The organism is Micromonospora sp. DT81.3 (assembly GCF_049847225.1).
Taxonomy (GTDB): Bacteria; Actinomycetota; Actinomycetes; order Actinomycetales; family Microbacteriaceae; genus Microbacterium.
Genome location: NZ_JBNCNY010000002.1, coordinates 397339 through 454170 on the forward strand (window position 1 = coordinate 397339; position 56832 = coordinate 454170).

Below are 56832 nucleotides of genomic sequence, written 5' to 3' on the forward strand. Positions count from 1 at the left end.
GTTCTCGTTCCTGCCCGAGCAGGCGCGCGAACTCGGGGGCGGGCACCCCGTCCCCTCGGGCGAGCGCGTCACGCTCACTCTCGAGGACGGACGCGCCCTCAGCGCGCTGCGCTACGGCACCGGATCACCGGTGGTCACCTTCCTGCACGGAGCCGGCCTCAACGCGCACACCTGGGACACGACGATCCTCGCTCTGGGGCTCCCCGCCCTCGCGATCGACCTGCCGGGACACGGCGACTCGTCGTGGCGCTCGGACATCGACTATTCGCCTCGCACGCTCGCACCGGATGTCGCCGCCGGCATCGCGGCGTGGACCGACGTGCCGCAGCTGCTGGTCGGGCAGTCCCTGGGCGGCCTGACGGCCGCCTCCATCGCGGCATCCCGCCCCGAGCTGGTGCGCGAGGTGCTGGTCATCGACATCACGCCCGGGATCGACACGTCGGCGGGTCCGTCGCAGCTGCGGGAGTTCTTCGCGGGGCCGACGGATTGGGCGACGCGCGAAGAACTCGTGGAACGGGCCCTCGCATTCGGCCTCGGGGGATCGCGCCGCGCGGCCGAACGCGGCGTGTACTTCAACTCCCGCGTGCGAGAGGACGGCCGGGTCGAATGGAAGCACCACTTCGCCCATCTCGCGGCCGCAGCCCTTGCCCCGGCCGATCCCTCCGCCGACGGCGAGACCGCCGTCGAGGCACCGGCCGCACCGCCGACCCTCGGCCCCACCGGCTGGGAAGACCTGTCGCAGGTCGCGGTGCCGATCACGCTTGTCCGCGGCGATCAGGGATACGTCTCCCGAGCCGACGCCGAAGAATTCGCGCGTCACCTGCCGCGGGCGGCCGTGACCACGCTGGCAGCCGGGCACAACGTGCAGGAGTACGCTCCCGGCGAACTCGCGGCGCTCATCCGCGCGGCATCCGACGATTCGGGGAACGCCTGATGCCCTTCCGACGTTCTCTGTAACGCCCAGACCCTCCCAGACCCCCACCCCTAGGCTGAATCCCGCACCGAGCGCCCGCCGTGACTCCGGACAGAATCCGGAGAACGCGGCTCCCGAAAGGAAAACCCACATGCTCCGCCGCACCGCCTTCCTCGCCACCGCCGCCGCGGCAGCGCTCATCCTCAGCGCGTGCTCCGGCACGCCGGAGGCCGCGCCGACCGAGACGGGCGCGCCCGATCCGGATGCGTCGCTCACCGTTGGGCTGGTTCTCGAACCGGACAATCTTGACATCCGCCACACCAGTGGTGCGGCGCTCGAGCAGGTACTGGTGGACAACGTGTACCAGGGGCTCGTCACCCGCACGGAGGACAACGAGATCGTCCCCGCTCTCGCGAGCGACTTCGAGGTGTCGGACGACGGCCTGACCTACACCTTCACGCTCAACGAGGGGGTGACCTTCCAGAACGGCGAACCGCTCGTCGTGGAGGACGTCGTGACGTCGCTCACCCAGGTGAAGGACGACGCGACGATCGTCGGCCACGACGAATTCGCCGGCGTCGCCTCGATCACCTCTCCCGACCCCGCCACCGTGGTGATCACGCTCACGGAGCCGAACCAGAACTTCCTCTTCACGCTGACCAGCCCCGCGGGACTCGTCTTCAAGGCCGGAGACACCACCGACCTGCAGACCGATGCCAACGGAACAGGGCCGTTCTCCCTCGAGCGGTGGAGCCAGGGCGACAGCCTCACCTTCCTCCGCAACGACGCGTACTGGGGCGGGGCGCCCCAGGTCGCCGAGGTCGTCTTCCAGTACATCCCCGACTTCACCGCCGGCGTCAACGCGGCCCTCGACGGAAGCCTCGACGTGCTGACGGCCGTAGACCCGAACCTGGCGCCGCAGCTCGAGGGCACCGACTTCGCGCTGACCCAGGGTAAGACGACGGACAAGGGGACGCTCGCCTTCAACAACGCCAAGGCGCCGCTCGATGACGTCAAGGTGCGCGAGGCGCTGCGCCTGGCTATCGACCACGAAGCCCTGGTGGAGGCGCTCGGTGCCGGCTCGACGATGTACGGTCCGATCCCCGAGCTCGACCCCGGCTACGAAGACCTCTCCGACGTCGTCAGCTACGACCCCGAGCGCGCCAAGGAGCTGCTCGCCGAGGCGGGGGCCGAGGATCTCGAGCTGACCTTGACGATCCCCTCGTTCTACGGCACGACCGTGCCGCAGGTGCTCGTCTCCAACTTCGACGACATCGGCGTCACCCTCACCGTCGAATCCGTCGAGTTCGCCACCTGGCTGCAGGACGTCTACACCAACAAGGACTACGACCTGAGCTTCGTGCTGCACGTCGAGCCGCGCGACTTCGCCAACTTCGCGAACCCCGAGTACTACTTCAACTACGACAACCCCGAGGTGCAGGCGCTGTACGCCGAGGCGATGGCGACGGTCGACCCGGACGAGTCGGCTGAGCTGCTGGCCGAGGCCGCGCGCCTCGTCTCGGAGGACCACGCCGCGGACTGGCTGTACAACGGCGCGACGATCACGGCCGTGGGCCCCGGGGTCGACGGATTCCCCGTCGACTCGATCAACTCGCGCATCAACCTGGCCGAAGTGACGGTCTCGAGGTAACGGTGTCGCCGGAGTGATCCGCTACGCGCTGACGAGGCTGGCCCTGCTGGTGGTGGGGCTGTTCGTGGCCAGCGTGCTGATCTTCCTGGCACTGAGGGTGCTGCCGGGCGACGTCGCGCAGCTCATCGCCGGCACCCAGGGCACCCCGGAACAGGTCGCCGCCATCCGCGAGCGTCTGGGCCTGAACCAGCCGCTCCCGGCGCAGTACTTCGACTGGATCGGCGGGGTGCTCCGGGGTGACCTCGGATCGTCCATGCTGACCGGCTCGTCGGTGGCGACGGAGCTCGCCCAGAAGGCCCAGGTCACCGTGCCGCTCGGCATGATGGCCCTCGGAATCGCCATCGTGTTCAGCGTGCCGCTCGGGGTGCTCTCGGCGATGCGACGAGGGCGCGGTGACGGCACCGCGCTATCTGTAGGCGCTCAGGGCCTGGCCGCTGTGCCGGTGGTGTGGGCCGGGATGATGCTCGTCGTGGTGTTCTCGGTGTGGCTCGGGTGGCTTCCCGCCCAGGGCTTCCCCCGCACGGCGTGGTCGACGCCGTGGCTCGCCTTCACGTCGCTCCTGCTGCCCGCACTCACGATCGGCATCGTCGAGGGGGCGATGCTGATGCGCTTCGTGCGCAGCGCAACCCTGCAGGCCGTCGGGCAGGACTACGTGCGCACCGCCGCCGCGAAGGGGCTGACGCGCAACCAGGCGCTGATCCGGCACGGGCTGCCGAACGTCGGACTCTCGGTCATCACGGTGCTCGGGCTGCAGGTCGCGGGCATCATCGTCGGCGCGGTCGTCATCGAGCAGCTCTTCACCCTTCCCGGAATCGGGCGGATGCTGGTGCAGGATGTCGGTGCCCGCGACCTGGTGAAGGTGCAGGGCGAGCTGCTCGTCCTGACGGGGTTCGTGCTCGTGGTCGGCTTCGTGGTCGATCTGCTGCACCGGGTGATCGATCCGCGGCAGAGGGAGTCATCGTGAACCGCTGGCTGTGGCTGCGGCGCCTGTGGGGGCTCTCCACGGGCCGGTTCGGGCTGATCGTCGTGGCGGTGGTGCTCGTCACCGCCGTTGTCGCCACGTTCTGGACGCCGTTCGACCCCCGCTCCGTCGAACTGGCCAACCGATGGGCGCTGCCCGGATGGCCGCATCTGATGGGCACCGACGGGTCCGGCCGCGACATCCTGAGCCTGATCATCGCCGGGTCGCGCACGACGGTGTTCGTCGCCGTGGGCGCCGGGCTGATCGCGACGTTCTTCGGCGTGCTGTTCGCCGCCCTGGGCGCCCTGACCGCGCGGTGGGTGCGGGAGACGGTGGCGGTGTTCATCGACATCCTGATCGCGTTCCCCGTGCTGATCATCGCGATGATGATCGCCTCGGTGTGGGGCGGATCACTCTGGGTCGTGATCTGGGCCGTGGGCATCGGCTTCGGCGTGAACATCGCCCGCGTGACGCGGCCGGAGCTGCGCCGCGTGCTGGGGAGCGAATTCGTGCTCGCCGGTCGCGCATCGGGGCTCTCCCCCGCCCAGAATCTCTGGCGGCACCTCATGCCCAACGTGGCACCGGTGTTCATCGTGCAGCTGTCGTGGTCCATGGCCGTCGCCGTGCTGGCCGAGGCGGGGCTGTCATATCTCGGCTTCGGCGCGTCCGTCACCGAGGCGTCGTGGGGTCTGCTGCTCGCCGATCTGCAGCGCTACATCGCCCTCTACCCCCTCTCGGTGATCTGGCCCGGGCTCGCGATCACGTTCACGGTGCTGGGGCTCAATCTGCTCGGCGACGCCCTGCGCGAGGCCACCGACCCGACCCTCTCGCGGGGGAAGGACCCCCTGCACCCCCCTCGAGGCTCGATCCGCCACGTGCCCGAGGTGGTCGCATGAGCCTCGAGGTGCGGGACCTCACCATCGACATCGACGGGCGGCGCGTCGTCGACGGGATCTCGTTCGAGGTGCCGGACGGGGCGCGCGTGGGGCTGATCGGCGAGTCGGGGTCTGGCAAGTCGCTGACGGCCCTCGCGCTCCTCGGACTGCTTCCGGACGGCGCGACAGCGGGCGGAAGCGTCCGGTGGAACGGCACGGAGCTGATCGGGATGCCGGATGCCGAGCTGGCCGCGCTCCGAGGCGACGAGATCGGGATCGTCTTCCAGGAGCCGCGGACGGCCCTCAACCCGATCCGCACCGTCGGACGGCAGATCGCCGAGTCGATCCGCATCCACAACGACGTGTCGAAGGCGGAGGCCCGGGAGCGCGCCGTCGCGGCCGCCGAGCGCGTCTCGCTCCCCGACCCGGCCGCGCTCGTCCGGCGCTACCCGCATCAGCTCTCCGGCGGCCAGCGGCAGCGCGTCGCCATCGCGATCGCCCTGGCGTGCTCTCCGCGGCTGCTGATCGCCGACGAACCGACCACGGCGCTGGATGTGACCATCCAGGCCGAGATCCTCGAGCTGCTGCTCTCGCTCGTCCAGGGTGCCGGCATGTCCCTGGTCTTCATCACGCACGACCTCGCGGTGCTGTCCCAGATCGCGACGCGCGGCGTGGTGCTCGAGCACGGCCGAGTGGTCGAGGAAGGACCGGTGCAGCAGCTGCTGACCTCCCCGCAGTCGGCCATCACCCGCGGACTGCTCCGCGACGCGACGGCAACCCTCTGGCGCCCGGGCGGTGCGGCATGAGCGCGCTTCTGACCGGTCGGAGCCTGACGCGGCGCTACCCCATGCCCAAGGACTCGCTGTTCGAGAGGAAGCGGTTCACGACCGCGCTCGAGAACGCCGACATCGAGGTCGCCGAAGGTCAGGCGGTCGGCATCATCGGCGAATCCGGCTCGGGAAAGTCGACGCTGGTGCGACTGCTCCTCGCCCTGGACACGCCCACCGAGGGGACGGTCGAATTCGACGGGCGACCGGTGGATGCCGCGGCGAGCGCCCGCGCGCTGCATTGGCTGCGCCGCCAGACCGGCATCGTGTTCCAGGACCCGTACGCGTCCCTCGATCCTCGAATGAGCATTGGACGCATCATCGGCGAGCCGGTGTGGGCGCTCGACATCCCCGGCGACCGCAGGGCCCGTGTGCGTGAGGTGCTGGAGGACGTCGGGCTCGAGGCGTCGATGGCCGACCGCTTCCCGCACGAGTTCTCTGGCGGCCAGCGTCAGCGCATCGCACTGGCACGCGCCCTGGCCCACCGACCGCGGGTGCTCGTCGGCGACGAGCCACTGTCGGCGCTCGATGTCACCGTGCGCGCCCAAATACTCGAGCTGCTCGGCGAGCTGCGGGAGCGGGACGGCCTCACCCTGGTGATGGTGTCGCACGACATCGGGGTCGTACAGAACCTCTGCGATCAGGTCGTCGTCATGAAGGACGGCCGCGTCATCGAACGAGGGCCGACGGATGCCGTGCTGCTCGCTCCCGGCGAGGAGTACACGCGGCGACTGCTGGCCTCAATCCCGGTGATCGAGACCGGGCCCGTCTGACGCCCGATGTCGCGGCACGCCCTTAGCCTCGGAGGATGAGCAAAATCCCCTACGCGATCGTCCCGCCGTATCTGCTCGCACACATCGCCGCGGCCGCCGAGCCGCGCTTCCCCAAGGCGGCACAGGCCGCGAGGGCGACCCTGGCCGTGGATCCCGTCCTGAATGCGGGGCGTTCGCGGCTTCGTCTCTCGATCGACGGCGACACGCTGGTGGCCGAGAACGCTCCGGCGCCTGATCGCACCATCAGCGACGCCGAACAGCTCGAGGATCTGCCCGGCGTCGTGGTGCGGGAAGAGGATGACGGCCCCGTGGGCGATGCCGCGGTCAACGAGGCGTTCGACGGCCTCGGCGCGACGTACGACCTCTTCTGGGACGGGTACGTCCGTGACTCCATCGACGGGGAGGGCGCCCCGATGAATGCCACGGTGCACTACGGCCAGGACTACGACAACGCGTTCTGGGACGGCGAGCGCATGGTCTTCGGCGACGGCGACGGCGAGGTGTTCCGGGGATTCACCGGCTCCCTCTCGGTGATCGCGCACGAACTCTCGCACGGCGTCATCGAGCGGGAGGGCGGCCTGACCTACGAGGGGCAGTCCGGCGCTCTCAACGAGTCGATCGCCGACGTCTTCGGTGCACTGACGGAGCAGTACCTCCTGGGGCAGGACGTCGAGCAGGCGTCCTGGCTGATCGGCGAGGGAATCTTCACCGATGCCGTGGAGGGCAAGGCCCTGCGTTCGATGCGGGCACCCGGCACCGCCTACGACGACGACGTGCTCGGCCGCGACCCGCAGCCGGCGCACATGGACGGCTATGTGCGCACGACCGATGACAACGGGGGCGTGCACATCAACTCCGGCATCCCGAATCGCGCCTTCTATCTCACCGCCGAAGCCCTCGGCGGCAACGCGTGGGAGCGCGCGGGTCTCATCTGGTATCGCGCGCTCACGAGCGGCCTCCCCTCCGATGCGACGTTCAGCGTCTTCGCCGACGCCACTGTGGCGGCGGCCGCGGCGGAGTACGGTGGAGACTCGGAGGAGACGCGCGCGGTCCGGGCCGGCTGGATCGGCGTCGGCGTGATCGAGGATGAGCTCAGCGAAGCCTGACAACCTGCTTACCGAAGAACCCACAATCACCGTGATCGTCGCACGCACGGGCGGCATCGCCGGCATGCGGCGCGAATGGCGGGCGGAGCCTCCCCCGAAGGAGGAGCCGCACTGGATCGCTCTCATCGAGGAGTGCCCATGGGATGCCGACCCCGGCGACGCCGGCGGCGCCGATCGCTTCGTCTGGAACATCGAGGCGCACTGCGGACCACGGCAGAAGCAGGCCGAGCTTCCCGATCGGGCGGTGCAGGGCCCGTGGCGGGAACTGGTGGACGAGGTGCGTGCGTTCAGCCAGCCGGCCAAGCCCGAGGCGCCGGTGAGCCCCGCGGGCCGCGGCGGTCCCCGGGCGGTCTGACGCTCAGCGCGCGAAGAGCTTGCGCTTCTTCTGCGGCTTGAGGTGCTTCTGCAGCGAGATCGTGCCGAGCCACCGGCCGAACTTGAACCCGACGCGACCCATCCGTCCGACCTCTTCGAAGCCCAGCTTCTCGTGCAGGGCGATGGATGCCTCGGCGCCCTTGTCGCTGATCACCGCCACGATCTCGCGGATGCCCACCGCCTCGCAGGCGGCGATCAGGGCCTCGAGCAGCGCACGGCCGAGGCCCTTGCCGGCCGCACCCGGACCGAGGTAGATCGAGTTCTCGACCGTGAAACGGTACGCGGACTTGCCGGACCAAGGTTGGACCAGGGCGTAGCCGAGCACCTGCCCGCTGGGGGATTCCGCGACCAGGAACGGCATCCCGAGCTTCTGCAGGTGCTCGAACTTCTCGCGCCACTGCTTGAGCGTCCAGCGCTTCTCGTCGAACGTGACCGAGGAGTTGGTGACGTAGTAGTTGTAGATCTCGCGGATGTCGGGGATGTCGCGGAGCTCGGCCGGGCGGATCTCGAACCCGAACGGCCGCTCGGCCTGGGCCTGCGCGCGGAGATGTCGCGGCAGCCGCCGCGGCTTCTCGTACTCCTCCTCCAGCATGGCGAACAGCCTACGCGGGGAGGCGCCAGTCGACCGGGCGGGCGCCCTGGGCCACCAGGAGGTCATTCGTGTGTGAGAAGGGCCGGGACCCGAAGAAGCCACGACTGGCCGATAGGGGCGACGGGTGCGCGGACTCGACGATGGGGGTGGCGCCCAGCAGAGGGCGGAGGTTCGCGGCATCCCGCCCCCAGAGGATGGCGACGAGCGGGCCCGGCCGGGCCACCAGCGTGCGGATCGCGTGCTCCGTGACCTTCTCCCACCCCCAGCCCCGATGGGAGGCCGGGGCGCCGGGGGCGACGGTCAGCACCCGGTTGAGCAGCATGATGCCCTGATCCGACCAGGCGGAGAGGTCGCCGTGCGGTGCGGGCTCGATGCCCAGGTCGTCGTGCAGCTCCCGGTAGATGTTCGTGAGGCTCCTGGGCAACGGCCGAACGTGCGACTCGACGGCGAACGAGAGACCGATGGGGTGTCCCGGCGTCGGATACGGATCCTGCCCGACGATCAGCACGCGCACGTCAGCGAGCGGCCGCTGGAACGCCCGGAGCACGTGATGTCCCGCCGGAAGGTAGCGGCGTCCGGCGGCGACCTCGGCGCGCAGCCGCTCGCCGATGGCGGCGATGTCGGGGGCGACCGGGCCAAGCGCATCGGCCCAGCCGGCATCCATCATGCCAGCATCCGCCAGCTGCGGCAGGGTTCTCGCCACGGCTTCAGGCCCCGACGGGCGATTCGTCCGACACGGGGCCCTGTGCCGACCACGGGAAATCGATCCACAGGTCGGTTTCGCGCCAGGAGTAGTCCGGCAGCTCGATCGAGCCCGGCTTCGTGTAGATCGTGGCCGAGCGCACGTCGGCGCCCTTGCCGCGCAGCAGCTCCACAGCGAGCTTCAGGGTGCGTCCGCTGTCGGCGACGTCGTCGACCAGCAGCACGCGCCGTCCCTCCAGGTACTCGAGGTCCAGATGCGGGGGCAGCAGCTCCGGGTTCTCGAGCACCGTGCCGATGCCGGTGTAGAACTCCACATTCAGCGCCCCGCAGTTCTTGGCGCCGAGCGCGTAGGCGACAGCGCCGCCGGGGATGAGACCGCCGCGCGCGATGGCCACGACGACCTCCGGCGAGAAGCCGTCACCGAGGATGCTGCGCGCGAGGTCGCGTGCAGCCTCGCCGAACGCGTCCCACGTGAGCCGCTCTCGAGTATCCGTCATGTCGTCCTCTTCGTCTGTGGAGCGGGGTCGGGGTGGACGTCGGGCGTCAATTGGCGCGCACCGTCAGGGGGCCGCGGGCGAGAAGGTGCTGCGCCGACTGCGCGACCGGCCGCATCGTGATCATGTCGAGGTTGACGTGGCCCGGCGCATTGAGCGCGTAGGCGATCACGTCGGCCACGTCATCCGCCACCAGCGGAGCCACGACGCCCTCGTAGACCTTCTCGGCGGCATTCTGATCGCCGCCGAGCCGATTGCGGGTGAACTCCTCGGTGTAGACCATTCCCGGGGCGACCTCCACGACGCGGATCGGCTCACCGTTCAGCTCGAGCCTCAGCGCATGCACGAGCATGGCCTCTCCGGCCTTCGCGGCGTTGTAGCCGGCACCGCCCGGATAGGCCGTCTGCGCGGCGGTCGATGTCACGAACACGGTGTCGGCGTGACCGTCGGCATCCGCCGCCCGTCGGAGGTGAGGCAGCAGCGCCGCGACGACGCGCTGGGCCGCCAGCACGTTGACATCGAACATCCACGACCAGTCGTCGGGCCGGGCGTTCTCGACGCGATCCGTGCCGCGCGCGCCGCCGGCGACCTGCACGAGCGCGTGCACGGGGCCCGACTCGGCCAGCCACGTCGCCAGCGCATCCACATCGGCCTGGCTCGTCAGGTCGGCCGCGAACACGGCCGCGCCCGTCTGCGCCTCGAGGGCGGCGAGACGGTCGGCGCGGCGCGCCACCCCGACGACATCCCATCCGGCGGCCCGCAGGGCCCGCACGGTCGCCTCCCCGATCCCGGAGCTGGCACCCGTCACCACAGCACGTCGTGTCATCCCTCCACGCTACCCGGGCGCCGCCGGATGCTCGCTCGTCCTTGTTACGTCACATTTCCCCCTCGTTGTTGACAACTCGGCCCGCCCGTACCTTGGCAGAGCCGGGCACCACGCCCGGACCCACCCGACTTACCGCAGGAGCACACCATGTCCGCACCCGAGAACTGGCGTTTCGAGACCAAGCAGATCCACTCGGGGGCGCAGCCTGACCCCACCACCAAGGCGCGGGCCACGCCGATCTACCAGACGACGTCGTACGTGTTCGACAACGCCGACCACGCGGCCAACCTGTTCGCTCTGGCCGAGTTCGGCAACATCTACACGCGCATCCAGAACCCCACCCAGGATGTCGTCGAGCAGCGTCTCGCCGCGCTCGAGGGGGGCACCGGCGCTCTGCTGCTCGCGAGCGGCCAGGCGGCCGAGACCGCTGCAGTGCTGAACATCGCCGAGGCCGGCGATCACATCGTCTCGTCGAGCTCGATCTACGGTGGCACCTACAACCTCTTCAAGTACACGCTTGCGAAGCTCGGCATCGAAACGACGTTCGTCGAGAACCAGGACGACGCCGAGGAGTGGCGCGCCGCCGTCCGGCCGAACACGAAGCTGTTCTTCGCCGAGACGATCGGCAATCCGAAGATCAACATCCTCGACATCCGTCTCGTCGCAGATGTCGCCCACGAGAACGGCATCCCGCTGATCGTCGACAACACGATCGCGACGCCGTACCTGATCAAGCCCTTCGAGTTCGGTGCCGACATCATCGTGCACTCGGCCACGAAGTTCCTCGGCGGCCACGGCACCGTCATCGGCGGCATCATCGTCGATGGTGGGAAGTTCGAGTGGTCGAAGAACGTCGACAAATTCCCCGGCCTCACGGTCCCCGACCCCAGCTACCACGGTGCCTCGTACACGGCGGCCGTCGGCGATGGCCTCGCATACATCATCAAGGCGCGCGTGCAGCTGCTGCGCGACCTCGGTGCCGCCATCTCGCCGCAGAGCGCATGGCTGCTGATCCAGGGCATCGAGACCTTGTCGCTGCGCATCGAGCGCCACGTGCAGAACGCGCAGGAGATCGCCGAGTGGCTCGAGAACCAGGAGGACGTGGCGTCGGTCAACTACTCTGGCCTGCCCACCTCCCCCTGGTACGCGAAGGCCAACGAATACGCACCGAAGGGCGTCGGCGCCGTGCTGTCGTTCGAGCTCAAGGGCGGCGTGCAGGCGGGTCGCGAATTCGTCAACTCGCTCACGCTGTTCAGTCACCTCGCGAACATCGGCGACGTGCGCTCGCTCGTCATCCACCCTGCTTCGACCACGCACTCGCAGCTCACACCGGAGCAGCAGCTCACGACGGGCGTGACGCCCGGCCTCGTGCGCCTCTCGCTGGGCCTCGAGAACATCGAGGACCTGAAGGCGGACCTCGAGCAGGCGCTCGGAGCCGCCCGCCGCGTCGTGGAGGCCGCACGCGCGTAGATCCTCGCGCTTCGCGGATGCCCCGGTCCTCGGCGACCTGGGCATCCGCCGTTCATGCGCCGGCAGCGCGGATCGGCCCCGACCCGTCCCACCACCGGAGCACCCGGAGGGCTCGGAGGGTGATCCATCGGCTCGGGAACCCTTCGGCCTGGTCGAAGTCGAAGTGGGTCGCTCCCGCGTGCGTGTTCTCGAGCATCCAGTACCCCTGCGGCCTCTGCTTCGCTCGCAGCACTTCGATCGCCTCGGCGCACCGGTCATCCCTCTCGGGGCGCGCGATCCGGAAGTGGTCGAGTCCACGAAGGATGTCGTAGAACCAGCGCATCGGATCGGACAGCATCAGGAAACGGGGGTCGGCCACCTCGCCCGTGGAGCGGCGCCGGAATAGGGCGCGCTCGAGGAGGTACTCCTCGCCCGCTCGACGGGCGTCGGCGACGGCGGCGTCGCCGCCACGCGCCCGCTCCCACTCGAGCAGCCCTTCGATCGAGCAGATGGTCGAGTGGAACGATGAGACGGCATTGCCGTCCTCGGCCCAGCAGTTCCAGCCGCCGTCGCGGAGGTGGACCGCGAGCAGGCGTTCGACGATGCGCGCGGCGTCCTCGCCGAAGTAGGCACCGGAGGCCAGGGCGATGCCGTTGATGCACGGTTCGGCCTCCCCGTCGAAGTAGGGTTCGCCGTTGTAGTCCCAGCGGGCGTTCTCCCGCACGAGCCCGACGGCACGCCGGGCCTGCTCGCTGCGCGGATCGAGCCCGAACTCCCGGAGCGACTGCAGGACGAAGTGCGTCGCCGTCCACGCATCGAAGAACGGCTTGGAGTCGTCGGCCCACGCCGGCCGGTAGGTGCCGCCATCCCACTGGCCGTCGGCGCCCTGCATCGACAGCAGCCGCCCGCCCCATCCATCGGTCGAGACCCGCGCGCGCTCGGCCTGGACTTCGTCCGCCGGTGCGTCCATCAGGTCCTGCATCACCTGCCAGCGGATCGCGGGGTCGGAATCGAGCAGCCAGCCGAGGACATCCATGCCCGGAAGTGTAGGTCGCGGCGGCGACATGGGCACCGTCGGCGACGCGGGAGTGGCACCGACGTGCCTAGAGTGTCGACATGAACGACCCGCTCGCGTCGCAGTATGAGGAGTTCGGCCGCCGGTGGGCGCACGACACCTCTCCGCTCTACGAACAGTGGTCCCTCGGCATCGCCGGAGACAGCGAGGTGCTCACGCTGCTCAGATCCCTGCCCGCGGAGAAGCAGCAGCCCAACCTGATCTTCGCCTCCGCCCGGTGGGCGGGCGGCCCGCTCGCGGGGTATCCCGAGTGGCGGGATTGGCTGGTGCAGAACTGGGATGCCGTCGCCGACGTGGCCCGGGCGCGCACGACGCAGACCAACGAAGCGGGGCGCTGCGCGACGTGGATGCCGCCGCTCTCCCGCATCGACGGACCGGTGGCGCTGCTCGAGGTAGGAGCCGCCGCCGGGCTGTGCCTGTTCCCGGATCGGTACGGCTACGAATACACGACGCCCTCCGGCATCCGGCGCCTCGAGCCGGCGGAATCCACCTCGGTGACGCTGCCCTGCCGCATCGATGACGCGGACGCCGTTCCCGCTCGCTATCCCGAGGTGGTGTGGCGGCGCGGCATCGACCTCGCACCGATCGACGCCTCCGATCCCGCGCAGATCGACTGGCTCGCCACGCTGATCTGGCCCGGTCCGGTGCACGATGAGCGGGTGGCCCGTCTGCGGGCCGCCGCCCGGATCGCGAGCGCCGATCCGCCGCGGATCGCGCGCGGCGACCTGCTCGAACTGGTTTCGGACGTCGCGGCGGAGTCGCCGGCCGACGCGACGCTGGTGGTGTTCCACAGCGCCGTCCTGCTGTATCTCGATTCCCGGCAGCGGCGCCGGTTCGCGGAACTGATGAGCGGACTCGGCGCGGCCGTCAGGCGGCGGGTGATGTGGCTGTCGAACGAGACGAAGGGAACGCTCGACGAGATCGACGCTCAGGTGCCGGCGGGTCTTGACACGTCGCACCGATTCGTGCAGACGCGCGACGCCACGGCGATCGCTCTCGCCGGCCAGCACGGGGCGGTCTACGAGACCGCGCCGTTCCGCGCCTGAGGCGTCTGGGAGCTCAGGCCCTGGTCTTCGGGCGCACGTGGGAGAGGCCGCCGTCGACGGCGAGCACCTGACCGGTGACCCAGTCGTTCGCGGGGTCGAGGAGGAACACCACGGCCCGGGCGACATCGTCGGGCTCCCCGAGCCGCCCGAGTGCGTGCATCGCCTCCGACACCTTCCGCGACCCCTCCGTCGACGTCAGCGACGCCGTGAGGCGCGTGCGGGTCAGACCCGGCGCCACGGCGTTCACGCGCAGGTTCTGCGAAGCGTATGAGGCGGCCGCCGAGAGTGCGAGCCCCACCACGCCGGCCTTCGCGGCGGCGATCGCCTCGTGGTTCGCGAGACCCGCGAGGGCCGCGGCCGATGACACCAGGACCAGCGAGCCTCCGCCGCGCATGTGCCGCCCCGCGGCACGCACGGTCGCGAAGGCGGTGGTCAGCGACGCGGCGATGACCTCGTCGTACTGATCGCGGGTGGTCAGGTGCGCGGGCTTGAGCAGCATGGAACCCGCGAAGCACACCGCGCCGTCGAGCACGCCGGCCGCCGCGAAGGCCGCGTCGACCGCGTCGAAGTCCGTCGCATCCAGCACCAGGTCCGCCCCCGACGCATCGCTGCGCGCTGTTGTGAGCACCTCGTGCCCCGCCTCGCGAAGCAGGTGCACGCTCGCCTGCCCGATGCCGCTTCCCGCGGCCACCACCAGAAATCGCGCCATGGCACCATTGTGGGCTGTAACACGGGGGTGTCGGCGCACGGTGGGCCGTAGCCTGGGACCTCACGCGAAAGGCGGAATCGGCGATGGACTGGCAGACCTCCGCGGTCACCCGCAGGGTGCCATCCGGCGACACCGCCCCAACCCCGAAAGGCGCTGGCTGATGGACTGGCAGACCTCCGAAGACACGGTGCCGTCGGCGCCCGTGACGGAGGCCGACGCCCGCATGCTCCTCGGACGCCCACCCGCGACGGGCGCCTGGCGCGACGGCGATCCCGCCGGCGACCGGCGCTTCGCCGCCTTCGGTGCCTTCCGCACGGAAGGCGGGCAGGAGCTGCCCGGGTTCCGCCTCGCGTTCGAAACGTGGGGCGAGCTGAACGCCGCGCGCGACAACGCGGTGCTCGTGCTGCACGCGCTGACGGGCGACAGCCACGTCCGAGGGCCGGCGACGGCCGGTCATGCCACGAGCGGCTGGTGGGACGACGTCGTGGGCTCGGGCGGCCCGATCGACACCGATCGCTGGTTCGTGGTCGCCCCGAACATGCTCGGCGGGTGCCAGGGGTCCACGGGCCCCGCGAGCATCGCCCCCGACGGGTACGAGTGGGCCTCCCGTTTCCCGTACCTGACCATCCGCGACCAGGTGTCCGCGCAGGCCCGCCTCGCCGACGCGCTGGGCATCGACACGTGGGCCGCTGTCGTCGGCGGCTCGATGGGCGGCATGCACGCCCTCGAATGGGCGGTCGGCCGGCCGGACCGCGTCGCGCGGGTCGGCATCCTGTCGGCGCCCCCCGTCAACACCGCCGATCAGATCGCGCTGAACTCCGTCCAGCTCGAGGCCATTCACATCGATCCACGCTTCCAGCGAGGCGAGTACTACGACGCGGCGGACGGCGACGGCCCGCACCGCGGGCTCGCCCTCGCGCGCCGGATGGCGCTGCTGAACTATCGAAGCCCCACCGAGCTGAACCAGCGGTTCCAGCGATCGTGGCAGTCGAGCGTCAGCCCCCTCGGGCACGGAGGGCGCTTCGCCGTCGAGTCGTACATCGACTTCCACGGCAACCGATTCACGCGGCGCTTCGACGCGAACTCCTACATCCGGCTGGTCGAGGCGATGAATTCCCACGACATCGGCCGCGATCGGGGTGGAGTCGAGGACGCCCTGGCCCGGGTGACCGCGAGCGCGCTCGTGCTCGGAATCGACAGCGACCGCCTGTTCCCCATCGACGGCCAGCACCGCATCGCGCGCGGCATATCCGGTTCGCTCGATGGCGACCGGGCCGTCGTGATCTCGAGCGACTTCGGTCACGACGGCTTCCTCATCGAGACCGCCGTCGTCGGAGCACACCTTCGGCGGCTGCTCGCGTCATGAGCGGGGTGCTCGCGGAGGCGCCCCACGACCGGAGCCGAGGCGCCGCGCGACCGGCGTCGAAGGGCAGCAGGACCTAGACCGGGCCCCCGCGACCCGAACGGGGACGGTGAGGAGTTCGGCCGAGCCGCCGCGGGATTTCCCGCGGATCCGGGGCCTGTCTCATTAGGCGCCCGCGGTCGCGACTTCGGGAGGAGATCGAGGATCGGGAGGATGGGTCCCGGAAAGACCGTCCTCCCGATGCCGGATCTCCTCCCTAGCGCGGAGATGCCCTGAACCTTCGTCGCGCTCCTTCCACGCCCGCCCCGCAGCTTCGGGACGAGATCGAGGATCGGGAGGCGCAGCGGGCGAGAAACGATCCTCCCGAAGCCGGATCTCCTCCGAAAATCGGCGTCTGCCCATATCGACATACCGACCGCCTCGAGGCCGCGAACGTAGACGTGCTCGATGCGCCCGTTCGCGGTCGTCGAACTCGTCCTACTTGCTCGCCGCTACCCCGCCCGCCGCCGCCTGAGCAGCAGCAGCGCGCCACCGAGCAGCAGGGCGGGCGAGCACGACGCTCTCCGCGTCCGACGGCCCCGCGTCGGTGACTGTGGCCGTGTAGGTGACCTGGCCGCCGACGGGGTGGCTCGCGGCATCCGCGATCTTGCCGGCGACGAGATCGGCCGATCGCACGATCGTCACGGGTACCTGACTCCGGTTGTTCTCCAAGTCGTACTCTCCCGTCACCGGCGACGCTACAGCCGCCGTGTTCACGACCGAGGCCGGCGCCTGGTCGGGCGCGATGCGCGCACCCACCCGCACCGTGCGGCTCTCCCCCGCGACGAGCGTGCCGATGGCGCACGAGACGAACGATCCCTCGGGCTGCGTCACGACGGTGCAGGGCGGGTCAGAGGAAGCAGGGTCGAAGGCGAGCTCCGGGGGGAACAGATCGCCCACCTCCGTGAGGACCGCATCCGACGGCCCCGCGTTGGTGGCGACGAGGCTGAAGCCGGCGACGGATCCCGCCGCGAACTCGGCGGCGTCCGGGATCTTGGTGAGCGCGAGGTCGGCCACGGCGGCGACGTCCTGGCTGACCTCGTCCGATGCCTCTGCGGAGAGCGAGGACGCGACCGTGGCGGTGTTCGTGACCGACGGCCGGCCCGCTATCCCCGGCTGGACGGTGCCCGAGATCGTGATGAGCACGGGCGGCGGCTCGGGGACTCGCCCGAACGGGGCGTGCATGGAGGGAGATCAGAAATCGCGCGTGTAGATCCACGGCAGCGCGCCGACTTCGAGCCTGTGGCGTGCTCCGGATGCCGACGGGCCGCCTTCGCGGTCGTACTCCTCGTCCTCCCGCCAGAAGAACACCGGACCCTCGGCGCCGCGCCGGACCTGGGTCTCGAAGATCCGGACGCCGGCGACGCGCGTGGCGCCCAGCAGCCCTTCCACATCGACCGCCTCCGTGAGGCCGGTGAGGGTCACCCACGTCGGCGGGTACAGGGTCAGCTCGCCGCGCGCGTGCCCCCGGAGGGCATCTGCGGGCCGCATCCACCGTGCGGTGACGGCCTCGCGGGGCTCGAGTCGGAGCTCGCCACCCGGTGCCCGCACCGCGAAGAACCAGGTGCGGATGCGCAACGGAAGCCCCGGCGGTGGGTCCCAGCACGACAGCGGAACGAGATCGCCTGGATCCACCACGAGTCCCGTCTCCTCGAGAGTCTCGCGCACCGCCGCGCGTCGCGCGTCCGCCTCTTCCGAAGGGGTGGGGTCAGCGCCGGCATCCGCGGGATCGAGCTTGCCACCGGGGAACACCCACGCCCCCGCGAACGATCCGCGGTCCGGACGTTCGATCAGCAGCACCTCGAGCCCCTCTGCCGCGTCGCGGGCGAGGATCACGGTGGCTGCGACCGGGATATCGGGGTCGGCGAGATCGCCCGCGACGCGAGGCCGCGATTCCCCGACGGCGTCCGCGAGCGCCCGCAGAACGCGTTCCGCAGCCCGGGGCGGCGGAGGAGCGTCGTCGGTCACCCGACCACTCTAGGCGGGGGCTGGGACCGCTACCCTGCGGCGATCGCGCGTGAGACTGACCGTCGCGATGGCCAATCCGGCGAGAGCGAGCGCCACGCCCGCCCACGCCGGTGCGGCGAAGCCGAAGCCCGCCGTGATGACCAGGCCGCCGAGGAACGCCCCCATGCTGTTTCCGAGGTTGAGAGCCGAGTGATTGAGGGCCGCTGCGATGGACTGGTTCTCGCCGGCGACATCCATCAGGCGAGTCTGGATGGCGGGGCTGAGGGCCGAGGAGACCAGCCCGGTCAGGAACACGAAGAAGGCGACCGCATAGATCCACTGCGCCGTCAGCGCCAGGAGTGCCAGCACGACGGCGAGCGCGGACAGCCCGAGAAGCAGGGTGCGGCGCTGATCGATGTCGGCGAGGTGTCCGCCGACGAGATTGCCGATGGTCATTCCGATGCCCATGACCACGAGGATGATCGGCACGGCCCACTCCGGCGAACCGGCCACCTCGGTGACAACGGGAGCCACGTAGCTGTAGACGGCGAAGAACCCTCCGAAGCCGATCGCTCCGAATGCGAGCGTCGCCCACACCTGCCCGACCCGGAACACCCCGAGCTCAGCGCGCAAAGTCCTGCCCGGTTCACCCGGGTGCTCCGGCACGAAGAACATGATGAACACGGTCGCGAGGGCGAAGATCCCAGCCACGACCACGAAAGCGGCGCGCCATCCCACCTGCTGTCCGAGATAGGTGCCGAGGGGCACTCCCACCACGTTCGCGACCGTCAGACCGGTGAGCACGAAGGCGACACCCTTGGCGCGGTTGCCGGGGCCGAGCACGTCGGCCGCGACGAGGGCCCCGATCCCGAAGTACGCGCCGTGAGGCAGTCCCGCGAGGAAGCGCGAGGCGGCGACGAGCTCGAAAGTCGGTAGGACGAACGTCAGGGCGTTGAACAGCGTCAGGGCGAGCGCCAGGCAGATCATCACGCGGTGCCGGGGGAACCGCGCGACCGATCCGGCGATCGTCGGAGCCCCGACCACCACGCCGAGTGCGTAGAGGGTGATCAGCCAGCCGGTCTGTGCGATCGCGTCATCCGGGCTGGCCGCCCACGCGGTCGGCAGCAGATCCTGGGCGATGTCGGGCAGCAGGCCCATCACGACGAACTCGGTCATGCCGATTCCGAAGCTGCCGATCGCGAGAGAGAGGAGCGCCCTCTTCGCCGCACCCCTCGACGAAGTCGAGGTGGTCACGCCACCACTGTACCGGCCATCAGTCCTGGCGTCGAATCGATTCGACCGCGGATTCGAGCCGTTCGATCTTCCCGTCGATCTCTCCCGCGTGCCCCGGGCGGATATCGGCTTTCAGCACGAGCGAGACGCGCGAGCCGAACGGAAGGACGGCCTCGGTGGCACGCTTCACGACATCGAAGACCTCATCCCACTCCCCCTCCAGCTCGGTGAACATCGAGGTGGTGCGATTCGGCAGTCCCGAATCACGGACGACGCGCACCGCGGCCGCGACGGCCTCGTGCACGGAACCGTCGGCGGAGCCGGTTCCGCTGGGAGCGACGGAGAAGGCGATCAGCATGAGTTCCTCCAGTGGGAAAGGGGATGGATTCGGGGCTGGCGACGGGCCGTGAGAAGGCGAGTCGATGCGCGGGCGAGCAGAGACGTCATGTCACGTCGGCTGCGGCATCCGGCGTGGGAACGCGCCCGGGGAACGCGCCGCGCCTTAGGCGCCGCGGGGCCGAGACCCGCACGAGGCGCGTGATGCTCCACACGAGCAGCACGACGAGAAGCAGGTTGCGAGCGGTCAGCAGAGCGACGGCGAACGGCTCGGCGGCGAGCACGCGGTGGTAGGCCAGCGGGTACACCGCCTGCGTCAGCGCCGCGATGGCGAGGCCCGTGGCCGCGAGCGGCCACGCGCGGCGCCGATCGACGACGAGCCACAGCACGAGGGGGGCGATCAGCCACGACTCGAACTGCGGCGAGCCCACCTTGTTGACGACGATGAGCGTCAGCACGAGCGCGAGCGACAGCGGCGGGAACAGCGTGACGAAGGGGGCGCCCCGGCGGGCCTTGACGCCGCCGACAACGGCGACGGCCATCACGGCGACGACGAGCAGCGGGGTCATGGCCGCGATGACCACGTCGACGTGCGGCCCCGCCACCTGGAACGTCAGGAGGTCACGGTTGTAGAAGATGAACGAACCGGGGATGTCGGCGACCGCCCGCCAAAGATAGAACATGCTCACCGGCGCCTCGAGCTGGAGTCCTCGGCCGGTCTGCGCAGTGACGAAACCTAGGGCGTGCGAAGCACCGCCCGCGAGCACGACGCCCGCGAGCACGGCGCCGCTCACGATCGCGGCCCCACCGAGCACCACGGCGCGGCGACGCAGGGCCAACAGGCCGGCGAGGATCAGCGCCGCGGGCCAGATCTTCATCCAGGCACCGATCGCGAGGAGCACCGATCCGGCCCAGGGGGCCTTCGCCAGCCACAGCAGGCCGGCGACGGCGAGCGGGACCGTGACGGCGTCGATGCGGTACATGCCGATCGGCCCGAGCAGGGCGAGGAACGCGAGCCAGAACCACGCGGCGACGGTGCGGCCGCTCGAGCGCCCCCGTCCGACGAGCAGTCCGAACGCCGCCGCGCTGCATGCCGTGACGAAGACCGCCCAGCCGACGGTGTAGCCATGGATCCAGGAAAGACCGTGCGCGAGCACCATCGGCAGCAGGGCGAGCGGCGGATACACCCACGGCTTGGTGATCCCGACGATCCCGCCATCGTTCAGGGCCCGGGTGGACCACGGCTCGTACAAGAAGTAGACATCGCCCATGGGCTGGTTTGCCTGCACCCACCCGAGCAACGCGACGCCGAGGTGCACGAGCAGGAACGCCACCCACAGCACCACTCGCCTCGACACGCGCACCATCCTAGGCGGGCGTCGTTTCATCCAGAGCGCGGCCGCCGGCCGGTGGAGTCGGCCCGTTACACGCCCGCGATCGCCTCGGCGATGGCGGCCGGCAGCGCATCGGCCACATCGAGGGCGACGATCGGCCGGCCGGGCCCGGCGTCCGCCCGGGCCGCGATGCGAGCGGCGCGCCCGTGCAGCCAGGCCGCCGTCGCGGCCAGGACCGCGAGTTCGCCGCGGGCTCCCGCTTGCGCGACGAGGGCTCCGAGCACACCCGCCAGAACGTCCCCGGAACCGGCGGTGGCGAGCCAGGGTGTTGCGGCGCGCACCGCGATCAGCCGGCCGTCGGGCGATGCGATCAGCGTCTCGGATCCCTTGCGCAGGACGACGTGGCCGAGCTCGACCGCCGTCTCGGCGACGGCGCGGGCGTCGGTCGCGTGCTCGTCGAGACCGAGGTTCGCGCGAAGGCGAGCGAACTCACCGGCGTGCGGGGTGAGGATCAGGGGCGCGGCGGCGCCGCGCGCAAGATCGAGAGCGCCTGCGTCCACGACGACAGGAACGTCGCCGCCGACGAGATCGCGCAGCGCCGAGTCCTCCTCGTCGGTGCGGCTCCTTGCATCCGTCCCCGAGCCGATCACCCACGCCGTCACTCGGCCGTCGGCCAGCACGGTCTCGGGTCGACGGGCGAGCACGAGCCGGCCGACATCCGCGTCCCCGACCCAGCGCACCATGCCCGCGCCCGCACGCCACGCGCCTTCCACCCCGAGGACCGCAGCGCCGGGATAGGCCGGCGTCCCGGTGCGCAGGCCGACCACGCCTCGGGAATACTTGTCGTCGGCGTCCGTTGGCACCTTGATATGGGAAGCGGCGTCCGCGCGCGTCCATACGTGGAGCTCGGTCATCCCCCCACGTTAGCCTCGACCTCGGAGTCCCTGTGAGCATCCTCTTCTCGCCCCTCACCCTCCGGGGAACCACTCTTCGCAATCGGCTCTGGGTGTCGCCCATGTGCATGTACAGCGCGGCCGACGGCGTCCCCCAGGAGTGGCATCACACGCACCTCGCCCAGTTCGCCTCGGGCGGCGCGGGGCTGATCGTCGCCGAGGCGACCGCGGTCTCCCCCGAAGGGCGCATCTCGCCCCGTGACACCGGGATCTGGACCGATGAGCAGCGGAACGCCTGGGCGCCGATCGTCGCCGCCATCCATGCGCGCGGCTCGAAGGCGGGCATCCAGCTCGCCCACGCGGGCCGCAAGGCCTCGACGTGGTGGCCGTTCTCCGGCCGTCGGGGAAGCGTCGCCGCCGAAGACGGCGGCTGGCCGACCCTTGCCCCGTCCGCGGTGGCCTATGAGGGCTTCGCCGAACCCGTCGCTCTCGACGCCGCGGGGATCGACGCCGTCGTCTCGGACTTCGCCGCGGCCACGCGCCGCTCGCTCGAGGCCGGATTCGAGGTGCTCGAGGTGCACGGGGCGCACGGGTACCTGCTGCACCAGTTCCTGTCCCCGCTGTCGAACCGGCGCGACGACGAATACGGCGGCTCTCTCGAGAACCGCGCACGCCTGCTGCTGCGGGTCGTGCGCGCCGTCAGGGATGCGGCGGGCGGGGCGCGCGCCGGCAAGCCGGGGGTGTGGCGCGGATCCCCACAAGAAGGCGTTCCGATCATCGTGCGGATCTCGGCAACCGACGCGGCCGACGGCGGTTTCGACGTCGACGAGGCGGCGATCGTGGCGGAATGGGCGGTGGAGGCGGGAGCCGACCTCATCGACGTCTCCAGCGGCGGGCTCGTCGCTCATCAGGCCATCGAGGTGTCCCCCGGCTACCAGGTGCCGCTCGCGGCGAGGATCCGCAAGACCGCCGGAGTGCCCGTGACCGCCGTCGGCATGATCACCGACGGTGCGCACGCGGAGTCCGTGCTCGCAGACGGAGACGCCGATGCCGTGTTCGTCGGCAGGGAGTGGCTGCGCGACCCGCACTTCGCGCTGCGCGCGGCGCACGAGCTCGGCGTCGAGGTCGACTACTGGCCCGAGCAGTACCAGCGGGCGCGCTGGGCGAGCTAGCTGGACGGTGCCCTCCTAGCCGACGGTGCCCTCCTAGCCGACGGTGCCCTCCTAGCCGACGGTGCCCTCCTAGCCGAGCTCGTCGAAGAAGGCGGTCACCTCGCCGGCGAACAGCGCGGGCTCCTCCCACGGTCCGAAGTGGCCGCCTCGTGGCATCCGGGTCCACCGCCGCACGTCGAAGAAGCGCTCCGCGAATTGCCTCGGTGCGGGGTTGATGTCGCGCGGGAAGATCGCGAAGCCGGTCGGCGCGCTGACGCGCGAGGCGGGGTCGATCTGCCGGAGGGACGCGTCGCGGTAGTAGCGGGCGGCGGATGCGGCGGTCCCGGTGACCCAGTAGACCATCAGGTCATCGAGAAGCTCGTCCCGGGAGAACCGCGAGTAGACATCGCCATCGCAGTCGCTCCAGGCGCGGAACTTCTCGAGGAACCACGCGGCGAGCGCCACGGGCGAATCGGTGAGGCCGTAGGCGAGGGTCTGGGGCTTCGTCCGCTGCAGCAGCGCGTAGGCCCCTTCGGTCTGAAACCACTCGGCCATGCGCTGCACGAACGCGTTCTCGTCGGCGTCGAGCGTCGCGGCATCCACGGTGTATCGGTGCCAGAAGGGCACGTCACCGAGGTGCAGCCCGATCACGCGGTCCGGATGCCGCAGGGCGACCGCCTCGGCGATCGTGCTGCCGATGTCGCCGCCGTGCACCCCGAACGAGCCGAAGCCGAGCTTCGACATGGTGGCCGCGAGGAGATCGGCGACGCGGTCCGGACCGAAGCCGGGCGACGCGGGCCGTTCGGAGAACCCGTAGCCCGGGATGCTGGGGACCACGAGGTCGAAGCGCTCGGAGAGCAGCGGGATCGCCTTCTCGAACCGCAGGAACGAGTCCGGCCAGCCATGGAGGAGCAGCAGGGGGGTAGCGCCCGGCGTGCCGGCACGGACGAGGTGGATGCCGACACCGTCGATCTCGTGCAGTTCATGCCGGAGTGCGTTCAGGCGCGCCTCCGTTCTCCGCCAGTCGTAGCCATCCGCCCAGCGATCCACGAGCGAGCGGAGGGCAGCCAGGGGCGTGCCCCACGACCAGTCGTCCTCGCCGCCGGTGATCGAATCCGGCCATCGGGTGCGGGCCAGCCGCTCGGCGAGGTCATCGAGCACCGCCTGCGGCACATCGATCCGGAACGCTGTCATGGCGTCATGTTATTGGCGACGACCGACACGGGCCGTCCGGACGCCCCGCCCTGCGCCCCCCGGCGTCGCCCGGCGTGCTATCGCCCGCGTCGCGTGGCGTCCTGCACCTCGCCCACCAGCTCCTCGATGATGTCCTCGAGGAAGAGCACCGCCGTGGTCTCGCCCGTGGCGTCCACGACCCGTGCGAGGTGACGGCCGGCGCGCCGCATCAACGCAAGCGCGTCCTCGAGGTCGGTCGTCTCGAGGACGGGGACCATGTGGTGGATGCGCTTCGCGGGCAGGGGCTTCGCGACGGTCGCCCCGGATCCCGGCCCCTCGGCGGAGCGCAGGATGTCCTTCAGGTGCACGTAGCCGGCCGGCACACCCGCGGCATCCACGATCACGTAGCGGGAGAACCCGTGCTTCGCGACCGCGCGCTCGATCTCATCCGGCGTCGTCGTCTCGGGCAGCGTGACGATCTGCGACAGCGGCACCGCGATGTCCATGGCCTTCTTGTCCGTGAACTCGACGGCCGCCGCGACGGTGCCCGAGAGGTCATCCAGCACGCCCTCGATCCGCGACTGATTCACGATCGTCGCGACCTCTTCGAGCGTGAAAGTCGATGCGGCCTCATCCTTCGGCTCGACGCGGAACAGCCGCAGCACGGCGTTGGCCAGCCAGTTCAGCATCCAGATCACGGGATGGAAGACCTTCGACACCCACACGAGCGGGGTCGCCAGCATCAGCACCGCCCGGTCGGGAACCGAGAACGCGAGGTTCTTGGGCACCATCTCGCCGAACACCACGTGCAGGTAGGACACCAGCAGCAGGGCGACGATGAACGAGATCACATCGACCGCACCCTCGGAGAGACTCGTGAGACCTAGCGGCTCGGCCAGCAGGTGGTGGATCGCCGGCTCCGACACGTTGAGGATGAGCAGCGAGCAGATGGTGATTCCGAGCTGGGATGTCGCCAGCATCAGCGTCGCATGCTCCATCGCGTAGAGCGCCGTCTTGGCCGACCGCGACCCGCGCTCGGCGAGCGGCTCGATCTGCGAGCGGCGTGCGGAGATGACGGCGAACTCGGCGCCGACGAAGAACGCGTTGAACGCGAGCAGCACGGCGAGCCATGCGATTCCGGCCCAGTCACTCATCGCTCTCACCCGCCTCGGCGCCCTCCGGCATCGGCACGGGCGTGAAGCGCACGCGGTCGACACGGCGACCGTCCATGCGCTGCACGGTCAGCGTTCCGTCCTCGATCTGAACCTCGTCGCCGAGCACGGGGATGCGCTCCAGCACGCTCATGAGGAAACCGCCGACGGTGTCGTAGACATCGCCCTCCGGCACGCGCACGCCGGTGCGGTCGAGCAGTTCGTCCGGGCGCAGCTCTCCCGGGAAGGTCAGGGAATCAGCGCCGCGGACGACGCCGGCGCGATTGCGGTCGTGCTCGTCCGACACCTCGCCGACGATCTCCTCGACGAGGTCCTCGAGGGTGACGACACCAGATGTGCCGCCGTATTCGTCGACCACGATCGCCATCTGGTAGCCGCGGGCTCTGAGCTCGGCGATGAGGGCATCCAGGTGCACGGTCTCGGGCACACGCAGGGGTTCGGTCGAGAGGGCGGCCGCCGGCACGTCGGGGCGCCGGTCGCGCGGGACGCTGACCGCGGCCTTGAGGTGCACGACGCCGACGATGTCGTCCATGGAGTCGTCGTAGACGGGGAAGCGGCTGTGGCCGGTGCGTCGGGCCAGCTGGATGATGTCGTCCGCCGAGTCGCCGGCGGCGACGGCATGGACGCTCGGGCGAGGTGTCATCACGTCGTCGGCGGTCAGCCGCGAGAAGTTCAGGCTGCGATTGAGGAGGGATGCCGTGTCCTCTTCGAGGACGCCGGCGCTCGCGGACCGCCGGACGAGGGAGGAGAGCTCCTCGGCCGTCCGCGCGCCGGACAGCTCTTCCTTGGGTTCGACGCCCATCACGCGCAGCACGCCGTTGGCGCTGCCGTTGAGCACGGCGATCGCCGGCCGGAAGACGGTGGTGAAGGCGACCTGCGCGGGGAGCACGAGCTTCGCCGTCTGACGGGGCAGCGCGAGCGCGAAGTTCTTGGGCACCAGCTCGCCGAGGATCATCGACAGCACCGTCGCGACGCTGATCCCCACGAACACCGCGATCGGTGAGACCAGCCCGGCGGGCAGGCCCCAGGACGTGAGCACGGGCCGCAGCAGGTTGGAGATCGCGGGTTCCATGGCGTAGCCCGTGAGGAGCGTCGTCAGCGTGATGCCGAGCTGAGCACTCGAGAGATGCGTCGATGTGATCTTCAGCGCCTGGATCGTGATGGCCAGGCGCGTCTCACCGCGTTCCTGACGGGCCTCGAGGTCCGCACGGTCGAGGTTCACCAGCGCGAACTCGCTCGCGACGAACACCCCGGTTCCGATGGTGAGCAGGAGCCCCACGCCCAACATGACGTAATCCATCACACGTCACTCCCCTCACGAGGTGCCAGGCGGTGGGGCGAGGGTCTACAAGAAGGAGGGTCATCCATCGTGCCTCCATGTTACCGGAGCTGACGGCGTGGCCCGCCGGTCCGGGAGTCCGCCGGCGGCGGACACGCCGCGTCGGGCGGCATCCGTCCGGCGCCCTCCCCCCGGCGGTCGCGATCTGTTCGGGTGTCTGCGCTTCGCGCTGCACTTCTCGCCGCGCGCGGCGTCAATCGGTGCAGCGGGAACAGGAATGAGCAGCGCCAACCGGCTCGGGCGAGACCGGTCCGAGTCGCCCGGCGGGAGCCAGCGCCGTTGCGGGTCAATCCCAGCGCAGACCGACGCGAGGCCGTGGGCGGCGTGATAGCAGGCCGTCCGCGGTGAGGATGTCGTACAGCATCCTCGGGTCCTGGAGAGCCCGAGTGCGCCATCTCGACAAAGTCCGCACCGCCCGGCGCAACTCGTCTTCGCGGTCCTTCTCGTCGAGAAGCGCCTGCTGCGGGCTCCGCCCCTGGAGGATGTCCGGGTCGAAGTACTTCCCCTTGCCGTCGAACTCACCGGCGTGATCGAACTCCTCGAAGAAGAAGTCCGGGTAGACCGAACGTCCGCTGGGAAGCCGGATGCGCCGCTGCAGCTCAGGCGTCGGAAAGCCGAGCCGGTCGATCGCAACGCGGCTCTGGGACTCGCGCACCGAGTCCGAAAGGTGTGTGGCGAACGCCGCCGCTCGGCGGGCGCGGATCATCCCGCGCGCGCCGCTCTGTCTCTCGAGCGACTCGAGGATTTCGGCGCTCGTCGTCAGCGGACCACCCTCGCGTCTGCCCCACGACGCCCGATCCATCGCCGCGACGCCCGCGGTGAAGGTCAGCTCCCGGGCGAGGTCAATCACCGTCTGCGCCGGCGTCGTGACCAGGTGGGCACCCCAGGGCACGACATCCACCCCGTCGAACCCGAGAGCGCGCCGTCGCACCGCTCCGGGAACTGCGACCGCCGGACCCGCGCGGTATCCGGACGTCGATCACCGCGGGCCAGCGGCCGAGGATGTCGATGCCACAGATCGCCGCGGCCGCGTAGTGGCAGAAGACGGCAGCGCCGCGTAGTCGATCCGCGGTCTCCAGTGTCCGGACGAAGTGCCGATTCATCGGTGACAGGCGGTCCCAGTGCCGACGATCGGCGTACGAGCCGGCGACCACGCGGACATGCGTCCCTTGCGCCAGGGAACGCCGGAGCCTGCGCTCGTTGATCAGGCCGACGTCCTGCTCGCGGCGTCGGAAGACAGCCAAGGGGTGCTCGATGCGCGGTTCCATGCCGCCAGAGTGAGGGTCGAGGGCACCGCGTCGGCGCGATCATGCAGTCGTTGCGTGAACTGCAGCGCGCCGATGAACCTGGGGAGGGAACCGCGCTCAGCCTCGCGCTGCACTTCTCGGACCGCGCCGCGTCGATTCGCGCCGCGCGGTGGATTGTGCAGCGCCTGTGCCGTCAGAGGCGAACGGACCGGTCCGGGAGTCCGCCGGCGTCGATCACCAGCTGACGGGGAGCGCCTTGCCCTCCTCGTAGCCGGCGGCGGACTGCAGGCCCACGAGCGCCTTGTCGTGGAACTCCGCGACGGATGCGGCACCGGCATACGTGAACGAGGAACGGACGCCGGAGGTGATCATGTCCAGCAGGTCCTCGAGCCCCGGCCGCAGTGGGTCGAGGTAGATCTTCGACGACGATATGCCCTCGGCGAAGAGCTCCTTGCGCGCGAGATCGTACGGGTCGAGGCGCCCGAAGCGATCATGGACGGCCTTGGTGGATGCCATCCCCCACGACTCCTTGAAGGTGCGGCCGGCGGCATCCACCTGGAGTTCGCCCGGCGACTCGATCGTCCCGGCGAACCATGAGCCGATCATGACGGATGCCGCGCCGGCGGCCAGCGCCAGCGCGACGTCGCGAGGGTACCGGACTCCCCCGTCGGCCCAGACGTGCGCGCCCATGATGCGCGCAGCGTCGGCAGTCTCGAGCACGGCGGAGAACTGAGGACGCCCGACGGCGGTCATCATGCGCGTCGTGCACATGGCGCCCGGCCCCACGCCGACCTTCACGATGTCGGCGCCAGCGGTCACGAGATCATGCACGCCCTCCGCCGTGACCGTGTTGCCGGCCGCGATCGGGATGTCGAGTCCCAGCTCGGCGACGGAGCGCAGCGCCCGCAGCATGCCCTCCTGGTGTCCGTGCGCGGTATCGACGACGAGCACGTCGACCCCGGCCGCGGCGAGCGCACTCGCCTTGGCTGCGACATCGCCGTTGATGCCCACCGCGGCGGCGACGACGAGCCGGCCCGACGCGTCGACCGCAGGCGAATAGAGCGTCGACCGCAGCGCGCTGCGCCGGCTCAGCGTTCCGACGACGGCGCCGTGGTGCAGAACGCAGACGACATCGGCGCCCGCCCCCACGAGGAGATCGAACGCATGTCGGGCGGATGTCACATCGTCGGCGTCGATGGAGGGCGTGCGTCCTCGCGCCAGATCTCCGAGACGCGCATCCGGGAGGGCGGTGCCGAGGCGGCCCGCGGCGACGATGCCGAGCACGTCGTCGATCATCAGCGGGCCGGCGCCTGCGACCGTGGACGCGACGACGATGCCGTGGCCATCGCTCGCGGGCAGCAGCCGGGAGGCGTCGGCGACGGTCGCCTCGGGAGGCAGCACGAGCGGCGTGTCCCACGGCACCGGCTGCGCCTTGACCCAGCGGATCGCGGCGTCGAGCTCCTGCAGCGGCATGTCCTGAGGGAGCACGCCGAGCCCCCCGCGGCGCGCGAGCGTGGCCGCGAGACGTGCTCCTGTCACGGAGTTCATGTTCGCCGAGACGATCGGGATCGTCGCCGTGGTGCCGTCCGCCGGGGACAGATCGACATCCAATCTGCTGGTGACGCTCGAGCGCCGGGGCACGAGGAACACGTCCGAATAGGTCAGGTCGACGCTGGGCTGATCCCCGTAGAACTCCATGCTCTCTACGCTATCCACCCCATTTCGCCCTCACCACAGAACTGCCCGTGCGGATGCTCCGCTTCCCGCATCGGGGTGCACAACTGGGTTACGCTTAACAGTCGTGCGCGTGAGCACCATTTCTGCCGCGTGAGCAAGGTGAATTCAGCGAAGAAAGTGGGCGATCGACTGTGTCGAGCCAGGTGACAGGCGTCGGTGCTTCGAGCGAAGGGGAATTCGGAGCCAACGAGTGGCTCGTGGACGAACTGTTCGAGCAGTACAAGGCGGACAAGAACTCTGTGGACAAGGCGTGGTGGCCGATTCTCGAGGCCTATCACCCAGTCGATGTCGAGGGCGATGGCAAGGGATCGACGGCAGAGACGCCGGCCCCGGTCGCCGCTCAGGCTCCCGCCGCGGCTCCCGCGGCTCCAGCGGCACCCGCCGCATCCGCCCCCGCTCCCCCCGCTGCATCCCGCACACAGGCGCCGGAGCCGGCGGAGCCCCGCCCGGTCACGGCGCCCATCGCGGTGGTCGGAGCGCAACCCGTTGCCCGCACGACCGCGAAGCCCGCGGCGCCGCAGCCGATCCCTGCTCAGGCGCCGGATGCGAAGGCATCCTCTTCGCAGGAGTCGACCGAAGAGGACAAGGTCACCGTCCTGCGGGGCATGACCAAGACGCTCGCGGCCAACATGGACGAGTCGCTGACGATTCCGACCGCCACAAGCGTTCGGACCATCCCGGCGAAGCTCATGATCGACAACCGCATCGTCATCAACAACCACATGTCGCGCACGCGCGGCGGCAAGATCAGCTTCACCCACCTGATCGGCTGGGCGCTCATCCAGGCGCTCAAGGAGTTCCCGAGTCAGAACGTCTTCTACGCCGAGATCGACGGCAAGCCGTCGGTGGTCGCTCCCGCCCACATCAACCTGGGCATCGCGATCGACCTGCCCAAGCCGGACGGCACGCGAGCGCTCATGGTGCCGAGCATCAAGCGCGCCGACACCCTCACCTTCAGCGAGTACCTCGCCTCGTACGAGGACCTCATCGTTCGCGCTCGCGGCAACAAGCTGACGGCCGCCGACTTCCAGGGCACGACGCTGTCACTCACCAACCCCGGTGGAATCGGCACGGTGCACTCCGTCCCCCGTCTGATGAAGGGGCAGGGATGCATCGTCGGCGCCGGCGCCCTGGAGTACCCCGCGGAGTTCCAGGGCGCGAGCGAGAAGACGCTCAACGAGCTGGCGATCGGCAAGACGATCACTCTCACGAGCACGTACGACCACCGCGTCATCCAGGGCGCAGGTTCGGGTGAGTTCCTCAAGAAGGTGCACGAGCTGCTGATCGGGCAGCGCGACTTCTACGACTCGATCTTCGCGGCTCTCCGCATCCCGTACGCCCCCATCCACTGGGCCGCCGATATCAACGTCGACCTCGCCGAGCGCGTGGACAAGACCGCTCGGGTGCAGGAGCTGATCAACTCGTTCCGGGTGCGTGGTCACCTGATGGCCGACATCGATCCGCTCGAGTACAACCAGAGGACGCACCCCGACCTCGAGATCGAGCAGCACGGGCTGACCTTCTGGGACCTCGACCGCGAGTTCGTCACGGGTGGCTTCGGCGGCAAGCGCCAGATGAAGCTCCGCGACATCCTCGGCGTCCTCCGCGACTCGTACTGCCGCACGACGGGCATCGAGTACATGCACATCCAGGACCCCGGCCAGCGCAAGTGGTTCCAGGACAAGGTCGAGCAGAAGTACCAGAAGCCCGGACACGACGAGCAGCTCCGCATCCTCCGCAAGCTCAACGAGGCCGAGGCGTTCGAGACCTTCCTGCAGACCAAGTACGTCGGTCAGAAGCGCTTCAGCCTCGAGGGCGGCGAGTCCCTCATCCCGCTGCTCGACCAGATTCTGCAGGGCGCGGCCGATGCCGGCCTCGACGGCGCAGCGATCGGCATGGCGCATCGCGGCCGTCTGAACGTGCTCACGAACATCGCCGGCAAGACCTACGGTCAGGTCTTCCGCGAGTTCGAGGGCAGCGTCGCGCTGGGCAACAAGCGCGGGTCGGGTGACGTCAAATACCACCTGGGCACGCAGGGCACCTTCGTGGCGGACAGCCAGGAAGAGCTTCCCGTCTATCTCGCCGCCAACCCGTCTCACCTCGAGACCGTCGACGGCGTTCTCGAGGGCATCGTGCGCGCCAAGCAGGACCGCAAGCCGATCGGCACGTTCTCCTGGCTCCCCGTGCTCGTGCACGGCGACGCGGCCTTCGCCGGCCAGGGCGTCGTCGTCGAGACCCTGCAGATGTCGCAGCTGCGCGGCTACCGCACGGGCGGCACGATCCACGTCGTCGTGAACAACCAGGTCGGCTTCACGACGACGCCGCACGACGCGCGCTCATCGGTCTACGCCACGGATGTCGCCAAGACGATCCAGGCGCCGATCTTCCACGTCAACGGCGATGACCCGGAGGCCGTCGTGCGGGTGGCCGAGCTCGCGTTCGAGTACCGCGAGGCGTTCAACCGGGATGTCGTGATCGACCTGGTCTGCTACCGGCGTCGCGGTCACAACGAGGGCGATGACCCCTCGATGACGCAGCCGCTCATGACCAACCTGATCGAAGCCAAGCGCTCTGTGCGGCGCCTCTACACCGAGGCTCTCGTCGGACGCGGCGACATCAGCGAGGAGGAGTACGAGCAGGCCAAGCGGGACTTCCAGAACCGCCTCGAGATCGCCTTCGCCGAGACGCACGCCGCCGAGACCGGCACGCACGACATCGTCGAGGAGGCGGCCGCCGAGCAGGAGGTCACGTGGGGCGAGGTCGAGAGCACGGCAGTGTCGACCGACGTGGTCGGCCTGATCGGCGACGCGTTCGTGAACAAGCCCGACGGGTTCTCTGTGCATCCGAAGATCCAGCAGCTGCTCGACAAGCGCCTGGACATGAGCCGGAACGGCTCGATCGACTGGGCCTTCGGCGAGCTGCTCGCCTTCGGATCGCTGTTGCTGGAGGGAACCGCCGTACGGCTCGCCGGTCAGGACTCCCGCCGCGGCACGTTCGTGCAGCGGCACTCCGTGCTGCACGACCGAGCGAACGGGCAGGAGTGGCTGCCACTGCACAACCTCAGCGAGAACCAGGGCCGGTTCTGGGTCTACGACTCGCTGCTGTCGGAGTACGCGGCGATGGGCTTCGAGTACGGCTACTCGGTGGAGGCGCCGGAGGCGCTCGTGCTGTGGGAGGCCCAGTTCGGCGACTTCGCGAACGGCGCTCAGTCCGTCATCGACGAGTACATCTCGGCGGCCGACCAGAAGTGGGGTCAGCAGTCCAGCGTCGTCCTCCTGCTGCCGCACGGCTACGAGGGACAGGGTCCCGACCACTCCTCCGCGCGCATCGAGCGCTTCCTGCAGATGTGCGCCCAGGACAACATGACCGTCGCGCGTCCGTCGACGCCGGCGTCGCACTTCCACCTGCTCCGTCGTCAAGCCTATGCGCGTCCCCGCAAGCCGCTCGTCGTGTTCACGCCGAAGGCCATGCTGCGCCTGCGCGGGGCGACGAGTTCGGTCGAGGACTTCACGAGCGGGCGTTTCGAGCCTGTGCTCGATGACGACAGGGGCCTCGACGCGGGCGCCGTGAAGCGGGTGCTGCTGCACTCGGGCAAGATCCACTGGGATCTGAAGGCCGAGCTGGAGAAGAACCCGAATCCCGAGATCGCGCTGGTGCGGCTGGAGCAGCTCTATCCCGCTCCCATCGCCGAGCTCAACGCCGTGATCGATCGCTACCCCGACGCCCAGCTGGTGTGGGTGCAGGATGAACCGGAGAATCAGGGTGCGTGGCCGTTCATCGCCCTCGAGGTGGTCAAGCACCTGCACGGCAGGACGATCCGCCGCGTCTCGCGCTCGGCGGCCGCCTCGCCGGCGACCGGCTCACCGAAGGTGCACGCGCAGGAGCACGCTCAGCTGATGCAGAAGGCGCTCACGCTCTAGACCGAGGTGAAGACGAGGGGTGGATGCCGCGGCATCCGCCCCTCGTCTTCTTCCGCTTCGCGGTCAGTACCAGAGCCCGAGGTGCGGGGTCTGCGCGGCGGCGAACGACCTGTCGAGCGTGGCGACGCTATGGGGATCGCCCGTTACGAGGCCGGCGGTGCGCAGCGTCTCGGCGCGGACCCCGCCGAGCACGATCGCGGCCAGCGCGCCGGCGCTGAACGTCGCGTCGGGCTCACCGCCGGCCGCCGTGGCGCGACCGGTGCCCGCGTCGTCGATGGTGAGCCGCCACGTCCCCTCGGCGAGGCCGAGCGGGTCCGTGACCCGCAGAACGAAGTCGCCGTCGGTGGCGTAGGTGCGTGCCGCGAGCACCGCTGGCACGTCGATGATGCGCAGCCATCCGTGCTCGGAGGTGCGCAGCGTGGCGGCGCGCTGATCGGCGATCATCCAGCGCAGGGGCTCGTCCACCGACAGCAGCGAGGCCTTCACGACCGAGACCAGGTCGTGCTCGAGCACGAACCGCCAAAGTGCGGCGTACGCATCCGGCGTCTCGCTCAGCAGGATGCTGATGGTGAGCTCGTGCTTGGAGAAGTCGTCCCGCTCCTCGCCGATCGAGTAGACGACGGCGCCGCGGGTCACCCCGTCGGCGTCGGCATATCGCACGGCGCGGAGCTTCTTGCCGCCCTCCTGCCCGGGCGCGAGCCCCGTCATGCGTCGCCAGAGGCCCGGCCACGCCTGGATCTCGCCGGGGCGCGCTTGGCGCACCCGGTCGTGCAGCGCCGCGAGCTCATCCCTGGCGGCCTCGCGGGACATGAAGTCCAGACGGCCATCGGGTCGCGGTCCGATCCACAGCGCACGCCGGGTGTCGATGCTCCAGTCCGTCGCGAACGTGGAAGGAGCGAACCCGAAGCGACCGTAGATCGTCGCCTCGGACACCGTGAGGCCCGCGATCGCGATCCCTCCCGCGGCCGCCGTGCGCAGTTCGCCCTCGAGCATCGCGCGGGCGATGCCCTTGCGGCGGTGCGTGGGCGCGACCGTCACGCCGCTGATCGCCCACATCGGGATGCCACGGCCGCCCGGAAGGGTGACGTCCGTCACCCACGAGTTCACCGTGCCGACGGGCTGCGCGCGCTCCAGCGAGCCGGCGTCGTACACGCCGATGAAGCGGCGGAACGCGAGTCCTTCCCGCATCCCGGCGAGCTGCTCGTCGCTCTGTTCGCCGGAGAGGAATCCCCGCATCTCGGCCTGCAGGTAGGGGTCGAACGCGGCGGCATCGGCCGTGTCGATCACGCGATAGTCCAGTCCGCTCGCGGAGAGGGTCTCGAGCGAGCCCCGGTCGGCGGGCAGGGTCTTCCAGGTGCTGTTCTCTGCCATTCCGACACACTATCGAGCGCCGGGGACGCCGCCTGACGAGCGGCGCTCACCCCGCGAACGCCGCCTCCGCCGCCGGGGCCGACGCCGCCCGGTCCGCCGCGACGAGCCCCAGGCGCGTCCGGCGATCCAGCAGGTCGTCGACCTCGAGGGCGCCCTCCACATCGACACCCCATGCCAGCTCCTGGGCCGTGACGCCGGCGACGGCGTCCACGCCCCCTCGGTGCCGCGCGACGAACGGCGCCTCGGCGCCGTATCGGCGCACCAGGCGCGGCGGGGCGGCTACCTCGCCCAGGCGATCCCGCGGCCATGCCCCGACGAGTGGGATGTCCCGCGTGCGGGAGCGCATCCCGCTGGCGCCGGGGATCCGGCGCGAGATCGCGGCATCCACCCCGTCCTCCGCCATCCGGCGGTAGGTCGTGAGCTTCCCGCCCACGACGCTCAGCACCCCGCTGCTCGACTCGATGATCGAGTGCCGGCGGGAGAGGTCGCTCGTGTCGTCCTGGGCGCCGGCTGGCCCCGCGAGCAGGGGCCGGAGGCCCGCGAAGGTCGCCACGACATCGGCACGCGTGAGGGGCTCGGCGAGCACCGTGTTGATCGTTGCGAGAAGCATGTCGATCTCGGCATCCGTCGCCACCGGAACATCGGGAAGCGGCCCGTCGGCGGGCACGTCCGTGAGCCCGATGTAGGTGCGACCGTGCATCGAGGGCACCGTGAAGACGAAGCGGCTCGTGGATCCGGGCACCGGAGCAGTGAGCGAGACGTCCGACCCGCCGAGGCGCGCGGTCGGCACCACGAGGTGCGTGCCGCGGCTCGGGCGCACATGCACGTCGGCGTCGAGCTGTCCCGCCCACACACCCGCCGCCCCGAGAACCGCCCGGGCGCGCAGGATCAGGGTCTCGCCGGTGAGGGTGTCGCGCAGCGTTGCTCCTTCGCCGGAGACATCGAGCGCCTCGACCCTCGTGAGCACCGACGCACCGAAGCCCGCCGCTGTCCGTGCGACGGCGACCACCAGCCGAGCGTCATCGATCAACTGCCCGTCCCAGCCGCGCATGCCGCCTCGAAGCGAGTCCCGCCGGACGGCGGGCGCGAGGCGCTCCGTCTCGAGCCGGCCGATCGGACCCGGCGCCCGCAGCACGGCGTCCGGTGTCCCCACCAGCCGCCGCAGACCGTCGCCGAGACCGAAGCCGGCACCGGCATATGCGCCACGCACCATATGTCCGGGTGCGTACAGCGGCAGCACCTGCGCGAGGGGACGGGTGAGATGGGGTGCGGTACGCGTCAGGAGGATGTGCCGCTCGGCGGCGCTCTCGTGCGCGATGCCCAACTGGCCGGACGCGAGGTAGCGCAGACCGCCGTGGACGAGCTTCGAGCTCCAGCGGCTCGTGCCGAAGGCGAGGTCGTGCCGCTCGACGAGCACGGTGCGAAGGCCCCGGCTTGCCGCATCCAGCGCGATGCCGACCCCCGTGATGCCCCCGCCGACCACGAGCACGTCGACACGCGGGTCGTCGCCGAGCGCCGAGAGCTCGCGGGTGCGCCGCGCGGCGTGAAGCGCCGTCGAATGCGGCGTGCGGCCCTCGACCCTCATCACGGCTCCTCGACCGCCAGGTATCCGGCGAGCGCTCGGGTCAGCTCGACGCGCCAGGCCTTCGGCGGCATCCACTCCGTCACCAGGGGCGCCGACTGGACCGCGGACTGTGCGATGAGCAGCACCATCGCGGCGAGCCGCCGGGCGTCGCCCTTCCGCACGAAGCCGGCGTCCTGACCGACGGAGATACGCGTCGCCAGGGCGGCATGGATAACCCGCTGGCTGGTGCCGAGGCGCTCCAGGATGTAGCGCGAGAAGAGCTCGGGATCCGTGTCGCGCAGGCGGTGCACCAGGGGCAGGGACCGGATGCGGTCCGCTGTGTCCACCAGCTCGCCGACGAGGGCGGGAAGCGAGGTCGCCGCCGAGCCGGGGGGAAGCGCCGCGAGAAGCTCCCTGGTGACGAGTGCGGCGAAGAGCGCCTGGGCGTCGGGCCAGTACCGGTAGAGCGTCTGGCGTGACACCCCGCCTCTGCGCGCGATATCCGAGACGGTCGTCCGGCGGACGCCGTGAGCGAGCACCTCTGCGAGCGCAGCATCCAGCAGCACCGTCTCGGTGTCGGAAGGGCGCTCGTCCGGCATGTGACAACCATACATACGGTGTCATACTGTCGCCATGGATGCGACGACGCCCTCCGACAACGACGAGCGTGGCGCCGGCACGGTCTTGCCCGCACCGCGTGCGCCGATGCAGTGGGACGCCTGGGGCGACGGCTCTGCGCCGGCGAGGCTCCCGGTCGGCGCCAAGGCGCTCATCTCCACCCTGCTGCCGGGCCGGGCGCACCCCGTGCCCCGCATCCCCCGCGCCGACCTCGTGCTCACGCCGTCCACGATTCCGGATGCCGACCTCGAGGCACTGGCGGCGATCGTCGGTGCGCCCTCGGCGAGCCGCGAGGACGCGGTCCGCGCCCTTCACCTCGGGGGCAAGAGCACCCCGGATCTCCTGGCCCGCCGTTCGCGACAGCCGCAGCGTGCTCCGGATGGGGTCGTGTCCCCCGCCTCGCACACGGAGACGCTCGCGGTGCTCGCCGTCTGCGCCGAGCGAGGCATCGCGGTCGTGCCGTTCGGGGGCGGCACGAGCGTCGTCGGCGGCGTCGATCCGGATGCCGGGAGTCACGCGCACGTTCTCGCCCTCGACCTCTCACGCACGGCCGGGCTGATCGCCTTCGACGAGCGGTCGCTGCTCGCCACCTTCGGGGCCGGCACCACCGGCCCGCAGGCCGAGCAGCTGCTCCGCGAAAAGGGATGCACGCTCGGACACTTCCCGCAGAGCTACGAGTTCGCCACGATCGGCGGCTTCGCCGCCACCCGCTCGAGCGGACAGGCCTCCCGTGGATACGGCCGGTTCGACGACCTCGTCCATGCGCTGCGCATCGCCACTCCGGCCGGCGAGGTCGAGCTCGGCCGGGCTCCCGCCAGCGCGGCGGGCCCGGACCTTCGCGAGCTCTTCCTCGGGTCGGAAGGCGCATTCGGGGTGCTGACCGAGGTCACCGTGCGGATCCGCCCGGTCCCCTCAGCGACCGCCTACGGCTCCTGGTCCTTCCCGGATTTCGAGGCGGGCGCCGAAGCGCTCCGCGAGGTCACGCAGCGCGGGATCCGCCCCGCCGTGCTGCGGCTGAGCGACGCCGCCGAGACGCGCGTGAACGCCGCCATGGGCGGGCACGTGACGCGGATGAGCGGATGCCTCGCGGTCGCCACCTTCGAGGCGATGAGCGCGGCGGAGGCGGAGGCCATCGGCGGGCGGATTGACGCCGCCTTCCGAGCGCACGGCGCCAAGCCCCGGAGCGAGGATCCCGCTCGATCGTGGGAGCGCGGCCGCTTCGCCGCGCCCGCGCTTCGCGACACCCTGCTGGACATCGGCGTGCTGGCGGAGACCCTCGAGACCGCTGCCACGTGGTCCGGCCTGCCCGCGGTCAAGTCGGCGGTCACCGAAGCGCTCACGGACTCGCTCGTGAGCGACGGCACCAAGCCCATCGTGATGTGCCACATCTCGCACGTCTACCCGGCCGGCGCCTCGCTGTACTTCACGGTCATCGCCGCACTGAATGCCGACCCTGTCGCTCAGTGGCGGAGGGCGAAGGATGCCGCATCCCGCGCGATCCTCGCGACCGGCGCCACCATCACCCACCACCATGCCGTCGGCCGCGACCACGAACCGTATCTGGAGGGCGAGATCGGCGCCCTGGGGGTGGAGCTCCTGCGAGCCGTCAAGCGCACGCTCGATCCCCGGGGCATCATGAACCCCGGGGCGCTCGTCGGGAGAGACCCGTGAACATCGCCGTGGTCGTCAACCCCGCCGCGCGCTCCGGAGTGCAGACGCATGCCGCGACGCGGGCCACTCAGCGCCTGCGCGAACTGGGTCACACGGTCACCCTGCTCAGCGGAGGAAGCGCCGAGCAGTCGTCCTCGCTCATCCGCACGGCGGTCGAGCTCGGCACGGAGGCGCTCGTGGTGGCAGGCGGCGACGGGACGATCAACCTGGCCCTACAGCACCTGGCGGGCACCGGCGTTCCGCTCGGCATCGTCCCCACCGGCACCGGCAACGACTTCGCCGCGCATCTGGGCATCCCGGAGCTGGAGCCGGCGGCGGCGGCCGAGGTCATCTCCGCCGGTCGCACGCGCACGATCGATCTGGCGCGCGTCACGGATGTCGACGGCGGCGTGCGGCTGTACGCGACCGTGCTGGCGAGCGGCTTCGACTCCTACGTCAACGACAGGGCGAACCGGATGCGGTGGCCCAGGGGCGAGATGCGCTACAACATCGCGATCCTGGTGGAGTTCCTCTTCCTGCGGTCGAGCCCCTACGCGATCGAGGTGGACGAGCGGCGCATCGAAGGCCCCTTCGTGATGGCGAGCGTCGGCAACACGCGCACATACGGCGGAGGAATCCCGATCTGCCCCGACGCGGACGAGACAGACGGCCTGCTCGATGTGACGATCGTCCGCCCGGCCGGGCGGCTTCGCCTGCTGCGGCTGCTGCCCACGGTCTACAAGGGCACCCACACGACGCGGCGCGAGGTGGAGACCTTCCGGGGGCGAAGTGTTCGTCTCGACGCCCGCGACATCACCGCGTACGCGGACGGCGACCCCATCGGGTCGCTTCCGCTCACCGTGGACGTGCTGCCGGCCGTGCTGAAGGTGCTGGTCCCCTGACGGCGCACCGGCGACGATTGACGGCGCACCGGCGACGAAGTCTCGTCGTCAGTGCGCGGCCGCCTGCGCCGAGCGCAGCTGTGCAAGCACCTGGTCGCGCAGCACCTCGGGTGCCGTCTCCCTGCACGCCCGGGCGATCACGTCCGTCAGCGTGCGAGCGACGAGGGCCTCGTCACGGCACGACGGGCAGTGCTCGAGGTGCTCCTGGATATCGGAATGCTGGGTCTTGCAGACCTCGTCGCGCAAGTACTCTTCGAGGTCGCGCCTTGCCTTGTCGCAGCCGCAATCGGTCATTTCGTGCTCCTCGTCGCAGCCGGGCCGATGCCCCGCTCGATCGCATAGTCGGACAGCAGTTCACGGAGCATTCGCCTGCCACGGTGCAGACGGCTCATGACCGTGCCGATAGGGGTTTTCATGATGTCGGCGATCTCCTGGTAGGCGAAGCCCTCGACGTCTGCGAGGTACACCGCCAGCCGGAAATCCTCGGGAATCGCCTGCAGGGCTTCCTTCACGACGGATGCGGGCATCCGGTCGATCGCTTCTGCCTCCGCCGAACGGCTGCTGGTCGCCGTCGTCGATTCCGCTCCCCCGAGTTGCCAGTCCTCGAGGTCGTCGATGGTGCCCTGATAAGGCTCCCGCTGCTTCTTGCGGTACGTGTTGATGTAGGTGTTCGTCAGGATCCGGTAGAGCCACGCCTTGAGGTTCGTGCCCTGCTGGAACGTCTTCCACGACCCGAAGGCCTTGACGAACGTCTCCTGCACGAGATCGGCGGCATCCGCGGGGTTGCGCGTCATGCGCATCGCCGCACCGTACAACTGGTCCATGAACGGCAGAGCCTGCTCCTCGAATTGGGTGCGCGCGTCTGCCACGGCGCTCTCGGCGCCTGCTGCCTCGTCGTTCATCACGGGCCAGTCTACGACCGCGGTATCCGTGGACACCGGGGGCCGTTCCAGGGTGGCGATCACCGGACTCCTTTCGCGGGTTCAGTAGGGTAGAACCCGATGAGTGCTGATCGGTATTCCCCCGCCCCGAATGCGGAATCCTCAGGCCCTCCGCTGGGGGCTCTCTGGCGTGCCCCGGAGGCGGCCGGTCCGCTGCAGGCGACACTGACGATTCCGGGCTCCAAGTCGCTCACCAACAGGGAACTCGTGCTCGCATCCCTCGCCGAGGGACCGGGCCGGATCATCGCGCCGCTGCACTCCGACGACTCCGCGCGCATGATCGACGCGCTGCGCGCGCTCGGCGTCGGCATCGAGACCGAACCGGGCGACAGCGAGTACGGCGACGACCTGCTGATCACGCCCATCGCGCCCTTCGTCGGCGGCGGCACGATCGATTGCGGGCAGGCGGGGACGGTGATGCGATTCGTCGCGCCGCTCGCCGGCCTCGCGCGCGGAGACGTGCACGTGACGGCGCACGAGAGCGCGCTGCACCGTCCGATGGGCGTCATGATCCACGCGCTCCGCGACCTGGGCGTCGACATCGACGACGGAGGGCACTGGGCCCTGCCGTTCACGGTGCGCGGACGCGGGCACGTGCGAGGCGGCGAGGTCGCGATCGATGCGTCGATCTCGAGCCAGTTCGTCTCCGGCCTGCTGCTGACCGCCCCGCGGCTGGATGTCGGACTGCACCTGGTGCACACCGGCACCCGGCTGCCCAGCATCCCGCACATCGACATGACGATCGAGTCGCTGTCCCACCGCGGCGTGCATGTCGAGCGTCCCGCTCCGGGCGAATGGGTCGTCGGCGCCGGGCCCGTGCGGCCGAAGGATGTGCCGATCGAGCCCGATCTCTCCAACGCCGCGCCGTTCCTCGCGGCCGCCATGCTGGTGGGCGGATCGGTCACCATCACCGGCTGGCCCGCGCACTCCACCCAGCCGGGCGCGACCCTGACCGAGATCCTGTCGCTCATGGGCGCGAGGGTCACCCGCCGCGCCGGTGCGCTGACGGTGACCGGAAACGGCGGCATCCACGGCGTCGACCTCGACCTCTCAGCCGTTGGCGAGCTCACCCCCACACTCGTGGCCCTCGCGGCGTTCGCCGACTCGCCGTCCACCTTCCACGGGATCGGGCACATCCGCGGGCACGAGACCGACCGCCTGCAGGCGCTCCGCACGGGCCTGGAGGGCCTGGGCGGGGAAGCGGAGGAGTGCGAGGACGGTATCCGCGTCGTCCCCCGCCCCCTCCGCGGGGGCCTCTGGCGCGCGCACCACGACCACCGCATCGCCACGACGGGCGCGCTTCTCGGGCTGGTCGTTCCTGGTGTCGAGGTCGATGACATCGGCACGACCGCCAAGACGCTCCCCCAGTTCACGCAGCTGTGGGAGCGGATGCTCACCGAGACCGCCGATCAGCCGGCGTCCGACCCGCAGAATCCGCGCAACGTCGCATCATGAGCTGGCTGGACGGGCCCGACGACGACGACGAGGAACCCGACTACGAGTTCCGGGTGCGGCCGAATCCGAAGGCGAACCGGCCGCGCACCAAGCGCCGGCCGGCGCACGACGATGCCAGGATCGCCCGCGTGCTGGGAGTCGACCGGGGCCGTTACACCGTGCTCGTCGCCGAAGACGCGCCGGAGGAGCATCGGGGCCTGGCGACCCGCGCCCGGGAGCTGCGCAAGACGGCGATCGTCACGGGAGACCGTGTGCGCGTCGTGGGCGACACCACCGGCGACGAGGGCACGCTGTCCCGCATCGTGGGGATCGAGGAGCGCACGTCGCTGCTTCGGCGCAGCGCAGATGACACGGACAACGTCGAACGCGTCATCGTCGCCAACGCCGACCAGATGCTGGTGGTGGTGGCCGCGGCCGATCCGGAGCCGCGCGCGCGGCTGGTCGACCGCTACCTGATCGCCGCGCTGGATGCCGGCATCCGCCCGATGCTCGTGGTGACCAAGACCGACCTCGCCGACCCGACCGAGTTCCTCGATCACTTCGAGGGCCTCGACCTGGAGGTGTTCACGAGCGCGCGGCTGGAGATGCCGCTCGAACGGATCGGGTTCGCGCTCGTCGGGCACTCGACGGTCTTCGTCGGGCACTCCGGCGTGGGCAAGTCCACGCTCGTGAACGCCCTCGTGCCCAGCGCGCTGCGCGCCACCGGACACGTCAACGTCGTCACCGGGCGGGGGCGGCACACGTCCTCCTCCACCGTCTCGTACCGCTACGAGGGACCGGCCGGCGCCGGGTGGGTCATCGACACGCCGGGTGTGCGCTCATTCGGCCTCGGCCACATCAACCCGGACAACATCCTCGCGGCGTTCACCGATCTCGCGACGGTCGCCGAGAAGTGCCCCCGCGGCTGCACGCACCTGCCGGATGCCCCCGACTGCGCGATCATGGAGGCCGTCGAGGCCGGCGAGCTCGGCGAGCGGGGAGCGGCGAGGCTGGACTCCCTGCAACGGCTGCTCCTGACTTTCGAGACGCGGGACACGCGGACGTAGAGTGGAAGCGTGACGACCACGCAGCTCGAACCCGGCTCCCCCGCTCCCGACTTCACCCTGCTCGACCAGGACGAGCGGGAGGTCTCCCTCTCGGCCCTGCGAGGGCAGAAGGTGATCCTCTACTTCTACCCGGAGGCGATGACCCCCGGCTGCACCACGGAGGCGTGCGACTTCCGCGACAGCCTGTCGTCGCTGCAGGGCGCCGGCTACACGGTCCTCGGCGTCTCCCGCGACCTGCCGGAGAAGCTGCGCGAGTTCCGCGAGAACGATGCCCTCACCTTCGATCTGCTGAGCGATCCGGACCGCGCCGTGCACGAGGCGTACGGCGTGTGGGGCGAGAAGCAGAACTACGGCCGCACGGTCATGGGCGTGATCCGCTCCACCTTCGTCGTCGACGAGAACGGCATCATCGAGCAGGCGCTCTACAACGTGAAGGCGACGGGCCACGTCGCTCGCATCCGCCGGCTGGTGGGCCTGGACGCCTAGCTCCGATCCACGGGGGCGCCCGGGCTGTCCGCATCGGGCCGCTCCCCCGCCGACGCTTCCGCCGCTGCGCTGCGTGCCGCGAGCACGAGCAGCACCAGTGCGATCACCGCAGGAGCGGCGAGCGCCAGGGCGATCGGCGGATCCGCGTAGGCTCCGGTCACCGCGCCGAGCGCGACGGCGAGGATCAGCACCTGGGTCACGACGCCGCCGGAGCGTCCCCACGACCGCCCGCGTGCGATGCCGACTGCGAAGGCGAGCACCGAGGCGGCGCCGATGAGCGTCAGCACGAGCAGGGCGACCGCCGTCGCGGGGGATGTGAGGTCACCCGAGAGGAGGGCCGTCACCTGCCACGCGGCAAGACCGACGAGTCCGAGCGCTTCGAGCCCGACGAGAAGTGCGGCCGCCGTCGCGGCCCGGTGTGTGCGCATCCCTAACTATGGGTCCTTCCGCGAAGTGTTGTTTGTCAGAAAGCTCCAGCCCTCCGTGCGAATGCTCAGCAAATCGCACAGAAACGGCTCGTTTATCCCTTGATTCACGTTACGCGCTGTGGGACGATGGTTGAAGCCATGTGCTCCCACAGCGGCGTGGGGCGAGCAATCGCTCGCAACACACCCGGGTATCCGACCCGTTCACGGGATCTGAGCACTCGCTCATCCCCCTTCGCAAACGAGGAGCACCACCATGGACTGGCGCGACAAAGCGGCCTGCCTGACAGTCGACCCCGAGCTGTTCTTCCCGGTCGGCAACACGGGCCCCGCGGTCGACCAGATCGAGAAGGCGAAAGCCGTCTGTGCTCGTTGCACGGTCACCGAGATCTGCCTTCAGTACGCGCTCGAGTCCGGGCAGGACTCCGGGGTCTGGGGCGGCCTCAGCGAGGACGAGCGCCGGGCCCTCAAACGTCGCGCCGCTCGCGCACGTCGCGCCTCCTGAGCGCTACTTCGCCGTGCGGTCGATCCACCGCAGCGGGATGTCGATCGTGACCTCCGTGCCACTGCCGACGATCGTGTGCCAATCGATGGTGCCGCCGAGCTCGCCCTGGATGAGGGTGCGAACGATCTGCGTGCCGAGGCCGCGGCCGACCTGACCCTCCGGCAGCCCGGACCCGGTGTCGCGCACGCGCACCTCGAGGCTCTCGTCCGAGCGCTCGGCGACGATCTCGACCTGACCCTCCCGGCCGGCGAGCCCGTGCTCGACGGCGTTGGTGACGAGCTCGGTGAGAGCCAGCGCGAGCGGCGTCGCGTATTCGCTGGGCAGCGTGCCGAAGGTTCCGGATGAGGAGGTCTTCGCCCGCGTGTTCGGCGCGGCGGCGACCTCGGCGACGAGGCGCAGCACGCGATCGAACACCTCGTCGAAGTCGACGGTCTGGGCCAGCCCCTCCGACAGCGTGTCGTGCACGACCGCGATGGCCGCCACTCGCCGCATCGCCTGCGTGAGCGCCTCGCGGGCCTCCTCCGAGTGCGTGCGACGCGCCTGGATGCGCAGCAGCGAGGCCACGGTCTGCAGGTTGTTCTTGACCCGATGGTGGATCTCGCGGATCGTCGCGTCCTTGGTGATGAGCTCCTGCTCCTGATGACGCAGCTCTGTGACGTCCCGGCACAGCACGATGGCGCCGATGCGCTGGCCGTGATCGCGGAGGGGGATCGCCCGGAGCGACACCGTGACGCCGCGCGCCTCGATGTCGGTGCGCCACGGCGCTCGGCCCGTCACGACGACCGGAAGCGACTCGTCGATCTGGCGCGTGGCGGGCAGGATGCCACTCGTCACCTCGATGAGCGACTCGCCCTCGAGCTCGTCGTCGAAGCCCATCCGGTTGAAGGCGGAGAGGGCGTTCGGGCTGGCGAACGTCGTGACGCCGGCGACATCGAGGCGGATCAGGCCGTCCGATGCGCGGGGAGCGCCCCGGCGCGGAGCGGTGGGAGCGGAGAGATCGGGGAAGTCACCGGAGGCCACCATGCCGAACAGGTCGTCGGCGCAGTCGTTGAAGGTGATCTGCTGACGCGACGGCGTGCGCGTCTCGCCGAGGTTGGTGTGCCGGGTGAGCACGCCGATCACGGTGGGCACCTCGCCCTCGCGCCCCATGGTGCGCACGATCGGGGCGGCGCGCACGCGGGTCGGGGTCTCCTCGAACCAATCGGGTGACGCCGAGTCGACGATGCGCGCCGCGTGGAAGGCCTCGCGCACCTGCGTGCGCCACTGCGGCCGCACGCGGTCACCGACGATGTCGCGGTAGAACAGGGTCGCCGCCCCGCTCGGGCGGGTGTGCGCGACGGCCACGAACGAATCGTCGGACGTCGGCACCCAGATCACGATGTCGGCGAACGCCAGATCGGCGAGAAGCTGCCCATCGCTGGCGAGGCGGTGCAGCCACTCGACATCGGATTCGCTGGAGCGCCCCTGCGCATAGACCAGATCGCTGAGGGTCGACACCGTTCCAGCTTAGGCGGTGCGAAGACCCTCTTCGGATTGCGCGACACCGCGGCGCCGGCGGGCCTTGGTGCCCTGGGAAGCGGATGCCGCGCCCGGCCCGACGAGGTCGCCGACGAGCCGCCGCACGGCCTGCGTCACGGCGGATCGGGGCGCCACCTCCGCGATCGGCCGGGCGGAGAGCATCGCGGCATCCGCTGCCCGGGCGTCCAGGGGCACGAAGGTGACCTGGGTGATGCCCGCGAACCGCTCCAGCGTCCGCCGAACCTGACCGCGGGCGTCTATGCCGAGGGCGCCTGGTCTGAGGCGGTTCACGACCACCGACACCGGCGTCACGCCGATGGTCGCCCGCAGCTCGTCGTAGCCGCGCAGGAAGCGCGACACCCCGAGGGGGTCGGCCGAGGCGACCGCGACCACGAGGTCGGCGGAACGCAGCGCGGCGAGCGTCGCGGCGTTGCGCCGTGGGCCGTCGAGGTCGCTCACGATCTCCTCGTCGCGCTCGAGCGAGGCCGCGACATCCACCACCACGTAGTCGGCCCACTCACGGCATGCGGCGAGGGCCGCCGTCACCCGCGCATCGCTCAGCTCCGGCCACCGGCTCGGCCGGTTGAGGCCCGTCAGCACGTCGACGGAGCCGTCGGGGTGGGTCAGGGGCGCGCTCACGCGGGTCAGTTCCCTGGCGTCGAGCCCGCCGAGCTCGGCCTGCCGGCACACGGCCGCGAACCCGGGGCCCTCATCCGCCAGCCCGAGCGCCAGCGCGAGGGACGGCCCGTGGGTGTCGGCATCGATGAGGCCCACATGGCGACCGCCACGCGCCAGTTCGACGGCGAGCTCGATCGCGAGCGTCGACCGACCGGGTGCACCGCCGGGACCCCAGACGGCGATGATCCGCGTCGGCGTGGAATCGGAGAGCGGCTCCGGCGCCGCCATGGTCGGCGCGCTCAGCGCCCGCGCGATGCGCCACGCCTCGACATCCGTCCCGAGCGGCTCTCCGAGCCCGAAGGAGCCGACCAGCCTGCGTGAGGCGGCATCATCGGCGAGGGGCAGGATGCGCACACCATGCCGGTCGCACGCGGCGACGGCCGCCGCGGTCAGCGTCTCGCGGCTCGCGTGCAGCACGAGCGCGTCGGCCTCGGCGAGCACCGACCACACGGCCGCCGCCTCGCCCCCGAGTGCCACATCGGCCGCGGCGTCGGCGAGCGCTTGTGGCGCCAGCGTCGCGAGCACCTCGACGCCCTCGGCCCGCAACTCCGCGGCGAGCCGGGTGGCGTGATCGTGCGCGATGACCACCCGCGCGAGCGGCGCCGAGGGGGCGCCGATCACGGGGCGTCCGCTCCGCCGGTCGGCACGACGGACAGTGCCGAGGCGGCGGCCACCTCCGCGAGCGCTTCGGCGACCTCGGCCCGCGGGATGACGAGTTCGAGCATCGCGGAACCGCCTCCGATCATGGTGTCGTCCCGCGTCACCGCGGCCACCGTGGCGTCGGCGATCAGGATGCGGGGAGTGTCGTAGGTTCCCCGCTCCACCAGCGGCGCGCTCCAGAGCTCGACGCTCGATCCGGGCTCGATGGAGCTCGGCACGTCCACGGCGCTGCGGACGACGATCGTCGTGGAGCGGGATGCGGTCGCATCGCCGACCGCGCTGGCCGGGACGAGCTCGCCGTCCTCGATCGTGCGCGTCGCGATGAGTCCGTCGCCGAGGCGGTCCGGGGTGAGGTACGCATCGCCGACCTGGCCGAGCGCGACATCCACCACGCGCAGTTCGTCAGCGGTGACGGTCTCGCCGACGACGATCGTGCGGTCGGCGGCGAACACGGGGGCGGTCTGGCGAGCAGAGGCGACGACGAACCACACCCCCGCGATGGAGGCGATGATCAGAAGGATGCCGATGAAGAAGCGGGCATCGCCCCAGAAGGCGCGGCGCCGAACGGGATGCGGATGGCTCATGCAGGCAATGGTCGCAGGGGCCGCCGATGTGCCCTGGATGTTATCCACAGCCCCTCGGGCCCCGGAGCCGACCCCCTCTCCCGGCGCCATAATGGGTGACATGCCCGTAGACCCGACCTCCGGCGTGCGCTACCTCGCACCCGCGCAAGTCGCCGAGCTTCTCAGCATCTCGGTCGATGAGGTCGTTGCGCTCGTGCAGGAAGGCCGTCTGCGGGGCGCCCGCCTGGGTTCGCCCGCCCGCTGGCGCGTCGAAGAGGCGAGCGTCGCCGACTACCTCGATGATCAGGTCGAGGAGGCGCGTCGCATGGCGCTCTGGAACGAGTCCAACGCCGCGAGCTTTCCCGAGGTGTGGGGCTCCCGCACCGCGCGCGGCGACTGAGCGGCGCGCACCGACACCACCTCCGTCACGACACGGAAAGCGAGTTCGCACCGTCCAGCCGTGCCCACGCGATGGCTGAGAACGGCACGAGCCGGTAGCCCAGCACGTCACCGGCACGGCGGGGAGCGCCTGGTTCGTGCAGGGCGACATCCAGATGATCGGCGCCCGCGCGGTCGATGGTTCCGGTCAGCACACGGCCGGACAGGAGACCCACTGAAACGGGCGCGCGCCGCCGCGCGACATCCCTCATCACGAATCCGAACGTCATCCGCTCGGACAGGCCGGCGCGCGCGTCGAGCGGGCGAGCGGTGCGCAGCAGCTCGCCGTACGCCAGTCCGACCCCCCGGATGCCGGCCAGCGGCACGATCGTGATGCCCCACCGGCCCCCGTCCGCGGGAACGGCCGCCAGCCAGTCGGCACCGAGCGCCTGGATGCGGGCCGAGAGCGTCGTGCCGTCCGCCAATTCCAGCGACGGAGGAGCCACATCGTCCGTCGACCTCGCTCCCACGAGCGCTGCCAGCCGCGACCGCAGCTCCATCCGCGAGAGCCGCAGGCGCTCCGCCTCCGTGTCGAGCGCGGCGCGTTCGGCCTCCCATTCGGAGGCCAGCTGATCCTCGAGGTCCTCGAAGAAGAGATCCCAGCGCACCTTTCGAAGAGTAGGGCAAAGGTCACGACCCCATCACAAGTTATCCACAGGAGCCGTTCCGGTTCCTGAGTGTGCTTTGCGATGTGTTGTACTTCTCGGACCGTCTCCCCCCTTACCCGATAGGCACCGATGGCAATGCCGCCCTCGGGCTCTGCAGCCCGCCCTTACGCGCAGTTCGGCGACCCCGCCGCACTGCACGAGTACTTCACTCATCAGCGCACCTCGTCCGAGGCGCTACCCGATCCGGAACCCCTTCTCACCAACCTCACGCGCGGTGTGCTGGAGGTGCTGGCCGGCGTGCGCGAAGTGGACCAACTGGCACGCTGGCTCACAGAAGACGCGTACCGCAAGCTCGTCGGTCGCGCGAACCTCGCCACCCGCGCCCGCAGCGCCCGCGGGGTTCCGGCTTCCCGCCCGAAGCACGCCATCCTCTCGGTCCGGCACACGTCGCCCGCGGACGGCGTCGTCGAAGCGGTGGTCATCGTGGCGGGTCCGGCGCGAACGCGCGCCGTGGCGATCCGGCTCGAGGGCATGGATCGCCGCTGGCGCGCGACCTCCCTCGCGCTGCTCTAGCCTCCCGGACCCGGGTCGGCCTCAACGGAGCGGCCGGCCCGCTCACGTCTCCGCAACGCATGACTGAACCGGTCCCGGCCTCGGCCGGGGCGCGGGATCACTCCTCCGCGTCGATGAGGTCGAGCAGGTCTTTCAGCGCGTCCCGGATCTCGGTGTGGTCGTGCTGCCCCGCCCGGCTCTCTCCGGAGATCACCCCCGAGCGGTGCACCTTGCGGAAGTCGCCGAAGGGAAAGCTGTACGCCTGCTTCGTCTCGCGGTTCTCGCCCTTGTCGATGCCGAGGTGCCAGTGCGAGTACTCCGTCCAGCCCTCGCGCTCGATGAACGCATTCTCCTCGTCGGCGGTCGGGGCGGCTTCCGACCAGTCGTCGCGCTCGTCCTTCACGACCTTGCCGTCTCGCACCAGAGCGCGCGCATTGCGCAGCGCCGGTTGATTGAGTTCGATTGCCATGCCCGAACGCTACGCCGACCCTCGCTGCGCCACAGGGGGTTGCTCGCCCGCGGCGGACGGGCTAGCCGTCACTGCCGGTAGCCGGCGAGGAAGTTGCCGAGGCGCTCGATCGCGTCCGTGAGCACGCGCGCCTCCGGAAGCGTGACGATGCGCAGGTGGTCCGGTGTGGGCCAGTTGAATCCCGTGCCCTGCACCAGCAGGACGTGTTCGCTGACGAGCAGGTCGTAGACCAGCTTGCCGTCGTCGCGGATCTCGTGGACGTTCGGATCCAGACGAGGGAACGCATACAGGGCGCCCTCCGCACGGTGGCAGGTCACTCCGGGAATCGCCTCGAGACCCTGCCACGCTGCATCCCGCTGCTCGTGCAGTCGGCCCGACGGCGCGATCAGGGCGTCGATCGACTGCACGCCGCTGAGGGCCGCCTGCACGGCGTGCTGGGCGGGAACGTTGGGGCAGAGTCGTGTCGACGCGAGGAGGTTGATGCCCTCCAGGAACCCCTTCGCGTGCTGCTTCGGGCCGGTGATCGCGAGCCAGCCCGAGCGGTAGCCGGCCACCCGGTAGGTCTTGGAAAGACCGTTGAAGGTGAGGCACAGCAGCTCGGGCGCCAGGGTTGCGAGCGGAATGTGCACGGCGTCGTCGAAGAGGATGCGGTCATAGATCTCGTCGGCGAGGAGCAGCAGCGAATTCTCCCGGGCGATCTCGACGAGACCCTCGAGCACCTCGCGGGAGTACACCGCCCCGGTCGGATTGTTCGGGTTGATGACGACGATGGCCTTCGTGCGCGGGCTGACCTTGGAGCGGATGTCCTCCAGGTCCGGCTGCCATCCGGCGTCCTCGTCGCAGAGGTAGTGCACCGGGGTGCCGCCGGCCAGGCTCGTCATCGCGGTCCAGAGCGGGTAGTCCGGAGCCGGGATCAGCACCTCATCGCCCTCATCGAGAAGCGCCTGCATCGTCATCGTGATCAGCTCGGAGACGCCGTTGCCGAGGAAGACGTCGTCCGGATCCAGACGTGGGAACCCCGGAACGTCCTCGTAGCGGTACACGATGGCCTGACGGGCGGGCAGGATGCCGCGGCTGTCCGAGTACCCGTGCGCGTGAGGGATGGAGGCGATCATGTCGCGGACGATCTGGTACGGCGCCTCGAACCCGAAGGTCGCGGGGTTGCCGGTGTTGAGCTTGAGCACCGAGTGCCCCTCGGACTCCAGCCGGGCGGCCTCTACGAGGGCGTTGCCGCGGATCTCGTACAGGACGTTCTTCAGCTTCGACGACTGGTCGAGCGGACGGAGGGTGCTCATCGGATCAGGATATCCTCGCCCCCACGCGGCCAATCGACCGACGGTGGCCGGGTCGGGGCGCACGCACGCACGATCGCGCCGGATTCAGCCGCGACGATCCGACCCGGCTGGGTTCGCGATGCCGCCGCTCGCGGCGCCGAGGAGCTCGAGCACGCGGTGACCGGCAGCGAGCGTCGTCGCGCTCATCCGGTCCGGATCCAGGCGCGCGGAGCCGGCGAGCGCCGGGTCGTACGGCAGGGTCACGACGCGCGGATCCGCCCGCAGAGCCTGAGCGACCCGCACGCGTGCGCGCCGACCCTCGCTCTCGGTGCGGGCGCAGACCACGAGCGCCGGTGCTCGCACGTCCCGGTCGTCGGCCTCGGCGAGCACGTCCCGGCCGCGCTCGATCGAGACGGTCGTCGCGGCGCAGACCACCACGAGGACGTCCGAGTCCGACAGCGTCTGGTCGAGGGCATGGGGTCCGGGGTCGACGACCGAGAGTACGCCGTCGCTCCCGTCGGCGTTCGGCAGGCGAACAGTCAGCGGGTCATCGGCGCGCGACAGCGCGTCCGCCGAGAGGCCGGCGTCGGCGAGCCTCGACCAGACGAGTGCGGCGACCGTCGTCGCGCCCTCGCCGCCGCTCCCGGACACGACGACGATGCGCTGCCCGCCTGATCGGGTCGCCCGGCGGGTCTGCCGGAGCGAGGGCGCAGCAGGCGGCGCCGGAGGGATGGGCTGCGTCACAGCCCGCCATCCTCTTTGACGCACACGCCGCCGCACGCCCGGGCGACCCCCTCGGCGATGCGCTCGCCCACCTCTCCGTCGGCCCCGAACGGTGCCCAGCACTCGGTCCAGAACACCGGCCCGGGAAGCAGCGAGGACGCGGCCGGTGCCAGTCGCTCGATCTCGTCGGGCACGGCGATGCGCTGGGTGTATTCGACCGACAGCAGCACGCGGCCCTCGCCGTCGAGCACCAGATCGAGCGCGCCGGCCTTCGCGCGCGCGATCGTCACGGTGTGGCCGAGCGCCCCCGCGGCGGCGCGTAGATCGTCCGTATCGGGGGATCGCTCCGACACGAGGATGAACTCACGAGGCATCCGAATTATCTCCTGCGGGTGTGGCGGCCATGGCCGGCGACGGGCGGCGCAGCGGGAAGTGCGCGAGGTGGATGACGCCCGGCGGGCGCCCGCGGCGCACGATGCGCGCGCGGCCAGGGACCATCTGCTCGGCGTACACCCGCGGGAACACCTGCCCTTCCGATCGTTCTCCCGAGAGAACGAGGCCGGTTCCCCCGGTGTCGCGGAGCGACTGGATGCCGACCTCGAACGATGCGCGGGTCGATCCGGCGACCGGCCGGGTCAGGAACACGTGCAGCCGCAGGTCGCGGGCCGACGGCAGGTAGGGGATGAGCGGCGCGAGCGGGTCATCGCCGCCGGAGCTCAGGATGTCGTGGTCATCCACGAGCACCACCACCCGCGGACCCGGCTTGCGCGCCGCCTCGGCGGGGTCGCTGCGGCGGGCCAGCTCCTGCGCCACCGACGTGGCGAGCACTTCGGCCCGGCGTGCGTTCGGGGCGTGCCCGCCCAGGTACTCCTCCGGCACGACCGGCGCGACGTGGCCGCGGGCGTCCATGACGGCGAACACGACCTCGTCGGCGGTGTAGCGCTCCATGAATCCCTCCGCGATGCCCCGGAGGATCGAGGATTTTCCGCTGCCGGCGTCACCGTACACGAGCAGGTGCTGCTCGATGCGCGGGTCGAAGAACTCCCCGGCGAGATCGTCCTGCCGCACGCCGATCGGCACGCGGTCCGGCTCGTCCAGCGCGTCCGGCAGGTCCGCCGGGTCGAGCAGCTCGGGCAGCAGGCGGATGGGTGTCGCGGCGACCCCGCTCCAGCCGTCGGCGAACCGGCGGGCGAGATCTTCGAGCGCAGGGCCGATCTCCCCGTCGTCGACGACGGTCTGCACGGGGAGTGCGATCTGACCGAACAGCCCCTCCGCCGTCACCGCGCGGCCGGGGCCCGCCTCCTTGAGCGTCTCGGCGATCTTGCGGCCGACCTGCGAGTCCATGGCGTCGTTGAGGCGGAACTCGATCCGCTGCCCGACGTGCGACTGGTGCCGCATCGGCACATCGTTCCATCGGTTCATCGCGAGAACGAGGTGGATGCCGAAGGATCCGCCACGTCCGAGCAGGGCCATCAGCCGCTCCTCGAACTCCTCGAACTCGCCGCGCAGCTGCGAGAACCCGTCGACGAGGAGCACGATGTCGGGGGCGATCAGCTCGGGGATCTCGCCGCGGGCGTGCCGCGCACGCAGCACCGCGAGCGAGTCGATGCCGCGCTCGCGGAAGATGGACTCCCGGGCCCGCATCATGGCGAGCAGCTCATCGAGAAGGCGCCCGATTCGCTCGGGATCGAAGCGGGTGGCGACGCCGCCGACGTGCGGGAACGGTTCGAGCCGCGCGAGCCCGCCGCCGGAGAGGTCCAGGCCGTAGATCGACACCTCGACCGGCGTGTGGGTCAGGGCGAAACCCATGCCGAGGGTGCGGAGGAAGGTGGAGCGGCCGGTCTGGGGCGCTCCGTACACCGCGAGGTGCCCGCCGCCCCTCGTGAGGTCCAGCAGCCAGGGGCCCTGGCGCTGGCGTGCGGGGTCATCGAGAAGGCCGACCGGCACCTGCAGAGGACCGTCGGCCCGTGCGCCCCGTACGCGCTCGAACGCGAACTTCGTGGGCAGCGGCGGCAGCCACACGGGTGGCACGGGCGGGCGTGCGTCGCGGAGCAGCTCGACGGCGGCATCGAGCAGGCTGGGCCCGACGTGCACCGGGGTTGCGAGCCGCACCTCTGCATCGGCACCATCGCGACCAGCGGCATCCGCCTCGATCGTGTTGTAGCGCGGCAGCAGGATGGGGCGCGCCCTCTCCTCCGCCTGCGGCTCGGACGGAGTGGGCAGCGGTCCCGACACATAGCCGGCCCGGAAGCGCGTGTACTTCGTGGTGTCGACCTTGAGGTAGCCGAAGCCCGGGATCGCCGGCAGATGGAACGCGTCCCGCGTGTCGAGGATCACCTGGCTTTCGGACTCGGAGAACGTGCGCAGCCCGATCCGATACGACAGATACGTGTCGAGGCCGCGCAGCTTGCCCTGTTCGATGCGCTGGCTCGACAGCAGCAGGTGCACACCGATCGAACGCCCGATCCGGCCGATCGTCAGCAGCAGATCGACGAAGTCCGGCTCGGCGGTGAGCAGCTCGCCGAACTCGTCGATCACCAGCAGGAGATGCGGCATGGGAGGCATCTCGGGATGCTGCCGCCGCAGGCGGCGGTATGCCGAGATGGATGCGACCGAGCCGGCGTCGCGCAACAGCTCCTGGCGCCGGCGCACCTCTCCCGCGATGCTCGTCTGGGCCCGGCGCGTGAGCTGGGCGTCGTCGGCGAGATTGTCGATGACGCCCGCGACGTGCGGCAGGGCGGCGAACGGTGCGAAGGCCGCCCCGCCTTTGTAATCCACCAGCACCATGGCCAGATCCTCGGGCGGATGGGTCAGGACGAGTCCCAGCACGAGGGTGCGGAGCAACTCGGACTTGCCGGAGCCGGTCGCCCCGATGGCGATGCCATGCGGGCCCATGCCGAGCTGCGCGGACTCCTTCAGATCGAGCTCGACGACCTCGTCGTTCTCATCGACCCCGATCGGCACGCGCAGGAAGGCGCTTTCGGCGCGCGGGCGCCAGGCATGAGCCAGCTGCTCGGCGGACAGGCCGTCGTAGCCGAGCGACTCCAGCACCCCGATGACGTCACCCGTTTCGGCATCCCGCCGTGCGTCGCTGCGGCTCAGGCGGAGCGGTGCGACCGTCGCCGCCAGCGCCCGCACTTCGCGCAGTCCCGGCTGGTCGGCACGGATACCGGTGGCAGGGGGTTGCTTGCGCACATCGTCGACGACGAGCCGGTCGCCGGTCGCCGTGATGCGCACCGAGACTTCCGACGGTTCTTTGAGCCGATCATCGACGAGGTGCACGATCGTGATGCCGAGCTCTCGCAGCGTCGCCTCGCGCTCCGCCGCGGCGAGCGAAGATGCGGTCGCGGCTCCGTGGTCGACGAAGACCAGCAGCCGCGACATCCGCGCGCTCGCCCCCGTTCGTCCCGTTCGACGCTCCGCGGCCACCGCCTCGGCTCGCGCCTGCAGCCACGGTGCGAGAAGGCTCGAGAGCCGTTCGAGCGTCGGGGCGACACGCCGGGCCGCGACCGGGCCGTCGAAGACGTCGGTCGCCTGCACGTGCCCCACGACGTCGAGCCCGTCCCAATCCCCCTCGAGCTCCGGGGGGTGGACCAGCGCGATCGAGACGTCGTCGGGTGCGTGGAAGGCGATGATCTGGGCGTAGAGCGCACGCGCGACACCGAGGGTGGCGTCCCGGGGACCGACGATGGACACGTCGCCGACACGGTCGAGTTCGACCGTGGCGGGCATGTCCCGCACGACGGAGTAGTGGTGCAGCAGCTGGGTGAGCTCCCCGCGCAGCAGCTCATCGTGCGGTTCGACCGGGTTGGTGTCGGCGGGGAGCGTGAGGGCATGCCAGTCGACGGGCCCAGTGCCGATGCGCAGGCGCAGGAAGTCGCCGTCTGACCGCCGTCTCTCCCAGCGGCGCGCGGGGTCGCGGAGGATGTCCGGAAGCGCGGCGGGCGGAGGGTCCGTGAGCACTGCGGTCCTCCGCACGTCGTCGCCGACCGCGCGGAGCTGCTCGCGCTCGTTCTCGAGGTGCTCGAGGAACCGCTGGCGCTGGGTTCGCCGGCGCCGAACCGTCTGCCCGCGCTGCGTGAGCGCCATCCCGATGCCGCCGACGACTGCCACGACGAAGATCATCGCCGCAACGATGACCATCAGCGGGTTCGTGCGGAGGACCGTGATCATCACCACCGAGGACATCGCGCCGATGACGGGAAGCAGCATCTGCAGCGGGAAGCCGCGGCCTTCGTCGGTGGCGCGCGGCGGCGCGGCGACCTCGCGGGGAACGGGAGGCTCCGGGGGCCGCACGACCCTCGCCGGTCGATGGATGACCCGCACCGTCACGATGCGACCTCCTGCGACGCATCGGACGCCCGCCCGGCGATGACGGCCGCGGCGATGGCGAGCCACGCACGGCGGGTGCGCCCGCCGGCGCCGATGCCGGACGCCAGCCTGGCATCGAACGGCACACGCAGCACGGGGGCATCGAGGGGCCCGAGCCGCACGCGTGTGGCCGAGCCGCCCGCGTCGGACACGTCGACGAGCACGAGCGTGACGTCGGGCGCGCCGGGTTCCACGCGCATCGCGGGCACGAGCGACGCGGCCTCTTCGAGGCCTCGTCGGTCTGCCGCCGCGACGACGCAGACGGAGTGCGAGGCACGGGCGATCTCGGCAACGGCTGTGAGCTCTCGCCTCCGGCCCCAGTCCGTCACGACGAGCGGGAAGAAGCGGCCGATGGGAGCAACAGCTTCCCGCCACTCCGCAACGTCCGCCGGCCACACCGCCGCGCTCTCACGGCCGAGCCCGAGGAAGTGGAGGCTCCCGCGGTGCGGGAGGCCGTTCGTCGCCTCCGAGAAGGTGCGAGCGCGCTCGCGCACGGCATCCGGCGCCGTCATCCGCTCGGCGCTCTCCCAGCCGAGCTTCTCCGCGAGGCCGTGCGTCGATCCGTGCGCGTCGACGGCGAGCACGGGGCGCGCCCGTCGCGCGGCCGCCAGCGCCGCCACCGCGGCGGCGACGCTGCTGGCACCCGTTCCGCCCGCGAGAGAGAGGACCGATACGCGCCGGCTGGTCGGCAAGGGGGTGCGGACGCGGCGATCGAGGTCGACGTACACGCGCTGGCGATCCGCCCATCCCGCCCCGC

54 protein-coding genes (2 of these 54 cut by a window edge) are annotated in these 56832 nt (G+C 70.6%); 21 read left to right on the plus strand and 33 right to left on the minus strand.

What is annotated here, in order from left to right; translation table 11 throughout:
* The 8 genes from ACPW96_RS06135 to ACPW96_RS06170 all read left to right on the plus strand — a co-directional run.
* Positions 1-934, plus strand: the 3' portion of a protein-coding gene (locus ACPW96_RS06135; protein ID WP_425882361.1) for an alpha/beta fold hydrolase. The gene continues 38 nt to the left of window position 1, outside the view; 934 of the gene's 972 nt are visible here — the last part of the coding sequence; its start codon lies beyond the left edge, outside the window; it ends in the stop codon at positions 932-934.
* A gap of 130 nt (positions 935-1064) precedes the next feature.
* Complete coding sequence (locus tag ACPW96_RS06140) at positions 1065-2564, plus strand: ABC transporter substrate-binding protein (protein ID WP_425882362.1); 1500 nt, start codon at positions 1065-1067, stop codon at positions 2562-2564.
* A 13-nt stretch (positions 2565-2577) separates the two neighbouring features.
* On the plus strand, positions 2578-3528 hold the full coding sequence (locus ACPW96_RS06145; protein ID WP_425882363.1) for an ABC transporter permease: 951 nt from the start codon (positions 2578-2580) through the stop codon (positions 3526-3528).
* On the plus strand, positions 3525-4421 hold the full coding sequence (locus ACPW96_RS06150) for an ABC transporter permease (protein ID WP_425817321.1): 897 nt from the start codon (positions 3525-3527) through the stop codon (positions 4419-4421). Before ACPW96_RS06145 ends, ACPW96_RS06150 begins: the two co-directional genes overlap by 4 nt.
* Positions 4418-5206 (plus strand): ABC transporter ATP-binding protein, encoded by a 789-nt coding sequence (locus ACPW96_RS06155; RefSeq protein WP_425817319.1) that lies wholly within the window; start codon positions 4418-4420, stop codon positions 5204-5206. Before ACPW96_RS06150 ends, ACPW96_RS06155 begins: the two co-directional genes overlap by 4 nt.
* Positions 5203-6000 (plus strand): ABC transporter ATP-binding protein, encoded by a 798-nt coding sequence (locus ACPW96_RS06160; protein WP_425882364.1) that lies wholly within the window; start codon positions 5203-5205, stop codon positions 5998-6000. The genes ACPW96_RS06155 and ACPW96_RS06160 overlap by 4 nt, the downstream gene beginning before the upstream one ends.
* A gap of 35 nt (positions 6001-6035) precedes the next feature.
* Positions 6036-7106: a M4 family metallopeptidase gene (locus ACPW96_RS06165; RefSeq protein WP_425882365.1), complete on the plus strand. Its 1071-nt coding sequence runs from the start codon at positions 6036-6038 to the stop codon at positions 7104-7106.
* Entirely contained in the window at positions 7087-7461 is a 375-nt protein-coding gene (locus ACPW96_RS06170; RefSeq protein ID WP_425882366.1) for a protealysin inhibitor emfourin, read from the plus strand. The genes ACPW96_RS06165 and ACPW96_RS06170 overlap by 20 nt, the downstream gene beginning before the upstream one ends.
* A gap of 3 nt (positions 7462-7464) precedes the next feature.
* Here the strand turns inward: ACPW96_RS06170 and ACPW96_RS06175 are convergent, their stop codons facing one another.
* The 4 genes from ACPW96_RS06175 to ACPW96_RS06190 are packed head-to-tail and all read right to left on the minus strand — an operon-like array spanning position 7465 to position 10095.
* Positions 7465-8073, minus strand: a complete 609-nt coding sequence (locus ACPW96_RS06175; protein ID WP_425882367.1) for a GNAT family N-acetyltransferase — start codon at positions 8071-8073, stop codon at positions 7465-7467.
* 10 nt (positions 8074-8083) lie between these two features.
* Positions 8084-8776 (minus strand): uracil-DNA glycosylase, encoded by a 693-nt coding sequence (locus ACPW96_RS06180; RefSeq protein WP_425882368.1) that lies wholly within the window; start codon positions 8774-8776, stop codon positions 8084-8086.
* A gap of 4 nt (positions 8777-8780) precedes the next feature.
* The gene (locus ACPW96_RS06185) at positions 8781-9272 is read right to left on the minus strand and encodes a phosphoribosyltransferase (protein WP_425882369.1); all 492 of its coding nucleotides are present in this window, start codon (positions 9270-9272) and stop codon (positions 8781-8783) included.
* A gap of 46 nt (positions 9273-9318) precedes the next feature.
* Complete coding sequence (locus tag ACPW96_RS06190; RefSeq protein ID WP_425817309.1) at positions 9319-10095, minus strand: SDR family oxidoreductase; 777 nt, start codon at positions 10093-10095, stop codon at positions 9319-9321.
* A gap of 147 nt (positions 10096-10242) precedes the next feature.
* Here ACPW96_RS06190 and ACPW96_RS06195 point away from each other — a divergent pair, with 147 nt between their 5' ends.
* Positions 10243-11565, plus strand: coding sequence for a bifunctional o-acetylhomoserine/o-acetylserine sulfhydrylase (locus ACPW96_RS06195; protein ID WP_425882370.1), 1323 nt, complete (start codon positions 10243-10245; stop codon positions 11563-11565).
* A 52-nt stretch (positions 11566-11617) separates the two neighbouring features.
* Here ACPW96_RS06195 and ACPW96_RS06200 read toward each other — a convergent pair whose 3' ends face one another.
* Positions 11618-12580 (minus strand): hypothetical protein, encoded by a 963-nt coding sequence (locus ACPW96_RS06200; protein WP_425882371.1) that lies wholly within the window; start codon positions 12578-12580, stop codon positions 11618-11620.
* 80 nt (positions 12581-12660) lie between these two features.
* On the opposite strand from ACPW96_RS06200, the gene ACPW96_RS06205 reads away from it, so the two are divergent.
* Positions 12661-13665: a DUF2332 family protein gene (locus ACPW96_RS06205; protein WP_425882372.1), complete on the plus strand. Its 1005-nt coding sequence runs from the start codon at positions 12661-12663 to the stop codon at positions 13663-13665.
* 13 nt (positions 13666-13678) lie between these two features.
* On the opposite strand, the gene ACPW96_RS06210 is transcribed toward ACPW96_RS06205, so the two are convergent.
* On the minus strand, positions 13679-14374 hold the full coding sequence (locus ACPW96_RS06210) for an SDR family oxidoreductase (protein WP_425817301.1): 696 nt from the start codon (positions 14372-14374) through the stop codon (positions 13679-13681).
* Positions 14375-14534: 160 nt separating this feature from the next.
* Between ACPW96_RS06210 and metX the strand changes: the two genes are divergently transcribed.
* Complete coding sequence (gene metX, locus ACPW96_RS06215) at positions 14535-15740, plus strand: homoserine O-acetyltransferase MetX (RefSeq protein WP_425817299.1); 1206 nt, start codon at positions 14535-14537, stop codon at positions 15738-15740.
* A gap of 474 nt (positions 15741-16214) precedes the next feature.
* On the opposite strand, the gene ACPW96_RS06220 is transcribed toward metX, so the two are convergent.
* From ACPW96_RS06220 to ACPW96_RS06245, 6 genes are all read right to left on the minus strand, one after another.
* Positions 16215-16961: a hypothetical protein gene (locus ACPW96_RS06220; RefSeq protein ID WP_425882373.1), complete on the minus strand. Its 747-nt coding sequence runs from the start codon at positions 16959-16961 to the stop codon at positions 16215-16217.
* A gap of 9 nt (positions 16962-16970) precedes the next feature.
* On the minus strand, positions 16971-17744 hold the full coding sequence (locus tag ACPW96_RS06225; RefSeq protein WP_425882374.1) for an NUDIX hydrolase: 774 nt from the start codon (positions 17742-17744) through the stop codon (positions 16971-16973).
* A gap of 9 nt (positions 17745-17753) precedes the next feature.
* Positions 17754-18977 (minus strand): MFS transporter, encoded by a 1224-nt coding sequence (locus ACPW96_RS06230; protein ID WP_425882375.1) that lies wholly within the window; start codon positions 18975-18977, stop codon positions 17754-17756.
* Between the two features lie 19 nt (positions 18978-18996).
* A complete protein-coding gene (locus ACPW96_RS06235; RefSeq protein ID WP_425817291.1) occupies positions 18997-19314 on the minus strand; it encodes a thiamine-binding protein in 318 nt (105 codons plus the stop codon).
* 85 nt (positions 19315-19399) lie between these two features.
* On the minus strand, positions 19400-20650 hold the full coding sequence (locus ACPW96_RS06240) for a glycosyltransferase 87 family protein (RefSeq protein ID WP_425882376.1): 1251 nt from the start codon (positions 20648-20650) through the stop codon (positions 19400-19402).
* Positions 20651-20715: 65 nt separating this feature from the next.
* Positions 20716-21540: an ADP-dependent NAD(P)H-hydrate dehydratase gene (locus ACPW96_RS06245; protein WP_425817287.1), complete on the minus strand. Its 825-nt coding sequence runs from the start codon at positions 21538-21540 to the stop codon at positions 20716-20718.
* A 32-nt stretch (positions 21541-21572) separates the two neighbouring features.
* On the opposite strand from ACPW96_RS06245, the gene ACPW96_RS06250 reads away from it, so the two are divergent.
* Positions 21573-22691, plus strand: coding sequence for an NADH:flavin oxidoreductase/NADH oxidase (locus ACPW96_RS06250; protein ID WP_425882377.1), 1119 nt, complete (start codon positions 21573-21575; stop codon positions 22689-22691).
* 69 nt (positions 22692-22760) lie between these two features.
* On the opposite strand, the gene ACPW96_RS06255 is transcribed toward ACPW96_RS06250, so the two are convergent.
* The 5 genes from ACPW96_RS06255 to ACPW96_RS06275 form a co-directional block, all read right to left on the minus strand.
* Positions 22761-23864 (minus strand): epoxide hydrolase family protein, encoded by a 1104-nt coding sequence (locus ACPW96_RS06255; RefSeq protein ID WP_425882378.1) that lies wholly within the window; start codon positions 23862-23864, stop codon positions 22761-22763.
* 77 nt (positions 23865-23941) lie between these two features.
* Complete coding sequence (locus tag ACPW96_RS06260; protein ID WP_425817281.1) at positions 23942-24997, minus strand: hemolysin family protein; 1056 nt, start codon at positions 24995-24997, stop codon at positions 23942-23944.
* The gene (locus ACPW96_RS06265) at positions 24990-26315 is read right to left on the minus strand and encodes a hemolysin family protein (RefSeq protein ID WP_425817279.1); all 1326 of its coding nucleotides are present in this window, start codon (positions 26313-26315) and stop codon (positions 24990-24992) included. Before ACPW96_RS06265 ends, ACPW96_RS06260 begins: the two co-directional genes overlap by 8 nt.
* 325 nt (positions 26316-26640) lie before the next feature.
* Positions 26641-27285: a hypothetical protein gene (locus ACPW96_RS06270; RefSeq protein ID WP_425882379.1), complete on the minus strand. Its 645-nt coding sequence runs from the start codon at positions 27283-27285 to the stop codon at positions 26641-26643.
* A gap of 550 nt (positions 27286-27835) precedes the next feature.
* Entirely contained in the window at positions 27836-29299 is a 1464-nt protein-coding gene (locus tag ACPW96_RS06275; RefSeq protein ID WP_425817275.1) for a GuaB1 family IMP dehydrogenase-related protein, read from the minus strand.
* 170 nt (positions 29300-29469) lie between these two features.
* Here ACPW96_RS06275 and ACPW96_RS06280 point away from each other — a divergent pair, with 170 nt between their 5' ends.
* The gene (locus tag ACPW96_RS06280; protein WP_425817273.1) at positions 29470-33258 is read left to right on the plus strand and encodes a multifunctional oxoglutarate decarboxylase/oxoglutarate dehydrogenase thiamine pyrophosphate-binding subunit/dihydrolipoyllysine-residue succinyltransferase subunit; all 3789 of its coding nucleotides are present in this window, start codon (positions 29470-29472) and stop codon (positions 33256-33258) included.
* A 63-nt stretch (positions 33259-33321) separates the two neighbouring features.
* Here ACPW96_RS06280 and ACPW96_RS06285 read toward each other — a convergent pair whose 3' ends face one another.
* From ACPW96_RS06285 to ACPW96_RS06295, 3 genes are read right to left on the minus strand one after another with little or no spacing between them, the layout of a single operon-like run.
* Positions 33322-34629 (minus strand): GNAT family N-acetyltransferase, encoded by a 1308-nt coding sequence (locus ACPW96_RS06285; RefSeq protein ID WP_425882380.1) that lies wholly within the window; start codon positions 34627-34629, stop codon positions 33322-33324.
* Between the two features lie 46 nt (positions 34630-34675).
* Positions 34676-36214, minus strand: a complete 1539-nt coding sequence (locus ACPW96_RS06290; RefSeq protein WP_425817269.1) for a glycerol-3-phosphate dehydrogenase/oxidase — start codon at positions 36212-36214, stop codon at positions 34676-34678.
* Positions 36214-36792 carry a TetR/AcrR family transcriptional regulator gene (locus ACPW96_RS06295; protein ID WP_425882381.1) on the minus strand — a complete coding sequence of 193 codons (579 nt, stop codon included), beginning with the start codon at positions 36790-36792 and terminating at the stop codon, positions 36214-36216. The genes ACPW96_RS06290 and ACPW96_RS06295 overlap by 1 nt, the downstream gene beginning before the upstream one ends.
* A 106-nt stretch (positions 36793-36898) precedes the next feature.
* Here ACPW96_RS06295 and ACPW96_RS06300 point away from each other — a divergent pair, with 106 nt between their 5' ends.
* Complete coding sequence (locus tag ACPW96_RS06300; RefSeq protein ID WP_425882595.1) at positions 36899-38482, plus strand: FAD-binding oxidoreductase; 1584 nt, start codon at positions 36899-36901, stop codon at positions 38480-38482.
* Entirely contained in the window at positions 38479-39363 is an 885-nt protein-coding gene (locus tag ACPW96_RS06305) for a diacylglycerol kinase (RefSeq protein WP_425882382.1), read from the plus strand. Before ACPW96_RS06300 ends, ACPW96_RS06305 begins: the two co-directional genes overlap by 4 nt.
* Positions 39364-39411: 48 nt before the next feature.
* On the opposite strand, the gene ACPW96_RS06310 is transcribed toward ACPW96_RS06305, so the two are convergent.
* The gene (locus tag ACPW96_RS06310) at positions 39412-39657 is read right to left on the minus strand and encodes a zf-HC2 domain-containing protein (RefSeq protein WP_425817261.1); all 246 of its coding nucleotides are present in this window, start codon (positions 39655-39657) and stop codon (positions 39412-39414) included.
* Positions 39654-40265 carry a sigma-70 family RNA polymerase sigma factor gene (locus ACPW96_RS06315; RefSeq protein WP_425882596.1) on the minus strand — a complete coding sequence of 204 codons (612 nt, stop codon included), beginning with the start codon at positions 40263-40265 and terminating at the stop codon, positions 39654-39656. The genes ACPW96_RS06310 and ACPW96_RS06315 overlap by 4 nt, the downstream gene beginning before the upstream one ends.
* A gap of 99 nt (positions 40266-40364) precedes the next feature.
* Between ACPW96_RS06315 and aroA the strand changes: the two genes are divergently transcribed.
* Genes aroA through bcp form a run of 3 tightly spaced genes read left to right on the plus strand, consistent with a single transcriptional unit; the run spans position 40365 to position 43291 of the window.
* Positions 40365-41759 (plus strand): 3-phosphoshikimate 1-carboxyvinyltransferase, encoded by a 1395-nt coding sequence (aroA, locus tag ACPW96_RS06320; RefSeq protein WP_425882383.1) that lies wholly within the window; start codon positions 40365-40367, stop codon positions 41757-41759.
* A complete protein-coding gene (rsgA, locus tag ACPW96_RS06325; protein ID WP_425882384.1) occupies positions 41756-42805 on the plus strand; it encodes a ribosome small subunit-dependent GTPase A in 1050 nt (349 codons plus the stop codon). Before aroA ends, rsgA begins: the two co-directional genes overlap by 4 nt.
* A gap of 9 nt (positions 42806-42814) precedes the next feature.
* Entirely contained in the window at positions 42815-43291 is a 477-nt protein-coding gene (bcp, locus tag ACPW96_RS06330; protein ID WP_425817253.1) for a thioredoxin-dependent thiol peroxidase, read from the plus strand.
* Here bcp and ACPW96_RS06335 read toward each other — a convergent pair.
* The gene (locus ACPW96_RS06335; RefSeq protein WP_425882385.1) at positions 43288-43719 is read right to left on the minus strand and encodes a hypothetical protein; all 432 of its coding nucleotides are present in this window, start codon (positions 43717-43719) and stop codon (positions 43288-43290) included. The two genes, bcp and ACPW96_RS06335, sit on opposite strands and share 4 nt — an antisense overlap.
* A 253-nt stretch (positions 43720-43972) precedes the next feature.
* On the opposite strand from ACPW96_RS06335, the gene ACPW96_RS06340 reads away from it, so the two are divergent.
* Positions 43973-44221, plus strand: coding sequence for a WhiB family transcriptional regulator (locus ACPW96_RS06340; protein WP_036295594.1), 249 nt, complete (start codon positions 43973-43975; stop codon positions 44219-44221).
* A gap of 3 nt (positions 44222-44224) precedes the next feature.
* Here ACPW96_RS06340 and ACPW96_RS06345 read toward each other — a convergent pair whose 3' ends face one another.
* Genes ACPW96_RS06345 through ACPW96_RS06355 form a run of 3 tightly spaced genes read right to left on the minus strand, consistent with a single transcriptional unit; the run spans position 44225 to position 47661 of the window.
* Positions 44225-45718, minus strand: coding sequence for a sensor histidine kinase (locus ACPW96_RS06345; RefSeq protein WP_425817248.1), 1494 nt, complete (start codon positions 45716-45718; stop codon positions 44225-44227).
* Positions 45719-45727: 9 nt separating this feature from the next.
* A complete protein-coding gene (locus tag ACPW96_RS06350; protein ID WP_425882386.1) occupies positions 45728-47038 on the minus strand; it encodes an AAA family ATPase in 1311 nt (436 codons plus the stop codon).
* A complete protein-coding gene (locus ACPW96_RS06355) occupies positions 47035-47661 on the minus strand; it encodes a hypothetical protein (protein WP_425817244.1) in 627 nt (208 codons plus the stop codon). The genes ACPW96_RS06350 and ACPW96_RS06355 overlap by 4 nt, the downstream gene beginning before the upstream one ends.
* 100 nt (positions 47662-47761) lie before the next feature.
* Between ACPW96_RS06355 and ACPW96_RS06360 the strand changes: the two genes are divergently transcribed.
* A complete protein-coding gene (locus tag ACPW96_RS06360; protein WP_425817242.1) occupies positions 47762-48040 on the plus strand; it encodes a helix-turn-helix domain-containing protein in 279 nt (92 codons plus the stop codon).
* Between the two features lie 25 nt (positions 48041-48065).
* On the opposite strand, the gene ACPW96_RS06365 is transcribed toward ACPW96_RS06360, so the two are convergent.
* Positions 48066-48686 carry a hypothetical protein gene (locus ACPW96_RS06365; protein ID WP_425817240.1) on the minus strand — a complete coding sequence of 207 codons (621 nt, stop codon included), beginning with the start codon at positions 48684-48686 and terminating at the stop codon, positions 48066-48068.
* Positions 48687-48815: 129 nt separating this feature from the next.
* On the opposite strand from ACPW96_RS06365, the gene ACPW96_RS06370 reads away from it, so the two are divergent.
* Positions 48816-49259 (plus strand): Rv3235 family protein, encoded by a 444-nt coding sequence (locus ACPW96_RS06370; RefSeq protein ID WP_425882387.1) that lies wholly within the window; start codon positions 48816-48818, stop codon positions 49257-49259.
* A gap of 97 nt (positions 49260-49356) precedes the next feature.
* Here ACPW96_RS06370 and ACPW96_RS06375 read toward each other — a convergent pair whose 3' ends face one another.
* The 6 genes from ACPW96_RS06375 to ACPW96_RS06400 all read right to left on the minus strand — a co-directional run.
* Entirely contained in the window at positions 49357-49707 is a 351-nt protein-coding gene (locus tag ACPW96_RS06375) for a hypothetical protein (RefSeq protein ID WP_425882388.1), read from the minus strand.
* A 68-nt stretch (positions 49708-49775) separates the two neighbouring features.
* Positions 49776-51002: a pyridoxal phosphate-dependent aminotransferase gene (locus tag ACPW96_RS06380; RefSeq protein ID WP_425882389.1), complete on the minus strand. Its 1227-nt coding sequence runs from the start codon at positions 51000-51002 to the stop codon at positions 49776-49778.
* 84 nt (positions 51003-51086) lie between these two features.
* Positions 51087-51725 (minus strand): hypothetical protein, encoded by a 639-nt coding sequence (locus ACPW96_RS06385; RefSeq protein WP_425882390.1) that lies wholly within the window; start codon positions 51723-51725, stop codon positions 51087-51089.
* The gene (locus ACPW96_RS06390; protein WP_425817232.1) at positions 51722-52078 is read right to left on the minus strand and encodes a hypothetical protein; all 357 of its coding nucleotides are present in this window, start codon (positions 52076-52078) and stop codon (positions 51722-51724) included. Before ACPW96_RS06390 ends, ACPW96_RS06385 begins: the two co-directional genes overlap by 4 nt.
* Entirely contained in the window at positions 52068-56036 is a 3969-nt protein-coding gene (eccCa, locus tag ACPW96_RS06395; RefSeq protein ID WP_425882391.1) for a type VII secretion protein EccCa, read from the minus strand. The genes ACPW96_RS06390 and eccCa overlap by 11 nt, the downstream gene beginning before the upstream one ends.
* Positions 56033-56832 carry the 3' portion of a hypothetical protein gene (locus ACPW96_RS06400; protein WP_425882392.1) on the minus strand. The gene runs 73 nt beyond the window's last position, so the window shows 800 of its 873 coding nt (coding positions 74-873); the start codon falls outside the window, past its right edge; its stop codon occupies positions 56033-56035. The genes eccCa and ACPW96_RS06400 overlap by 4 nt, the downstream gene beginning before the upstream one ends.

Excerpts from the sequence above, each read along its gene's own strand:
- ACPW96_RS06140 (WP_425882362.1), top strand. The coding sequence starts at position 1,065 with ATGCTCCGCCGCACCGCCTTCCTCGCCACCGCCGCCGCGGCAGCGCTC.
- ACPW96_RS06155 (WP_425817319.1), top strand. The coding sequence starts at position 4,418 with ATGAGCCTCGAGGTGCGGGACCTCACCATCGACATCGACGGGCGGCGC.
- ACPW96_RS06160 (WP_425882364.1), top strand. The coding sequence starts at position 5,203 with ATGAGCGCGCTTCTGACCGGTCGGAGCCTGACGCGGCGCTACCCCATG.
- ACPW96_RS06165 (WP_425882365.1), top strand. The coding sequence starts at position 6,036 with ATGAGCAAAATCCCCTACGCGATCGTCCCGCCGTATCTGCTCGCACAC.
- ACPW96_RS06170 (WP_425882366.1), top strand. The coding sequence starts at position 7,087 with ATGAGCTCAGCGAAGCCTGACAACCTGCTTACCGAAGAACCCACAATC.
- ACPW96_RS06175 (WP_425882367.1), bottom strand. The coding sequence starts at position 8,073 with ATGCTGGAGGAGGAGTACGAGAAGCCGCGGCGGCTGCCGCGACATCTC.
- ACPW96_RS06185 (WP_425882369.1), bottom strand. The coding sequence starts at position 9,272 with ATGACGGATACTCGAGAGCGGCTCACGTGGGACGCGTTCGGCGAGGCT.
- ACPW96_RS06190 (WP_425817309.1), bottom strand. The coding sequence starts at position 10,095 with ATGACACGACGTGCTGTGGTGACGGGTGCCAGCTCCGGGATCGGGGAG.
- ACPW96_RS06195 (WP_425882370.1), top strand. The coding sequence starts at position 10,243 with ATGTCCGCACCCGAGAACTGGCGTTTCGAGACCAAGCAGATCCACTCG.
- ACPW96_RS06200 (WP_425882371.1), bottom strand. The coding sequence starts at position 12,580 with ATGGATGTCCTCGGCTGGCTGCTCGATTCCGACCCCGCGATCCGCTGG.
- ACPW96_RS06205 (WP_425882372.1), top strand. The coding sequence starts at position 12,661 with ATGAACGACCCGCTCGCGTCGCAGTATGAGGAGTTCGGCCGCCGGTGG.
- ACPW96_RS06210 (WP_425817301.1), bottom strand. The coding sequence starts at position 14,374 with ATGGCGCGATTTCTGGTGGTGGCCGCGGGAAGCGGCATCGGGCAGGCG.
- metX (WP_425817299.1), top strand. The coding sequence starts at position 14,535 with ATGGACTGGCAGACCTCCGAAGACACGGTGCCGTCGGCGCCCGTGACG.
- ACPW96_RS06220 (WP_425882373.1), bottom strand. The coding sequence starts at position 16,961 with ATGCACGCCCCGTTCGGGCGAGTCCCCGAGCCGCCGCCCGTGCTCATC.
- ACPW96_RS06235 (WP_425817291.1), bottom strand. The coding sequence starts at position 19,314 with ATGCTGATCGCCTTCTCCGTCGCTCCCAGCGGAACCGGCTCCGCCGAC.
- ACPW96_RS06245 (WP_425817287.1), bottom strand. The coding sequence starts at position 21,540 with ATGACCGAGCTCCACGTATGGACGCGCGCGGACGCCGCTTCCCATATC.
- ACPW96_RS06255 (WP_425882378.1), bottom strand. The coding sequence starts at position 23,864 with ATGACAGCGTTCCGGATCGATGTGCCGCAGGCGGTGCTCGATGACCTC.
- ACPW96_RS06260 (WP_425817281.1), bottom strand. The coding sequence starts at position 24,997 with ATGAGTGACTGGGCCGGAATCGCATGGCTCGCCGTGCTGCTCGCGTTC.
- ACPW96_RS06265 (WP_425817279.1), bottom strand. The coding sequence starts at position 26,315 with ATGGATTACGTCATGTTGGGCGTGGGGCTCCTGCTCACCATCGGAACC.
- ACPW96_RS06275 (WP_425817275.1), bottom strand. The coding sequence starts at position 29,299 with ATGGAGTTCTACGGGGATCAGCCCAGCGTCGACCTGACCTATTCGGAC.
- ACPW96_RS06285 (WP_425882380.1), bottom strand. The coding sequence starts at position 34,629 with ATGGCAGAGAACAGCACCTGGAAGACCCTGCCCGCCGACCGGGGCTCG.
- ACPW96_RS06290 (WP_425817269.1), bottom strand. The coding sequence starts at position 36,214 with ATGAGGGTCGAGGGCCGCACGCCGCATTCGACGGCGCTTCACGCCGCG.
- ACPW96_RS06295 (WP_425882381.1), bottom strand. The coding sequence starts at position 36,792 with ATGCCGGACGAGCGCCCTTCCGACACCGAGACGGTGCTGCTGGATGCT.
- ACPW96_RS06300 (WP_425882595.1), top strand. The coding sequence starts at position 36,899 with ATGCAGTGGGACGCCTGGGGCGACGGCTCTGCGCCGGCGAGGCTCCCG.
- ACPW96_RS06310 (WP_425817261.1), bottom strand. The coding sequence starts at position 39,657 with ATGACCGATTGCGGCTGCGACAAGGCAAGGCGCGACCTCGAAGAGTAC.
- ACPW96_RS06315 (WP_425882596.1), bottom strand. The coding sequence starts at position 40,265 with ATGAACGACGAGGCAGCAGGCGCCGAGAGCGCCGTGGCAGACGCGCGC.
- aroA (WP_425882383.1), top strand. The coding sequence starts at position 40,365 with ATGAGTGCTGATCGGTATTCCCCCGCCCCGAATGCGGAATCCTCAGGC.
- rsgA (WP_425882384.1), top strand. The coding sequence starts at position 41,756 with ATGAGCTGGCTGGACGGGCCCGACGACGACGACGAGGAACCCGACTAC.
- ACPW96_RS06335 (WP_425882385.1), bottom strand. The coding sequence starts at position 43,719 with ATGCGCACACACCGGGCCGCGACGGCGGCCGCACTTCTCGTCGGGCTC.
- ACPW96_RS06340 (WP_036295594.1), top strand. The coding sequence starts at position 43,973 with ATGGACTGGCGCGACAAAGCGGCCTGCCTGACAGTCGACCCCGAGCTG.
- ACPW96_RS06355 (WP_425817244.1), bottom strand. The coding sequence starts at position 47,661 with ATGAGCCATCCGCATCCCGTTCGGCGCCGCGCCTTCTGGGGCGATGCC.
- ACPW96_RS06360 (WP_425817242.1), top strand. The coding sequence starts at position 47,762 with ATGCCCGTAGACCCGACCTCCGGCGTGCGCTACCTCGCACCCGCGCAA.
- ACPW96_RS06370 (WP_425882387.1), top strand. The coding sequence starts at position 48,816 with ATGGCAATGCCGCCCTCGGGCTCTGCAGCCCGCCCTTACGCGCAGTTC.
- ACPW96_RS06375 (WP_425882388.1), bottom strand. The coding sequence starts at position 49,707 with ATGGCAATCGAACTCAATCAACCGGCGCTGCGCAATGCGCGCGCTCTG.
- ACPW96_RS06380 (WP_425882389.1), bottom strand. The coding sequence starts at position 51,002 with ATGAGCACCCTCCGTCCGCTCGACCAGTCGTCGAAGCTGAAGAACGTC.
- ACPW96_RS06390 (WP_425817232.1), bottom strand. The coding sequence starts at position 52,078 with ATGCCTCGTGAGTTCATCCTCGTGTCGGAGCGATCCCCCGATACGGAC.